The 56,305-nt window shown below is 65.1% G+C and carries 52 protein-coding genes and 1 riboswitch (2 of these 53 cut by a window edge); of the genes, 24 read left to right on the forward strand and 28 right to left on the reverse strand.

Annotated elements, in window-relative coordinates:
• On the reverse strand, nt 1-753 hold the 5' portion of the coding sequence (locus XH92_RS13085; RefSeq protein WP_194459574.1) for a LysR family transcriptional regulator. 96 nt of this gene lie to the left of the window's left edge; only the first 753 of its 849 coding nucleotides appear in the window; it begins with the start codon at nt 751-753; its stop codon lies beyond the left edge, outside the window.
• Nucleotides 754-851: 98 nt separating this feature from the next.
• Here XH92_RS13085 and XH92_RS13090 point away from each other — a divergent pair, with 98 nt between their 5' ends.
• Nucleotides 852-1,439, forward strand: a complete 588-nt coding sequence (locus tag XH92_RS13090) for a nuclear transport factor 2 family protein (RefSeq protein WP_210345552.1) — start codon at nt 852-854, stop codon at nt 1,437-1,439.
• Between the two features lie 126 nt (nt 1,440-1,565).
• On the opposite strand, the gene thiC is transcribed toward XH92_RS13090, so the two are convergent.
• The 6 genes from thiC to XH92_RS13120 form a co-directional block, all read right to left on the reverse strand.
• Entirely contained in the window at nt 1,566-3,464 is a 1,899-nt protein-coding gene (thiC, locus tag XH92_RS13095) for a phosphomethylpyrimidine synthase ThiC (protein WP_194459575.1), read from the reverse strand.
• A gap of 164 nt (nt 3,465-3,628) precedes the next feature.
• Complete coding sequence (locus tag XH92_RS13100) at nt 3,629-4,237, reverse strand: thiamine phosphate synthase (protein WP_194459576.1); 609 nt, start codon at nt 4,235-4,237, stop codon at nt 3,629-3,631.
• Nucleotides 4,224-5,006 carry a thiazole synthase gene (locus XH92_RS13105; protein ID WP_194459577.1) on the reverse strand — a complete coding sequence of 261 codons (783 nt, stop codon included), beginning with the start codon at nt 5,004-5,006 and terminating at the stop codon, nt 4,224-4,226. Before XH92_RS13105 ends, XH92_RS13100 begins: the two co-directional genes overlap by 14 nt.
• A gap of 159 nt (nt 5,007-5,165) precedes the next feature.
• Nucleotides 5,166-5,363, reverse strand: coding sequence for a sulfur carrier protein ThiS (thiS, locus tag XH92_RS13110; protein ID WP_194459578.1), 198 nt, complete (start codon nt 5,361-5,363; stop codon nt 5,166-5,168).
• The gene (locus XH92_RS13115) at nt 5,354-6,367 is read right to left on the reverse strand and encodes an FAD-dependent oxidoreductase (protein WP_194459579.1); all 1,014 of its coding nucleotides are present in this window, start codon (nt 6,365-6,367) and stop codon (nt 5,354-5,356) included. The genes thiS and XH92_RS13115 overlap by 10 nt, the downstream gene beginning before the upstream one ends.
• A riboswitch (TPP riboswitch) is annotated at nt 6,355-6,498 on the reverse strand. It overlaps the preceding gene by 13 nt.
• A gap of 199 nt (nt 6,499-6,697) precedes the next feature.
• The gene (locus tag XH92_RS13120; protein ID WP_194459580.1) at nt 6,698-7,225 is read right to left on the reverse strand and encodes a lytic transglycosylase domain-containing protein; all 528 of its coding nucleotides are present in this window, start codon (nt 7,223-7,225) and stop codon (nt 6,698-6,700) included.
• A 385-nt stretch (nt 7,226-7,610) separates the two neighbouring features.
• Between XH92_RS13120 and XH92_RS13125 the strand changes: the two genes are divergently transcribed.
• Nucleotides 7,611-7,805 carry a hypothetical protein gene (locus XH92_RS13125; RefSeq protein WP_194459581.1) on the forward strand — a complete coding sequence of 65 codons (195 nt, stop codon included), beginning with the start codon at nt 7,611-7,613 and terminating at the stop codon, nt 7,803-7,805.
• Between the two features lie 46 nt (nt 7,806-7,851).
• On the opposite strand, the gene XH92_RS13130 is transcribed toward XH92_RS13125, so the two are convergent.
• Together XH92_RS13130 and XH92_RS13135 are read right to left on the reverse strand one after the other, a co-directional pair.
• On the reverse strand, nt 7,852-9,210 hold the full coding sequence (locus XH92_RS13130; protein ID WP_194459582.1) for an ATP-binding protein: 1,359 nt from the start codon (nt 9,208-9,210) through the stop codon (nt 7,852-7,854).
• A 2-nt stretch (nt 9,211-9,212) separates the two neighbouring features.
• Complete coding sequence (locus XH92_RS13135; protein WP_194459583.1) at nt 9,213-9,950, reverse strand: response regulator; 738 nt, start codon at nt 9,948-9,950, stop codon at nt 9,213-9,215.
• A gap of 286 nt (nt 9,951-10,236) precedes the next feature.
• Here XH92_RS13135 and XH92_RS13140 point away from each other — a divergent pair, with 286 nt between their 5' ends.
• Nucleotides 10,237-10,614 carry a PRC-barrel domain-containing protein gene (locus tag XH92_RS13140; RefSeq protein WP_194459584.1) on the forward strand — a complete coding sequence of 126 codons (378 nt, stop codon included), beginning with the start codon at nt 10,237-10,239 and terminating at the stop codon, nt 10,612-10,614.
• Between the two features lie 381 nt (nt 10,615-10,995).
• Nucleotides 10,996-11,538, forward strand: a complete 543-nt coding sequence (locus XH92_RS13145; protein ID WP_194459585.1) for a PRC-barrel domain-containing protein — start codon at nt 10,996-10,998, stop codon at nt 11,536-11,538.
• 84 nt (nt 11,539-11,622) lie between these two features.
• Here XH92_RS13145 and XH92_RS13150 read toward each other — a convergent pair whose 3' ends face one another.
• The 4 genes from XH92_RS13150 to XH92_RS13165 form a co-directional block, all read right to left on the reverse strand.
• Entirely contained in the window at nt 11,623-13,020 is a 1,398-nt protein-coding gene (locus tag XH92_RS13150; RefSeq protein WP_246788388.1) for a glycerophosphodiester phosphodiesterase family protein, read from the reverse strand.
• 197 nt (nt 13,021-13,217) lie between these two features.
• Nucleotides 13,218-14,189: an HlyD family secretion protein gene (locus XH92_RS13155; RefSeq protein ID WP_194459586.1), complete on the reverse strand. Its 972-nt coding sequence runs from the start codon at nt 14,187-14,189 to the stop codon at nt 13,218-13,220.
• Entirely contained in the window at nt 14,176-16,506 is a 2,331-nt protein-coding gene (locus tag XH92_RS13160) for an ABC transporter permease (RefSeq protein ID WP_194459587.1), read from the reverse strand. Before XH92_RS13160 ends, XH92_RS13155 begins: the two co-directional genes overlap by 14 nt.
• The gene (locus tag XH92_RS13165) at nt 16,503-17,474 is read right to left on the reverse strand and encodes an HlyD family secretion protein (RefSeq protein ID WP_246788389.1); all 972 of its coding nucleotides are present in this window, start codon (nt 17,472-17,474) and stop codon (nt 16,503-16,505) included. Before XH92_RS13165 ends, XH92_RS13160 begins: the two co-directional genes overlap by 4 nt.
• 627 nt (nt 17,475-18,101) lie before the next feature.
• Here XH92_RS13165 and XH92_RS13170 point away from each other — a divergent pair.
• Nucleotides 18,102-18,389 carry a hypothetical protein gene (locus XH92_RS13170; protein WP_194459589.1) on the forward strand — a complete coding sequence of 96 codons (288 nt, stop codon included), beginning with the start codon at nt 18,102-18,104 and terminating at the stop codon, nt 18,387-18,389.
• A gap of 113 nt (nt 18,390-18,502) precedes the next feature.
• Complete coding sequence (locus XH92_RS13175; RefSeq protein WP_194459590.1) at nt 18,503-18,655, forward strand: hypothetical protein; 153 nt, start codon at nt 18,503-18,505, stop codon at nt 18,653-18,655.
• A gap of 152 nt (nt 18,656-18,807) precedes the next feature.
• Here XH92_RS13175 and XH92_RS13180 read toward each other — a convergent pair whose 3' ends face one another.
• The 3 genes from XH92_RS13180 to XH92_RS13190 all read right to left on the reverse strand — a co-directional run bounded on the left by XH92_RS13180 (nt 18,808) and on the right by XH92_RS13190 (nt 22,608).
• Nucleotides 18,808-20,022, reverse strand: a complete 1,215-nt coding sequence (locus tag XH92_RS13180; protein WP_194459591.1) for an ABC transporter substrate-binding protein — start codon at nt 20,020-20,022, stop codon at nt 18,808-18,810.
• A 131-nt stretch (nt 20,023-20,153) separates the two neighbouring features.
• Nucleotides 20,154-21,722 (reverse strand): DUF4403 family protein, encoded by a 1,569-nt coding sequence (locus XH92_RS13185; RefSeq protein ID WP_194459592.1) that lies wholly within the window; start codon nt 21,720-21,722, stop codon nt 20,154-20,156.
• A 196-nt stretch (nt 21,723-21,918) separates the two neighbouring features.
• The gene (locus XH92_RS13190) at nt 21,919-22,608 is read right to left on the reverse strand and encodes a L,D-transpeptidase (protein WP_194459593.1); all 690 of its coding nucleotides are present in this window, start codon (nt 22,606-22,608) and stop codon (nt 21,919-21,921) included.
• A gap of 250 nt (nt 22,609-22,858) precedes the next feature.
• Between XH92_RS13190 and XH92_RS13195 the strand changes: the two genes are divergently transcribed.
• Nucleotides 22,859-24,079, forward strand: a complete 1,221-nt coding sequence (locus tag XH92_RS13195; RefSeq protein WP_246788390.1) for an acyltransferase — start codon at nt 22,859-22,861, stop codon at nt 24,077-24,079.
• Nucleotides 24,080-24,131: 52 nt separating this feature from the next.
• Here the strand turns inward: XH92_RS13195 and XH92_RS13200 are convergent, their stop codons facing one another.
• On the reverse strand, nt 24,132-24,914 hold the full coding sequence (locus XH92_RS13200; RefSeq protein WP_194459594.1) for a sulfite exporter TauE/SafE family protein: 783 nt from the start codon (nt 24,912-24,914) through the stop codon (nt 24,132-24,134).
• A gap of 194 nt (nt 24,915-25,108) precedes the next feature.
• Complete coding sequence (locus XH92_RS13205) at nt 25,109-26,491, reverse strand: TAXI family TRAP transporter solute-binding subunit (protein WP_194459595.1); 1,383 nt, start codon at nt 26,489-26,491, stop codon at nt 25,109-25,111.
• Between the two features lie 138 nt (nt 26,492-26,629).
• Here XH92_RS13205 and XH92_RS13210 point away from each other — a divergent pair, with 138 nt between their 5' ends.
• From XH92_RS13210 to XH92_RS13220, 3 genes are all read left to right on the forward strand, one after another.
• The gene (locus XH92_RS13210) at nt 26,630-27,685 is read left to right on the forward strand and encodes a glycosyltransferase family 1 protein (RefSeq protein ID WP_194459596.1); all 1,056 of its coding nucleotides are present in this window, start codon (nt 26,630-26,632) and stop codon (nt 27,683-27,685) included.
• A 33-nt stretch (nt 27,686-27,718) separates the two neighbouring features.
• Nucleotides 27,719-28,408, forward strand: a complete 690-nt coding sequence (locus XH92_RS13215; RefSeq protein ID WP_194459597.1) for a methyltransferase domain-containing protein — start codon at nt 27,719-27,721, stop codon at nt 28,406-28,408.
• A gap of 246 nt (nt 28,409-28,654) precedes the next feature.
• The gene (locus XH92_RS13220) at nt 28,655-29,272 is read left to right on the forward strand and encodes a hypothetical protein (RefSeq protein ID WP_057014961.1); all 618 of its coding nucleotides are present in this window, start codon (nt 28,655-28,657) and stop codon (nt 29,270-29,272) included.
• A 303-nt stretch (nt 29,273-29,575) separates the two neighbouring features.
• On the opposite strand, the gene XH92_RS13225 is transcribed toward XH92_RS13220, so the two are convergent.
• Entirely contained in the window at nt 29,576-31,240 is a 1,665-nt protein-coding gene (locus XH92_RS13225; protein WP_194459598.1) for an aminotransferase class III-fold pyridoxal phosphate-dependent enzyme, read from the reverse strand.
• A gap of 34 nt (nt 31,241-31,274) precedes the next feature.
• Here XH92_RS13225 and asd point away from each other — a divergent pair, with 34 nt between their 5' ends.
• Nucleotides 31,275-32,144 carry an archaetidylserine decarboxylase gene (asd, locus tag XH92_RS13230; protein ID WP_194459599.1) on the forward strand — a complete coding sequence of 290 codons (870 nt, stop codon included), beginning with the start codon at nt 31,275-31,277 and terminating at the stop codon, nt 32,142-32,144.
• Between the two features lie 136 nt (nt 32,145-32,280).
• The gene (locus XH92_RS13235) at nt 32,281-33,111 is read left to right on the forward strand and encodes an NUDIX hydrolase (RefSeq protein WP_194459600.1); all 831 of its coding nucleotides are present in this window, start codon (nt 32,281-32,283) and stop codon (nt 33,109-33,111) included.
• On the opposite strand, the gene XH92_RS13240 is transcribed toward XH92_RS13235, so the two are convergent.
• Nucleotides 33,112-34,842, reverse strand: coding sequence for a winged helix-turn-helix domain-containing protein (locus XH92_RS13240; RefSeq protein WP_246788391.1), 1,731 nt, complete (start codon nt 34,840-34,842; stop codon nt 33,112-33,114).
• A 241-nt stretch (nt 34,843-35,083) separates the two neighbouring features.
• On the opposite strand from XH92_RS13240, the gene XH92_RS13245 reads away from it, so the two are divergent.
• The 3 genes from XH92_RS13245 to XH92_RS13255 all read left to right on the forward strand — a co-directional run bounded on the left by XH92_RS13245 (nt 35,084) and on the right by XH92_RS13255 (nt 36,805).
• The gene (locus tag XH92_RS13245) at nt 35,084-35,389 is read left to right on the forward strand and encodes a nickel-binding protein (protein WP_194459602.1); all 306 of its coding nucleotides are present in this window, start codon (nt 35,084-35,086) and stop codon (nt 35,387-35,389) included.
• Between the two features lie 79 nt (nt 35,390-35,468).
• Nucleotides 35,469-35,870: a hypothetical protein gene (locus XH92_RS13250; RefSeq protein WP_194459603.1), complete on the forward strand. Its 402-nt coding sequence runs from the start codon at nt 35,469-35,471 to the stop codon at nt 35,868-35,870.
• Nucleotides 35,871-35,977: 107 nt separating this feature from the next.
• A complete protein-coding gene (locus XH92_RS13255; protein ID WP_194459604.1) occupies nt 35,978-36,805 on the forward strand; it encodes a class I SAM-dependent methyltransferase in 828 nt (275 codons plus the stop codon).
• Between the two features lie 59 nt (nt 36,806-36,864).
• On the opposite strand, the gene XH92_RS13260 is transcribed toward XH92_RS13255, so the two are convergent.
• The 5 genes from XH92_RS13260 to XH92_RS13280 all read right to left on the reverse strand — a co-directional run bounded on the left by XH92_RS13260 (nt 36,865) and on the right by XH92_RS13280 (nt 41,894).
• On the reverse strand, nt 36,865-38,406 hold the full coding sequence (locus XH92_RS13260) for a FecR domain-containing protein (protein ID WP_371818004.1): 1,542 nt from the start codon (nt 38,404-38,406) through the stop codon (nt 36,865-36,867).
• Nucleotides 38,407-38,564: 158 nt separating this feature from the next.
• Nucleotides 38,565-38,891 (reverse strand): hypothetical protein, encoded by a 327-nt coding sequence (locus XH92_RS13265; RefSeq protein WP_246788392.1) that lies wholly within the window; start codon nt 38,889-38,891, stop codon nt 38,565-38,567.
• 124 nt (nt 38,892-39,015) lie between these two features.
• Nucleotides 39,016-39,663, reverse strand: coding sequence for an inner membrane-spanning protein YciB (locus tag XH92_RS13270; RefSeq protein WP_194459605.1), 648 nt, complete (start codon nt 39,661-39,663; stop codon nt 39,016-39,018).
• A 144-nt stretch (nt 39,664-39,807) separates the two neighbouring features.
• Complete coding sequence (locus XH92_RS13275; RefSeq protein ID WP_194459606.1) at nt 39,808-40,920, reverse strand: helix-turn-helix domain-containing protein; 1,113 nt, start codon at nt 40,918-40,920, stop codon at nt 39,808-39,810.
• A gap of 194 nt (nt 40,921-41,114) precedes the next feature.
• Entirely contained in the window at nt 41,115-41,894 is a 780-nt protein-coding gene (locus tag XH92_RS13280; protein WP_194459607.1) for a DUF2147 domain-containing protein, read from the reverse strand.
• Nucleotides 41,895-42,073: 179 nt separating this feature from the next.
• Here XH92_RS13280 and XH92_RS13285 point away from each other — a divergent pair, with 179 nt between their 5' ends.
• From XH92_RS13285 to XH92_RS13315, 7 genes are all read left to right on the forward strand, one after another.
• The gene (locus tag XH92_RS13285) at nt 42,074-42,862 is read left to right on the forward strand and encodes a DUF2147 domain-containing protein (RefSeq protein WP_194459608.1); all 789 of its coding nucleotides are present in this window, start codon (nt 42,074-42,076) and stop codon (nt 42,860-42,862) included.
• A 962-nt stretch (nt 42,863-43,824) separates the two neighbouring features.
• A complete protein-coding gene (locus XH92_RS13290; protein ID WP_194459609.1) occupies nt 43,825-45,042 on the forward strand; it encodes an extensin family protein in 1,218 nt (405 codons plus the stop codon).
• Between the two features lie 161 nt (nt 45,043-45,203).
• Nucleotides 45,204-45,536 carry a response regulator gene (locus tag XH92_RS13295; protein ID WP_371818005.1) on the forward strand — a complete coding sequence of 111 codons (333 nt, stop codon included), beginning with the start codon at nt 45,204-45,206 and terminating at the stop codon, nt 45,534-45,536.
• Between the two features lie 140 nt (nt 45,537-45,676).
• Nucleotides 45,677-45,871, forward strand: coding sequence for a hypothetical protein (locus tag XH92_RS13300; protein WP_194459610.1), 195 nt, complete (start codon nt 45,677-45,679; stop codon nt 45,869-45,871).
• 91 nt (nt 45,872-45,962) lie between these two features.
• Nucleotides 45,963-46,667, forward strand: a complete 705-nt coding sequence (locus XH92_RS13305) for an SDR family oxidoreductase (protein ID WP_194459611.1) — start codon at nt 45,963-45,965, stop codon at nt 46,665-46,667.
• A gap of 122 nt (nt 46,668-46,789) precedes the next feature.
• Complete coding sequence (locus tag XH92_RS13310; protein WP_194459612.1) at nt 46,790-47,671, forward strand: L,D-transpeptidase; 882 nt, start codon at nt 46,790-46,792, stop codon at nt 47,669-47,671.
• Between the two features lie 192 nt (nt 47,672-47,863).
• Nucleotides 47,864-50,536 carry an alpha/beta hydrolase fold domain-containing protein gene (locus XH92_RS13315; protein WP_194459613.1) on the forward strand — a complete coding sequence of 891 codons (2,673 nt, stop codon included), beginning with the start codon at nt 47,864-47,866 and terminating at the stop codon, nt 50,534-50,536.
• A 179-nt stretch (nt 50,537-50,715) separates the two neighbouring features.
• On the opposite strand, the gene XH92_RS13320 is transcribed toward XH92_RS13315, so the two are convergent.
• Both XH92_RS13320 and XH92_RS13325 read right to left on the reverse strand, forming a co-directional pair.
• A complete protein-coding gene (locus tag XH92_RS13320; RefSeq protein ID WP_194459614.1) occupies nt 50,716-51,009 on the reverse strand; it encodes a hypothetical protein in 294 nt (97 codons plus the stop codon).
• Nucleotides 51,010-51,171: 162 nt separating this feature from the next.
• Entirely contained in the window at nt 51,172-52,014 is an 843-nt protein-coding gene (locus XH92_RS13325) for a GNAT family N-acetyltransferase (RefSeq protein ID WP_194459615.1), read from the reverse strand.
• A 387-nt stretch (nt 52,015-52,401) separates the two neighbouring features.
• Here XH92_RS13325 and XH92_RS13330 point away from each other — a divergent pair, with 387 nt between their 5' ends.
• Nucleotides 52,402-55,338 carry an Ig-like domain-containing protein gene (locus XH92_RS13330; protein WP_194459616.1) on the forward strand — a complete coding sequence of 979 codons (2,937 nt, stop codon included), beginning with the start codon at nt 52,402-52,404 and terminating at the stop codon, nt 55,336-55,338.
• 82 nt (nt 55,339-55,420) lie between these two features.
• The gene (locus XH92_RS13335; RefSeq protein ID WP_194459617.1) at nt 55,421-55,777 is read left to right on the forward strand and encodes a PKD domain-containing protein; all 357 of its coding nucleotides are present in this window, start codon (nt 55,421-55,423) and stop codon (nt 55,775-55,777) included.
• A gap of 154 nt (nt 55,778-55,931) precedes the next feature.
• Here the strand turns inward: XH92_RS13335 and XH92_RS13340 are convergent, their stop codons facing one another.
• Nucleotides 55,932-56,305: the 3' portion of a TetR/AcrR family transcriptional regulator gene (locus tag XH92_RS13340; RefSeq protein ID WP_194459618.1), read on the reverse strand. The gene runs 271 nt beyond the window's last position; 374 of the gene's 645 nt are visible here — the last part of the coding sequence; the start codon falls outside the window, past its right edge; it ends in the stop codon at nt 55,932-55,934.

Below are 56,305 nucleotides of genomic sequence, written 5' to 3' on the forward strand. Positions count from 1 at the left end.
AACAGGCCTTGCGCCGCTCAAACGATACAGCTCAGGAATCTTATCCGCTATGCGGCAGGGCAGCAGCGACCGGCCCAAACCGGCGCGAACCGCATGGAGGGCCAAGTCCGAGTCATTGACCCTAACAGATGCTTCCGATTCCGGATCCGATGCCATCGCTTTCGCCATCCAACGCGTGTGCGGCAAGTGAGACCACGTGGCGTCATATGTGATCCAAGGCAAAGCATGGTTCACATTCGACATGGCGTAGACCGCGTAATCGAACATGGCGACCCGACGCGCGACCAGGCGACACTCGCTATCCGGTCGCGCCATCCGCAAGGCGACGTCGGCCTCGCGGTTCGTCACACTGAGATTGCGGGGGTCGGCGGCAAGTTCGATCTGCAACCGTCCGTGCGATCGCAGGAAAGCCGGAAGTGCGGGGATCAGAATATGGTTTAGCAGCAGCGGCATTGCCGTCACGCGCACTTTGCCGGCTTCAACCCTGTCGGCATTCGTCACGCTCTCCTTGACCGCGTCGACATCAAGCTCGATGCGCTCGGCTCGGCTGATGACGATTTGGCCGCAGCTGGTCGGCGTCAGAATGCCTGCGTTGTGCTCAAACAAACGCGCTTTCAACAGCTCTTCAACCCGCGCAATGCGCCGAGCGACTGTGGTTGTATTGACGCCAAGCTTCTTCGCCGCGCCCGAGATGCGGCGCGTGCGCGCCAAGGAGAGAACGTATCGCAGATCGTCCCAATCGAGCTCCTGCATTTTTGCAGTTTACTACAGCATGGTTGCCAATCGAGCAGCATTTTTTCTGGTGGTAGATTTAGCGCGGGAATGTGTATCGCAAGCCGAAAGGAGGAGCCATGTCGGCCGCGCTGTCCCATAGGAGGTTGCTCACATCAGTCATGTTCGCTTCGGCAACCCATATCGCGTTGCTCTCAACGCCGGTTTTTGCCGATGAGAATCAAGGCACGAAGCCGATCCAAGATCCGATTACGGGTAAGGAGAATCTTGGAGATTTGAGCGAGCCTCAGCAGGCGTTGGTCCAATTCTACCGCGCCTTCAATACTCGCGATCTGAAGATGATCGACGACAACTTTGCCCATTCCGAAGAGGTCGCCATTGACAATCCTCTCGGAGGAATTCGGCGAGGGATGGATGTGCCGCACAAAATGTACGAGGGGATATTCAAGAGCCCGGCGGACGTTCACGTCGAATTTTGGGACTACACAATCCATCGTGCCGGCGATGTATTCTGGGCTGTAGGACGTGAGCGCGGCACGTACCATGATGGCGATGCCGTCAAGAATCTCAACATTCGCACGACACGCATTTATCAACTGACCAATGGTCGCTGGCGGCAGATGCACCATCACGGCTCAATTGAAGATGCTGGGCTTCTTGGCGACTATCAGAACGCCGTGCGTTCGGCGTCGTCCAGGACGCAGTAGCACAGACGGGGGCCTCGCCAAAAAAAAGCCGGGCCCTCGCCCGGCTTTTTGTCCCGGATGGATGCCCGGGTCATCCAGCACGAAGACGCGCTTCGCACTTTTGCTCGGGCATGACGAGCGGAAGGGTCACAACACCCGATTGCTCTCCTTCACCTTGTCCGCATCGAGATACAGGTTCTCGCCCATCTCCTTGAACTTGGCGCTCATCGTCGCCATGCCGTCCTCGATGGTGCCTGAGATCGACGCCCCGACGCCGGTCGGATCGTTCAGCGTCGCCGCGTAATCCCGCACGTCCTGGGTGATCTTCATCGAGCAGAATTTCGGGCCACACATCGAGCAGAAATGCGCGACCTTGTGGGCTTCCTTCGGCAGCGTCTCGTCGTGGAAGTTCTTCGCGGTCTCGGGATCGAGGCCGAGGTTGAACTGGTCCTGCCAGCGGAAGTCGAAGCGGGCGCGGGAGAGCGCATCGTCGCGGAGCTGCGCGGCGGGGTGGCCCTTGGCCAAGTCAGCCGCGTGGGCCGCGATCTTGTAGGTGATGACGCCGACCTTGACGTCGTTGCGGTCGGGCAGGCCCAGATGCTCCTTCGGCGTGACGTAGCAGAGCATCGCGCAGCCGAACCAGCCGATCATCGCGGCACCAATGCCCGAGGTGATGTGGTCATAGCCCGGCGCGATGTCGGTGGTCAGCGGGCCCAACGTATAGAACGGCGCCTCGCCGCATTCCTTGAGCTGCTTGTCCATGTTGATCTTGATCTTGTGCATCGGCACGTGGCCGGGGCCCTCGATCATGACCTGGCAGCCCTTGTCCCACGCGATCTTCGTCAATTCGCCGAGCGTCTCCAGTTCGGCGAACTGGGCGCGGTCGTTGGCGTCGGCGATCGAGCCGGGGCGCAGGCCGTCGCCGAGCGAGAACGAGACGTCATACTTGCGCATGAGGTCGCAAATCTCGTCGAAATGGGTGTAGAGGAAGCTCTCCTTGTGATGCGCGAGGCACCACTTCGCCATGATCGAGCCGCCGCGCGACACGATGCCGGTGACGCGGTTGGCGGTGAGGTGGATGTAGGACAGCCGCACGCCGGCGTGGATGGTGAAATAGTCGACGCCCTGTTCGCACTGCTCGATCAGGGTGTCCTTGTAGAGTTCCCAGGTCAGCTTGACCGGATCGCCTTCGCACTTCTCCAGCGCCTGATAAATGGGAACGGTGCCAATCGGCACCGGCGAATTGCGCAGAATCCATTCACGGGTGGTGTGGATGTTGCGGCCGGTCGAGAGGTCCATCACGGTGTCGGCGCCCCAGCGGATCGCCCACACCATCTTGTCCACCTCTTCCTCGACCGACGAGGTCACCGCCGAGTTGCCGATATTGGCGTTGATCTTGGTCAGGAAGTTGCGGCCGATGATCATCGGCTCGAGCTCGGCATGGTTGATGTTGGACGGGATGATGGCGCGGCCGCGCGCGATCTCGTCGCGGACGAATTCCGGCGTGATGAAGGCCGGCACCGAGGCGCCAAAACTTTCGCCGTCGGCAAGCGCGGCTTCCGCGCGCTCGAGCTGTTGCTTGCGGCCGAGATTCTCGCGCTCGGCGACGTAGATCATCTCCTTGGTGATGATGCCGGCGCGGGCGAATTCGAGCTGGGTGATCCTGTGGCCGTCGAGGCCGCGCAAGGGCTTGTGATGCGCGGTGAACGCCTTGGCGGCGTGGGATGCGCCGACATTGCCGTTGTCCTCCGGCTTGATGGTGCGGCCTTCATACTCCTCGACGCCGCCGCGCTCCTTGACCCAAGCGAGGCGATTGCGCGGTAGGCCGCTGTTGACGTCGATCGTCACGGCCGGATCGGTGTAGGGGCCGGAGGTGTCGTAGACCGGCAGGTTGGGCTCGCCGGCGCCTTCCGACAGGATGATCTCGCGCAGCGGCACGCGCACGTCCGGCGCGGCGGCGGGCGTCGCGAAGATCTTGCGCGAGGCGGGCAGCGAGCCTGTGGTGACGGCGGGGAGCGTGGTGTCGGGGTTGGAGCGGATGTTCATGAGGGATCCTCCGTTTTAATTCGTGTGCGAAATGTTGACCTCGTCACCCTGAGGTGCGCGCTCTTGCGCGCCTCGAAGGGTCGACGAGCCGGGCCGTCGCCCTTCGAGGGCCGCTGAAGAAGCGGCCACCTCAGGGTGACGGTGAACGGGTGTTGGTGCTCTCATCACGCGGCCTCCGCGCTGAGGCCGAGCCATTGCCGCACCCGCGCGTCGGGGTCGGCGTTCTGGGTGACGTCACTGACGACGGCGATCGAGTCGGCGCCGGCGGCGAAGATCTCGGCCGCGTGCTCGAACTTGATGCCGCCGATCGCGACAAGCGGGATCGCGCCGATCCGCTTCTTCCACTCGGTGATCTTCGGAATGCCCTGCGGCTCGAACCGCATCGACTTCAGCGTGGTGAAGAAGATCGGGCCGAGCGCGACATAGTCCGGCTTTGCGGCAAGCGCGGTCGCAAGCTCGGCGTCGTCATGGGTGGAGACGCCGAGCGTGAGCCGCGCTTTACGGATCTCGGCGAGATCGGCATCGGCGAGGTCTTCTTGGCCGAGATGCAGATGCTCGGCGCCGGCGACGATCGCCGCGCGCCAGTAATCGTTGACCACGAGTTTTGTGCCCGTGCCCTTGGTCACGGCCAGCGCATCGCTGACGATCTGCAACGCCCCGGCATCGTCGAGCTCTTTCGCGCGCAGCTGGATGGTGCCGACGCCGAGCTTGGTCAGTCGCTCGACCCATTTGATGCTGTCGACGACGGGATAGAACGGATCAGGATACGGCATGCCAGAACGGGGTCCCAACGACAGGGGTGGAGGGGGAGGCGAAATCGCGGGCTTCCATCAGCCCGGCTTCGTAGGCGGTGCGGCCGGCCTCGACGCCGAGGCGGAAGGCATTGGCCATCGCGACCGGATCGGCGGCTTTCGCCACTGCGGTGTTGAGCAGCACGGCGTCATAGCCGAGCTCGAGCGCCTGCGCCGCATGCGACGGCGCGCCAAGTCCGGCGTCGACCACCAGCGTGATGTCGGGCAGGCGGTCGCGCAGCAGTTTCAGCGCATCGCGGTTGGTGATGCCCTTTGCACTTCCGATCGGCGCTGCCCACGGCATCACCACCTTGCAGCCGGCCTCGACCAGCCGCGATGCGACCGAGAGATCCTCGGTGCAATAGGGGAACACCTCAAAGCCGTCCTTGACCAGGATGGTGGCGGCCTCGACCAGGCCGACCACGTCGGGCTGCAGCGTGTCGTTGTCCGCGATCACCTCGAGCTTGATCCAGGGCGTGCCGAACAATTCGCGCGCCAGCTTTGCCGTGGTCACCGCCTCGCGCACGCTGCGGCAGCCCGCGGTGTTCGGCAGCACGGTGACGCCGAGCTCGCGGATCAGCGACCAGAATGCATCGCCGGTCTTGCCGCCCGCGGCTTCTCGGCGGAGTGATACGGTGACGATGCTGGCGCCGGAGGCGCGGATTGCGCCCTGCATGATCGCGGGCGAGGCGTACAGCGCGGTGCCGATCAGCAGGCGGGAGGGGAAGGATTTGCCGTAGAAATTCACCATGTCCGGGGTGTCTCCTCAAATGAGGTCGTCATCCCCGCGAAAGCGGGGATCCAGTATTCCAGAGGCCACGCCGTGAACCGAGAAGCCGCGGCGTACTGGATCGCCCGGCCAAGCCGGGCGATGACAGCTGAGTAGATGGCGCGATCGCGCGTCATCCCATCACCCTCCCTGCCGCGGCGTGATGATCTCGATCTCGTCGCCGGCCTTGAGTGCGGTGTCGGCCCAGCGGCCCTTCGGCACGACGTCGTAGTTCACTGCGATCGCGAAATGCGTGCCCTCGTAGTCGAGCTCGGCCAGCAGCGCGTCGACGCTGACGGCGCTGATCTCCCGCTGCTCGCCGTTGACGATCACGCGCATTGCATCACCTCATTGTCGATTTCGCCGCGCGAAAGATAGCCGAGCGTCAGCTCGGCCAGCGCCGGCGCCAGCAGGAAGCCGTGACGGTAGAGTCCGTTCACCGTGATGCGTTCCTGCTCGATCCTGATTTTCGGCAGATTGTCCGGGAAGGCCGGGCGCAGGCCGGCGCCGAATTCGACGATGCGCGCTTCGCCGAACGCCGGATGCACCACGTAGGCGGCGCCCAGCAGTTCCAGCGCAGAGCGCACGCTGACGCCGTTGTCCTCGGCCTCGATCGAGGTCGCGCCCAGCATGAAGCGGCCGTCGCCGCGTGGGATCACGTAGAGCGGCCAGCGCGGATGGATCAGCCGCACCGGGCGCAACAATTCGACCTCCGCAGTCTCGATGACGATCATCTCGCCCTTTACGCCGCGCAGGCTCGGCTCGCGGTCGCGCGCGGCCAGTCCCCGGCAGTCGATCACGAGGCCGTCGAGATCGTCAGCCTCGGCGTCGCTGCCGAACTTGATGGCGCCGCCGGCCTTGGCGATCGCGGCATGCAGCCGCGGCAGCACGCGGCGCGGCTCGACATGACCCTCTTCGGGATAGAACAGGCCCTCACGGAAGCGGCCCTCGAGCGCCGGTTCGAGTCCGCGGACGCCCTCGGCGTCGAGCCGGCGATAACCTGACGTGAGGCGGGCAAAGCGCTCGAAATCGGCACGGTCGCGCGGATGCGTCACCACCAGCGAACCGTTGAAGGGGGTTTCCGGAAGATGCCGCCGCCACAAATCGAGCGAGCGGATGCCGAGGCGGGTGATCACCGGCTCGGCTGCCTCCTCCTCGCACCAGGGCGCCAGCATGCCGCCGGCCCAGTGGCTTGTGGATTCCGTCATCGCAGCGTCACTCCGCTCATGCAGGGTGACGGCACGTCCGGCCTCTGCGAGCAACAACGCATGCCAGGCGCCGGTTATGCCTGCGCCGATGATGGAGACGGGGGAATCCCCCCGCGGTCTTGACGTCTGATACATCCCTGTCCCTTCGCCGGCATGACCCGGATCAGGTTCAAAGGGTCACCGCGGTCCCGAACTGATCGCCATGATGGCGAAGTCCAAGCTTGCGGTATCTCAGCTCCTCCTTCGGAGCACCCCTCGGAACGCCCCTAATGTAGGCGGATGGGCGGATGTGTCAACTTGTATGCCAGGAGTTGCACCGCGGCGCGTGCAGAGCGCGCGTGCCCCGGGCGCAGCGCAGCGCGACAGCGGTGCGCTGCCGAGCCGGGGCCTATTCTCTCGAAACGTAGGGTCCCGGCTCTGCGAAGCAACGCTGCGCGTTGCACCGCGTCCGGGACACGCTAGCACCTATTTGGAAGCTGGTTCCGGCTTCGGCTCGGCGGTATCAGCCGGCAATTGCTCTTGCTTGGCGAGCTCCTTCGGCGGCGCGCCCGCGCCGCCATGTGTCGCCTCCTTGAGGTGACCGCCGCGCTGCCGCTTTGCGACGTAGTAATACCCGCCCGCGAAATAACGCACGGCTCGGTCGTGGTCGCCATTGGCGGCGCGATAGGCGCCGGCGAGGTATTTGACGCCGTATTTGAGGTTGGTGCCGGGGTCGCGCAGCCCCTCGGCGGTACCGGTGTAGCCGAGGCCGCGCGCGGTGCCGAGCTTGATCTGCATCAGTCCGATGGTGCCGCCGCGCCCGATCAGCTGCGGATGGTACTTGCTCTCGCGGACGATGACGCGATGCACCAGCTCTTCCGGCACCAGGTTGGCTTGCGCCTCGGCCGCCACCATCGCCTCATATTGCGCCCGCGATTGTGCATGTGCGCCGGCGCAGGACGCCAGCACCGCGATGGCCGCGGCAAGGTAGCTAAGGCTCTGAAGGGTCTTCATCTCGGGTTGCCCGGGTGATCAAACGCGCGTCGGTTCCGCGGTCTCATTGGTACGGCGAGCGGGCAGGAATGTGGCAAAACCTTCGCATCGGCGAACGATCTGCGTCCGTGATTGTCCGGGTGCCGGTGCGGCGGATGATGCGATCGCGAGGATAGATGCTTCAAATTGTTTGCTTCAATCGCCTCAGCCAAAAATTGTCGCCGATCGTCTTGGCGTCCGATTTTCTTCTCCGATTTTCTCGACCACGTTTTGCCGCACACTATCCACAGCGGATTGTCGTGCAATTGACTCGATGAAGGTCTACACTTCTCATACGACAAGCGTGTTCAGTCAGCACGTCTGTCCGTTCCAAAGCACGCAAGAAACAACATTCGGGAGATGCGCCATGGTCCGTCAGGACACCGGCTACATGCCTCGCGAAAATCCCTGCGCGCAATGCGGCAAGCCGATTGCCCGCCCCGATTGGGTGGAGCACAGCGAGGGGCGCACGACGTTCCTGTGGAATTGCCGCGCCTGCAATTACCGCTTCGAGGCGATCGCGATCTACGACACCGCGCAGCTCACGCCGCTCGCCGCCTGATGCCTTGATTATCGGTTCGGCTCGGTCGCCGATCAGCCCCGGCTGATCAGGCTGCGGATTTCCGCGGCGATTGCAGCTGCTGCTGACGCGCCGGCAGCTCGATCCGGACCACGAGGCCATGCGGCTTGCGATCGTGCAACGACAGCGTGCCGCCATGCGCGAGCACGATGGCGTTGGCGATCGACAGGCCAAGGCCGAAGCCTTCGGCCTCGTCCATGTTGCGCGCCTGGTCGCCGCGCACGAACGGCTCCAGCACGCTCGCCTTGTGCGCGTCGGAAATGCCCGGGCCGTCATCCTCGATGTCGATGACGAGGCGATCCGTCTTGACGTCGAGGCGAACGGCGACTTCGCCGCCGAAGCGCACGGCATTGTCGACCAGGTTGGTGATGCTGCGATGCAGGTCGGCGGGCCGCGCCGTCGCCATCGCGTGCTGCGGACCCTCGTAGCTAACCTTGTGTCCCATGTCGGCGAACTGGTCGGTGACGAGGTGCAGCGTGCTCGCGATGTCGACCAGCGTCATCTCCTCTAGCTTGCGGTCGTTGCGCAGGAACGACAGCACCGATTCCAGCATCGAGCGCATCTGGTCGAGGTCGCGCAGCATGCGGTGGCGATGGGTCTCGTCCTCGATGAATTCGGCGCGCAGCCGCATCCGCGTGATCGGCGTGCGCAGGTCGTGGCTGATGGCGGCCAGCATCTTGGTGCGGTCGTCGATCAATGCCGTGATGCGCTCGCGCATCCGGTTCAGCGCCTTGGCCAGCGAGCGGATCTCCTCGGGGCCGCGTTCGGGCAGCGGCGCTGCGGCGCCGTTCAGGCTGAAGGTCTCGGCGGCCTTGACGAAGGACGACAGCGGCGCCGTCAGCGCCCAGGCCGCCCACAGGCCGAGCAGGGTGACGCTGATGACGGCGAACAGCACCGTCATCATCCATGGTCCGCCCCAGAACGGCCGCATGTGCTGGTCCGGCATCAGGTTCGCGGCGAACATGGCACCGTCGGGCAGGCGGATCGCGACGCGGCGGATCCCGTTGTCATGCGGCGTGCCGCCTGTCTCGCGCGGCAGCTGGAAGACGCGATAGCCGGCGCCGAGCCGGCGGAGCGCGTGCAGGCTCGGCGTGTCGGTCTCGGTGAGGCCGCTGGCATCGGACGCAAAATCACCGATTGCCAGCTGCGGGAAGGCACGCGCAACGTCGGCCTGGAGCCGCGGCCGCTCCGATGCCGGGGCGTGCCCGAGCAGCTGCGCGGTGGCGGCGAGCTGGGTGTGCCAGCGATCGGACGGCTCGGGCCTGTCGGGGCGATGGATCAGGAAGGTGGCCGTGATGATCAGGTGCAGCGCGACGATCGAGACGACGACCAGCGCCGCCATCTGGGCGCCGATCCCCCGCAGACTCAGCACGCGCAGCAGCTTCATGATCAGTTGTTCGTGGCGGAAACCGCCTCCACCCTCGGAGTGAACACATAGCCGCCGGAGCGCACCGTCTTGATCATGGTGGCTTCCTGCGGATCGGGCTCGATCTTGCGCCTGATACGGCTGACCAGCACGTCGATCGAACGTTCGAACGAGCCGGCGCTGCGGCCCTGGGTCAGGTCGAGCAGGCTGTCGCGCGACAGCACGCGGCCGGGCCGTTCGCAGAAGGTGCGCAGCAGGTCGAACTCGGCGCTGGTCATGGCGACGCGCGCGCCTTCCGGGTTGCGCAGCTCGCGCAGGCGGATGTCGATGCGCCAGCCGAGGAAGGTCAGCGTGGTCGCGCCCTCGATCGCGCTGGCGTTGCGCGCGGCGGCCTGCCGGCGCAGCACCGCGTTGATCCGCGCCAGCAGCTCGCGCGGGTTGAACGGCTTTGCCAGGTAATCGTCGGCGCCCATTTCGAGGCCGAGGATGCGGTCGACGTCCTCGCCGCGCGCCGTCAGCATGATGATCGGCGTCTGCGACTCCGCCCGCACCTTGCGGCACAGGCTGAGGCCGTCCTCGCCGGGCAGCATGACATCGAGCACCAGGAGATCCACCCGGTGGTCGGTCATGGCCTTGGCCATCTCGCGGCCGTCGGAGGCGGTCGTGACATGACAGGAATTGGTACGGAGATATTTTGCGATGAGGGACCGCGTCTCGCGATCGTCCTCGACGACAAGGATATTGGGCGCAGCCTGGGTCATACCGATCTTTTGTCCGTGATTCGGGGAAAGCGGCTCAGGAATTTTGTTTCAGTGTATTTCTGAAGTCTCGCCCAGCCGATCGAGTTAAACAGGTCCCCGGCGGGGAGAAAAGTTAGCGTTCTGTCATCAAGCTAATGCGTTGAAATTCGGTCCGAACTCCTCCGGCAGAGGTCTCCTGGGCCGGTGCGAGGAGGGGCGCTGGAAAGGGGAAGGGTGGCTGTCATACCCGGCTCGGAACCGGTTTCCCCGGCGACGCGTTATTTCCCTTTCAGGCCAGGAGGGAGAGATGGTCATCGAGGTCAAGACAAGGCCGCATCAGCTCATTGCAAGCGATCGCGTCGAGGGGACGGCGGTGCGCCGCGCCAATGGCGACATGATCGGCCACATCGAGCGGCTGATGATCGACAAGATCTCCGGCAAGGTGTCGTACGCGGTGCTGAGCTTCGGCGGCTTCCTCGGCATCGGAACCAACCTGCTTCCGCTGCCGTGGGGCCGGTTGCACTACAACCCGAAGTTCGAGGCCTACGAGCTCGATATCGAGGACGACGAGCTGAAGCGTGCACCGTCGTTCCGCGCCGACAAGGATTTCGATTGGGGCGATCGCTCGCAGGAAGTCGAGCTGCATCGCTTCTACGGTGTGCCGCCCTATTGGGGCGGCTTTTGAACGCGCGGCGATGGACGCGCCTGATCGACGTCTGTCGATCGATGATGTGATCGCTGGGGTGAATGCCGGCGCGTGTAGCGCGGTTCGCCGGGACGACTTAGTGAGCCAAACATCGTCACATCAGGGATTGCGCGTCCGGCACAGTCGCGAGGCTCAACCGCAGCTTACTTGGAGTAGTGACGGTCGCTTTCGTCAAGCACTGCAATGTTCCAAGTGTTGCGGAAGTCTATCTGTGCGGCTTTGGCGCACCGCCTCCATGGCGTTCCCAAGCATTGGTGTTCCCACCCGCCGAAGCGGCTTTTGAGCGCAGGTTCGATAGGAACGGTCGCCGATATCCCGGGTTCTCCCAGCATCGATTTTGCGAACTGAGGAGAGCGCATGATGTTGATCAAATCCATCGTTGCCGGCGCGGCCGGCTCCGCACTGCTTGCGACCGTTGCGTTTGCGCAGGCGCCCACCGACAAGAGCGACAAGATGGCTCCTGCGGCGTCAACCACGTCGCAGGCTCCAGCTGCATCAACGTCGGCCACGTCGCCGACCGAATTCAAGGGCAACTGGCGCGCGTCGAAGGTCGTTGGACTGAGCGTGTACAACGACAAGAACGAGAGCGTCGGCTCGATCAATGATCTCTTGATGGAGAAGGGCGGTACCATCAAGGCCGTGGTGATCGGGGTCGGCGGCTTCCTCGGCGTCGGCGAGCATCTGGTCGCCGTGCCGATCGACAAGGTGAAATTCGTCAACGAGCCAATCGCCTATACCGGTGCCTCGAACACCGACAGCACGACCAAGTCGACCACCACAACGGGCGCGGCGCCCGCGGCGGCGGCGTCGAAGCCGAATCCCTGGTACCCGGATCACGCAGTGTTCAGCGCTACCAAGGATGAGCTGAAGGCGATGCCCGAGTTCAAGTACTCGACCGACTGACACGGATCGCGTTGCGTAAAGGCAAATGCGCCCGGCGATGCCGGGCGCATTCTGTCATGAGGTGCAAGAAATCTGCGTCTGTCGTCACCAGCCGAGTTCGCGCAAGTACGCCGCGCGGGCGGCGACGCCGGTGTGGGTGAAATCCGTGAACACGCCGTCGACGCCGAGACGGAAGAACTTCAGATATTCGAGGCTGGGATCGCCGCGGTAGTCGGCCGCCAGATATTTCTTCTCGTTCCGGAACGTGAAGACATGCACGAACAGGCCGAGCTTGTGCGCGTCGGCAATGACGCTGGTTGCATCCTGCGTCGAAGCCTCCGCCGTCGATCCCTTGTAGGGCTTGCCGTCGGTGGTGCTGTCCTTCCACGGTGAGATCTTGTAGGGGACGATATAGGCCTTCCACGGACCGATGCCGTCGGCATAGGTCTTGATCTCCGCGAGGCCCTCGGGCGTCAGCATCGCATCGAAGGTGCGGGCATCGCCCGCAACCGTCCAGTCGTAGGGACGGGAATTGGCGATGTTGTTGAGCAGCACCTTGCCGGTCTTGAAGTCGACGCCGTTGCCGTCAATCAGCTGGACCTGCCGCGTTTCCAGTCCATGGCTGCGCATGTATTTCAGGCTGCCGGGCTCGAAGCTCTGCACGATGATCGGAGCGTCCTTCGCATTGAGGCCGTTTTCCTTGATGATCTTGATCAGGGCATCCTCGAGCGGGTGGCTGCCGGGCGAGCCGCAGCCATTGGCGATCGCCTGCGCATTGTTCCAGGTCGGATTCTTGGTTTCCGGATAGACCGAGATCGTGCGCCCCGTTGCCTTGCTCTTGGCCTTGGCGATGTCGATGATGTCCTGGAAGCTGATGACCGGAAACTTGCCGTTGAACAGCTTTGGCCGTTCGTTGGCCGCATCATAGGTGGTGCCGGCGATCCACTCCTTCAGCTCGGCCATGGTGAAATCGGTGATCGACCAGTCGTTGGTATGGTCGTCGCCGTCGACGATCAGCGCCTTCAGCACCGATTTGGGATCGGCCGGATCGATCAGATCGGTCGGGTATTCGGCCGGCCCGCTGGTCGGCGTTTGCGCCCATTTCACCTTGACGGGAACGCCCGGCGCCCTGCGCTTGCGGGCCGCAACCGCGGCGTTGGTCTTCGCCACCTCGGCGACGTTGGTGTTGTCGCCGAGCCAGGGATTGTGACGGGCCACCAGCACGCAATCCTTGGTCAGATGCAGGTCCTCCTCGAGCGAGTCGGTGCCGAGGTCGGCGGCCAGCTCATACGATGCCTCGGTCTCCTCGGGCACCAGGCCCGGCACGCCGCGATGCCCGATCACCAGCGGCTGCTTGCCGTCGACGGTCAGGAAGGGTTTTGTGCCTGATGGCGCCGAGCCGGTTTGCGCTGATGCCATCGACGGCAGCAGGACGGCCAAGGCCGCCGCACCCAGCAGCATCGCTCCAACATGCACCTTCCGTCGCGAACGAATCTGCTTCACGGCCAAATCTCCATCTTTTGCGTGGCATCGGGGCGATGCCATGAGGGCCGAGCCGAAAGGCCCACGCTTTTGTCTTCTTGTCGCAATCTTCTGACAGTCCGATGACCATTCGGCGGGGCGGCTGATAAAGTCCTACGGGATGTGCGCGGGCGGCGCCACGCTTGTCATTCCCGCTCGCAGCCAGGCACCGCGTGTTGTCAACGTTCGATCCGGACGCTCATGCCAGGCTCGAGACCTTCGGCGGCGCCCGCGGGGTCGAGGCGCAGGCGCAGCGTGTTGCGATCGTGATCACCGATCACGCGCTCGGCCTGCCAGGTGGCGAACACTCCAAGCGGCCGCAACTCGGTGATCAGGGCCTTTGTCGCACCGCCTGCGGCACTCCGGATCACGTTCACGGTGTTGCCGACCGCAAGACCGTCGAGATGGTCCTCGCGCACATTGAACGACAGCCATTGCTTGCCGGCCGCTGCGATCATCAGGACCGGCTGGCCGGCACGAACGTTCTCGCCGACTTCCGCGGCGATCACGCTGACCACGCCGTCGACCGGCGCGCGCAGCACCATCTTGTCGAGACGGCGCTCGAGCACCGCGACGGCGGCTGCGGCCGCCTGCACCTGCGCGTCGGCGATGGCGCGCTCCTCCTTGGTCGGCCCCGCGACGGCGGCATCGTAATTCGCCTGCGCCGCCGCCACGCCGGCGCGCGCGGCGGCAACATCGTTCTCGGCCTGGTCGAGCGCCTGCTGGGTTTCAAAGTTCTGGCTCGCCAGCGTGGTGATCCGCTTGAGCTGGGTCTCCACATAGCCAAGGCGCGAATTGGCCTTGGAGATCGCAGCCTGCAGCGAGTCGATCTGCTCGCGGCGCACGCCGGCATAGACGTTGTTACGGCTCGCCACCGCTGCGGCGAGCGCGGCCCGCGCCTGGTCGGCCTGTGCGCTCAACTCGATCGCGGAGAGCTTGGCGAGGACGTCGCCCGCGTGCACCTGCGCGCCTTTCTCGACCGCGATCGACACCAGCTGGCCGTTGACTTCCGGCTCGATCCTGACCTCGGTCGAGCGCACCACGCCGACGATGGCGGGCGCCGGCGTCGCGCGGCCCTCGGCGTAGATCAGCGCCCCCGCGACGAGCACAAGCGGGATCGCGACAATGGCGATGCGCCTAGCGTTGGGCATCTTGCTGTCCTCTCTTGAACACCAGCGCGGAGACCACGGCGAGCACGAAATAGCCAACGCCCAGGCACCACAGCCTGAGCCAGTCGTGCGAGACCTCCCAGATGCTCGCGCCGAGCTGGTTGATGCGCACGAGGCCGTCGATCGCCGAGTCGGCCGGGAACAGGCGGCCGAGCGCCGTCGCCGCAGGGGGGATGGCCTCGCGCGGCCAGGCGAAGCCGGCGGTGAAGAATTGCGGCAGGCTGGTCGCCAGCAGCAGGATGGTGGCGTTCTCCGGCCGCGTGAACCAGGCGCCGATCGCCTGTCCCATGAAGCTCGTCGCCAGAATGAACACACTCGCGAGCGCGAACAGCTCCGGCAAATGCCCCAGCGCGGAAAAACCGTACACGCGCGGCAGCACGATCAGATAGAGCGCGACCGCCGGCAAATAGATGGTCAGATGGGCAATGCCGCGCCCGAGCACGCCGGCGACTGCGCCGCGGGAGCCTGCCAGCGCCGTGCCGGTCAGCATCGCCGCGCCGATCAGCAGCGTCTGTTGCAAGATCAGGATGAACGCCGCCGGGACGATGTAGCTCGCATAGCCGCCGACCGGGTTGAAGATCGGTTGCAGCAGAACGTTGGCCGGGCTGAGGTTCGCGAGTTTCGCCTTGACCAGACTTCCGTCGGCGCGGGCGCCCCGCGACACCAATTCGGATGTCAGCGTGCCGATCGCAGTGGCGACGGCGCCTGCGGTCGATCGGAAGATGAACAGATAGGTGGCGTCGGCGTAGACCGGGATATGCGCGGTGAGGCCCTTGAGCACGTCGCGCTCCGTGCCGGGCGGAATCTGCACGGCGGCAAATGCGTAACCGCGGTCGATCGCGGTGCTTGCCTCCGCAAGGGTGCGGGCGCGCACCGTCACGCTCAATGTGCCGCTGGCATCGAGCGTCTCGACGATCTGGCGCGAGAGATCGCTAAGATCATTGTCGACCACCGCAATCGGCAGCTTGCGCAGGATCTGGTTCAGATAGGGTTGCGGATAATAGATGCCGTAGACCAACGGTGCCAGGAACAGCAGGCTGAAGGCGCTGCGCGTTCCGAGCACGCGCCGCCACTCCGCCACGAAGGCGCCGCCGACGCCGGGTGGCGTCTGCTCGCTGACCGCCGGTTCGGCCGGTCGCGCCGTCGCAAACCAACCCCGGCGCGTCAGGCTCGCCATGCGCCACCACGTGAGCGCGGCAAACAGCAGCGTGAGCCCTGCGAGCGCCGCGAAGGGAACGGCCGATTCCGATGCCGGCAATCCGCGCGCCGCCTGTCCCATCAGCACCGCCATGTACCAGCGCAGCGGCAGGATCGCGCTCCAGACCTGCGCGAATGTATTCATGCCGATGGTGGGAAAGCCGACACCGGCATAGCCGAACGCAGGGGAGGCGATCAGACCGGCAAGTCCGAGCCCTGTCGCGAGATCGCCGACCAGGAGCTGCAACAGCGCGCCGAGCGACAGATAGGCGATGATCAGGAGCAGGCCTGCGGCGATCATCAGCAGCACGTCGCCCTTGAAGGGAATCTGCAGCACGCCCTCGAGGATCAGCGGCTGGGCCAGCATGATCAGGATGAAGATCACGAACAGCGGCGCCAGCTTGCCGGCGAGCGCGGCGATCGGATCGCCGCCGGCGCTTTCGAGCCACTCGCGGGCGTTGCGGCGGCGGAATTCGGAGCCGACCGAATAGCCCGCGGCGAGCGTGATCACCACGTGGATGATGGTCGGCAGCAGCGCGCGCAGCAGGAATTGCGCGTAGTTCTTCTGCGGATTGACCAGCGCGATGGTCTCCGCGGATAGCGTCCCCATCGACGCCGGTGCGGGAGCGGCGCGATTGGCGGGAGCGGCCGCGCTCGCCGCCGCGGACAGCACATCGTTGAGGCCCGACGAGGCGATGCCGGCCGCGGTCAGGAATTGCTGGTTGTAGAAGCCGACGACCTGCGGGCGACGGTCGGCCTTCAGGTCGCGTTCGAAATTCGGCGGGACGAAGATCGCCGAGATCGCCTTGCCGGACCGGATGTCCTGCACGGCTGATGCCAGCGAGCCGGAATCGTCGACAATTCTCAGGCTCGGCGATGCCGCGACCTGCTGTGTCAGCGCGCGCGAGGTGTCCGACTTGTCGGTGTCGACGATGGTGACGCCAAGGCCCCGGATCACCGGTTGGCTGAACACGGCCGTGAGCACCACGAAAGCGAACAGCGGCACGCCGAAGATCAGCAGCAAGGCCACGCGGTCGCGCAGCAGCCATTGGCACTCGCGCTGCGCGACCCGCCAGAATCCGGGCTTTGAGGCCAGCCTCATTGGCGCGACCGCCAGTCGAGATAGGCGCTCATGCCGGGCCGCAGCTCGGGCACCGGCTGCACTGGATAGGCGCGGATCGAGAATGTCCGCAAATCGAAATCGCCGGTGGCGCGGGTCGCCCGCCAGCTCGCATATTCGCCCTTGGTGGCGATCAGCTTGACCTCAACCGTGACATGACGGTCGTCGAGTGCCGGAATCCGGACGTCGAACTTGTCGCCGACCTTCAGGCCTTTGACGAGATCCTCGCGTAGATCGAAATGGATCCACAGATCGCCGAGATTGATCAGCGTCACCAGCGGCACGCCCGGCGAGACGAACTCGCCCGGCTCGACGTTGCGCTGATAGACCTGTGCTGCGACCGGGGCGTAGACCGCGAGCTGGTCGATCACCGACTGGACGCTCTGAATGTCGGCTTCGGCCTTCTCGACATTGGCTTTCGCGATCGCGCGTTCTTCCTTGGTGTAACCGTTGACCGCCTGCTCATAGGCCGATTTCGCCTGATCGAGCCCGCGCTCGGCCTCGTGCAGCGCATCGGTGGTCTGGTCGAGACGCGCCTGCGGTGCGTTGCCTTGCTCGGTCAATGTCTTGGCGCGATCGAAGGTCTTCTGGGCCAGCACCTGCGCGGCCTCCGCGCGCTCCATCTCCGCCTTACGCGCGGCGATGGTTTCGACCCGCGTTCCGACCATGACGTTGGCGAGTTGCGCGTCAGCAACGGCCTTGGCGGCCCGCATCTGGTCTTGTTTTGCGAGCGTTTCCGGATTGTCGATCTTCACCAGGACGGCGCCCGCCGTAACGTTCTGTCCGCGCTCGACCGGGATCTCCTTGACCCGCCCGTCAACGCGCGCGGCGATATCGAGCCGCGTTGCATCGACCTCGCCCTGCACGAGCAGCGGCTCGGGCCGCAGCAGATAATAGACCGAGAGCGCAACGATGATCGCTGCAATGACGCCGACGATGATGGCCGGCATGCGTGTCGCGGCGTGTGCATTGTCCTGGTGCGCTGCCTGGGGTGGCGCCGACGTGCTTTGGTTCTCGCTACCAGAAGATGACACGTCCATAGCTGACCCCACATTGGCTCACGACCAGGATAGGCATTCACTATGGCGTGGATGTTAAATCCTGCCAACCTCGGCAGCCTGTCCGATCCGGCTCGAATTTGACCGAAGCAACCGCGGCTGCGGCGAGCGAAGCGATTTCGTTTCGATGCGTGCGTCATCGACGAGCCGTTGCATGCACAATTCCAGCGGAGGTGGGATGAGTGCCGTGTGCATCAACCGGAGCGCTTGACACGCGAGGCCTGCCTGCCTGTCGGTGCTCGTGACTGGCCAGGCCTGCCGTGACGTTGAACTCAGGCTCCACTCCGGTCCGCGTCCGCGATCCGCAGCGCGCCCGCGGACTTCGGCGCCGTCCGCGTGGCTCCCGCAGGCCGCCATTGTGGGCCACGCATGGCGCAGCGACCCACACGGATATTTGAAGCCCTGCGTCCGAATAAATCGCATCCGATTAAATCGGGATACTTGAAGTCCGGCCGTGCCATGCCTTAATCAGGCGGGAACGAATTAATCGTATGCGATGTAAATCGCGGGAGCGTTACCATGACTACCAGGATTTCCCACCTCGGAACGACGTTCAACACTATCGCGCTGGCAGCAGTGCTGTCGGCCATCACGGCGACGGCGGCCTCGGCCCAGGCTGCAATCTCGGAGCCGGCCGCCTACCAGGCGCTCTATCCCTATCGCGACGTTCTCAACAACGGCGCGCCAACGCGCGCGGCCGCCCTGGTGCTGCAACCGCCGGCGGTGTTGCAGGCGATCCAGCAGCGGGAGGCCGGCATCGGTGTTGCGGATGTGCCGCGCCACGTTTCGCATCGCGCCAGGCGCTGACGGCGCGAGCCGCTCTCGCGGCTGTGATTGAATGATGTCAATCATCCTATTGACGCCGGGCGTGCCGCGACTACGTCGAAATACAGGACCTTCCCTCACGACGGAGACGTTCCATGACCAAGCAGACCAACGACCTCTCAAACTACTATCGCTACGAACTGGTGCACGGCGACCATGCCGATTTCATCGCATATCAGCGCAATCTCGGCGCAGGCGTCTGGCAGAGGTTCTCGACCTGGATGATCCCGCGCGGCAATGCCGATTGAAGCGCGATGAAATAGCGGTGAGTCTGCTTCAGCGCTGACTGACCAGGCGGTCGATAGGAATTGATCGCTCAAAGAAAAGCGCCCGGTTGGTAGCCGGGCGCTTTCTTGTTTGTTGTGGCCGGGCGGCCCGGCCGCCCGCAGCGGCGTGCCGGTCAATTCGACTTCACCAGCGGGCAGCCGCCCTTGTCGAGCGGGCGGAAGGCTTCGTCGCCGGGCACGGTGGCTATCAGCTTGTAGAGATCCCATTCGCCCTTGGATTCCTCAGGCTTCTTGGTCTCGAACAGATACATGTCGTGCACCATGCGGCCGTCGATCCGGATATGGCCGTTCTTGGCGAAGAAGTCGTTGATCGGCGTCTTGCGCATCTGCTCCATCACCTTCGGCGCCTCGTCGGTGCCGATGGCCTCGATCGCCTTCAGGTAATGCATGGTCGCCGAGTAGAGGCCGGCCTGGATCATGGTCGGCATGTGGCCGACCTTCTCGTTGAAGCGCTTCGAGAAGGCGCGGGTCTCGTCGTTCATGTCCCAGTAGAAGGCGTCGGTGACGATCAGGCCCTGCGTCGCCTTCAGGCCCAGCGCGTGGGTGTCGGTGATCTCCATCAGCAGCGCGATCAGCTTCTGGCCGCCCTGGGTCAGGCCGAACTCGGCGGCCTGCTTCAGCGCGGTGGTGGTGTCGCCGCCGGCATTGGCCAGCGCCACGACCTTGGCCTTGGAGGCTTGCGCCTGCAGCAGGAAGGACGAGAAGTCCGACGAGTTGAGCGGATGGCGCACGTCGCCCAGCACCTTGCCGCCAGTCTCCTTGACGACGTTGGCGGCGTCGCGCTCCAGCGCCATGCCGAAGGCGTAGTCGGCGGTGACGAAGAACCAGGTGTCGTCGCCGCGCTTGACCATCGCCTTGCCGGCGACGTTCGACAGCGCGTAGGTGTCGTAGGTCCAGTGCACGGTGTTGGGCGAGCAGGCGGTGCCGGTGATGTCGGAGGAGCCGCCGCCGGAATTGATGTGGATCTTGTTCTTCTCGCGCGTCAGCGCCGAGATCGGCAGCGCGACCGACGAGGTCGGCACGTCGAGGATCGCATCGACCTTGTCGTTGTCGTACCAGTTGCGCGCGATGCTGACGCCGACGTCTGGCTTGTTCTGATGGTCGGCCACGACGACCTGGATCGGCTTGCCCTTCACCTTGCCGCCGTAATCTGCGACCGCCATCTCGACCGCGGCGACCGAGCCCTTGCCGGTGGCGTCCGCATAGAGGCTCGACATGTCGGTGAGCACGCCGAGCTTCACGACGTCGTCGGAGATCTGGGCGTTCGCCGCGGTGCCGGAGACCGCAAGCGCGAGGCCGGCCGCTGCCGCGGCCAAGAGCGATTTCATCGTATTTCTCTCCCTGACTTTTTCGTTCGAGGTTGCTTTCACGAAGCACCTTCTATCCGGTGCGGCAACCTGTCGCAAAGACGACTTTTTGGGCATGCGGGGCGCGGCGGACGGAACGCCGGATCCGCGCCCTACAGCGCCGGTAGCGCGGTGACGGCGGCCTTGATGGTGCCGTCGGTCTCCACGATCACCCGGAGCGTCTTCGAATCGAACGCGATGCCGGCAAGGCGGATGCTGTTGACGTCGGCGTCGACGCGGATGCCTTCCTCGTTCTTCTGCAGGTCGGCGATCGCGGCGGTGATCTTGCGCTGCGCGTTGGTCGCGAATGGCTTGAGGTCGACGACCATCCGGTCGGCCAGCGCCTGCTGCAGATGCGGGATCGCCGCGCGCGCGGCGGCGCCGAGCAGGCCGAACGCGGCCTCGGACTCGACCGCCAGCTCGACGTCGGTCAGCCGCAGCGTCTGCGCCGCCTGGTCGAGCCGCGGCCGGCCCCAGATGTGCACGGTCGCCTCGGCGCCGAGGCCGAAGAAGCTCTTCTTCTCCTTGGCGTGCACCAGGAGCGAGATCAGAAGGCGGTCACCGGAGGCGGCGATGCTCGCGCTCTTGACGGTCACGTCGACCGGGCCGGAGCCGTCCTCGGGGAAGGTCTTGCCCTTCAGCTGGGCCTCCGCGAGCTGGGTCAGCGTGGTGAACGACATGTCGACCGGCAGGCCGACCGAGACCTGGCTCGGCATCGGCGGCACGATCGCAAGCTTGTCGGGGAACGGGCAATTCGGCGTGGTCTGCGTCTCCGTGATCCGCGTCTCGGCCTCGATCCCCATGGTCAGGATCAGCGAGGACGCATCGACCTTCGGCTGTGCGGCGATCGCGCGGGTCGGACGCAGCTCGAGCCACATCGGCGGCATCGACGCGGTGCCGCCGGTGCCCTGCAGCGGGATCGAGCGGCAGGCCTTGACCCATTGCGTGCGGGCAGCGTTCTGGAACACCGGGTCGTTGTGCAATCGGGCCTCGACCACGGAAATCTGGTCGGCGACCGCCTTGTCGATCACGGGCTTGACCTGGGCCGGCACGCTGATGCGGACGCCGGCGGCCGACAGGCTGGTGTCGCCGAGATTGACCTGGGCCTGCAGGTTCGGCTCGATCCGCCAGGACGCGCCGAGCTTCGGCCGCGCGGTCAGGGTGACGCTGCCCTTGATGTCGGCATTGGCGTTGACGTTCTTGATGTTCACCGCGCCGATCTGCTTGGCGACGTTGCCGCCGAGCAGGCTGCCGAGTGCGTTGCTGACCGCGCCGGTCGCCTGTGCCGATAACGAGCCGGTGACCTTCAGCGTGCCGCTGATCGGGGTCGTCAGCGTCAGCACGTCCTGCGCGCCGGTGGCCGCGATCGGTCCGCGCGAGGCGGTCCAGCCGATGTCGGCATTCTGCAGGATTTGCTGCACCGGGTTGTCGGCCTTGCCGCCAAAAGTCTTCGGCGCGCCGCGTTCGGCGGCATCGCGGATCGCCGACAGCGCCACCGAGACCTGCGCCACGACCGTCGAGGAGCGCGGCGCCTGCGGCAGCGGCGGCAACTGGACCAGCGGCGGCGTCTGTACCGTGACGCTCGGTGCCAGCCAATCCATGGCCTTCAGGCTGATCGCGAACGAGACCAGCACCACCGTGAGCCCGAGCGCGATCGTTCTTGGATGCATCGGTAGACGCATCATTCCCCCGGATGAAATCAACTTGACGGGTTGTACAGGCCCGCCGACGAGGGCGCCAGTGTGGCGGGATCAAGCTGCTTCGGGGGCGGAAGCGGCGATCACCTGTAAGTTAACGATCTGGACGTTAACGATTATGAACGCGACAACGGCCCCGGCATGATGCCGGAGCCGTCGTCGATGTCTGAATATGTCGGGCTTAGCGGACGGCCGAGCCGAGATCGGCGCGGCGGTCGGTCATCGGCAGCACGATCACCTTGGTGCCGACGCTGACCCGCGCATAGAGGTCGGTGACGTCCTCATTGGTCAGGCGCAGGCAGCCCGAGGACACGTGGGTGCCGATCGTCTCCGGCGCGTTGGTGCCGTGGATGCGGTACACGGTGCCGCCGAGATACATGGCGCGGGCGCCGAGCGGGTTGCCGGGGCCGCCGGCCATGTGGCGCGGCAAATAGGGCTGGCGGGCGATCATTTCCGGCGGCGGGGTCCAATCCGGCCACTCCGCCTTCTTGGTGATGGTCTGGGTGCCCGACCAGGTGAAGCCGTCGCGGCCGACGCCGATGCCGTAGCGCATCGCCTGGCCGTTGCCGAGCACGAGATAGAGATAGGTGTGCGGGGTATCGATGATAACGGTGCCGGCCGCCTCGCGGGTCGGATAGGCGACGACCTGGCGGCGCAGGCGGGCGGGCAATTCGACCGAACGGTCTTCCTCCTGCGCCTGCGGCATCGACTGCACCGGCGGCTGCGCGGCCTCGGTCGGCGGCGTCAGGATGAAGGGGAATATCGGCAGCGGAGCGGCCGCGGCGGAGTTAGAGAAAGCGACGGTGCTGATCGCCAGCGCACCGAAGGCGGCGGCAGCGAGACGTGCGTTCAGCTTGACGGAATTGAACATTGTCGACCCCTGTTGTTTGCGCCCTGCGCGCCAGTTCCGGCGCGTCGTTGGTTCAAACCAGTACAGGTGAGGCGTTTCAGGACGTTTGCACGAAACCGCCAAAATGGTTTCGTGCCGTTAGGGATTTGTTTCGTCGGTGTTTCGTCGACCGGTTAAGGGCGCCTTGCCGGGTAGGTTGTGCCGCATCAGGACATCTATCCTGGCACGAGGCTTGCTGTCCGAAGGCGTGGTTTGGAATGGAGTGGAAATCATGCCAGCGCCTTCGATCGGGAGCATGCTGGATCGGCAGAAAGGCTTTGGTCCCGGGTTCGATTTTCTCCGCGTTGCGCTCGCGATCGCCGTCGTCGCGGGCCATACACCCTATGTTGCCACCGGTCGCGGCGACTCCGATCCGACGTCGATCCTCTGGTTTCCGCAATTCGCCATCCTCGTGATGTTCTTCGCATTGAGCGGATTTTTGATCGCCGCAAGCGGGCTGCGGCTCAGCGTTAAGGAATTCCTGATCAACCGCGGATTGCGGATCATTCCGGCGCTCGCGGTCGAGATCGTGCTATCGGCGCTGATCCTCGGACCGATCTTCACGACGCTGCCGCTCTGGGATTATTTCGCCAGCGCCGGCACCTGGAAATATTTCACGAACGTCGTCGGCCTCGTGAATTACACGTTGCCGGGCGTGTTCAGCGGCAATCCCGCGCCGGAGGTCAACAGTTCGCTGTGGACGGTGCCGTTCGAATACGGCTGCTACGCGGTGATGGCGGCCATCATGGCCTTGGGGCTGCTGCGCAAGCCGGCACTGATCGTGACCGGTGTCGTCGTGCTGGTCGGTATCGGCCTTGCCGTGCAGTTCACGGGGCATACGGCAACGCCGCCCCAGCTGCCTGCCGGCGTCGCGGGAACGCTGCATGACAAGATTTTTAGCACGGCGCTGTTTCTCGGACGCGGTGCGAAATTGCCGGTCGCCTGTCTGCTTGCAATCGCGGTCTACCTTTACCGCGACCGCATCCCCTATGACGGGCGCATTCTCGCCGCCTGCTGTGCGCTGTGCCTCGGCGCCGTGCTGCTTGGCCCGGCGCCCTGGATGACCCAGCCCGTCCTCAATGCCGTCATCGCGCCGGCGCTGGTCTACATCACCGTGTTCCTCGGCGTCTCCAATCTGCCGCGGCTGCCGCTGTTTTCGAAGGGCGATTATTCCTACGGCATCTATCTGTACGGCTTTCCGATGCAGCAGGTGGTGAAGGTGTGGCTGCCGAACGTGTCGATGATCGTCCAGTTCGCCGCCGCGCTGGTGCTGATCACGGCGTTCGCGGCGTTCTCCTGGCACTGGATCGAGAAGCCGGTCCTGAAGCTGCGCCGCCATTTCTCGTTCGTGGCGCGCAAGCGCCTCGAGCCGGAGGCTATCGCCGAGCCGCTCGAGGGCATCGGGCCGCTTGCCGTCAGCGTCAGCGGCAGCCGGAGCGCGCGATCTTCCTGACGAGACGCAACAACACCGCCAGCGCTCAGAGGTGCAGGAGCGCCGCCGACGCTCAGAGGTGAATGTATCCGGCCAGTCCGTCCCACAACAGCTTGGCCGCGGTGACGACGAGAATGGCGTAGCAGGCGCGGTACAACGCGCGCTGGTCGAGGCGCTCGTGCAGCCGCCAGCCGGCCCAGACGCCGACCGGCACGGCGGGCACGCAGAGCGCCATCAGCATCCACAAGCTTCGCGACGGCGTCGCGAGCACCAGCCACGGACCGGCCTTCAGCAGGTTGCCGACCGTGAAGAACAGGCTGGTGGTGCCGGCGTAAAGCGCCTTCGACATGCCGAGCGGCAGCAGATAGATCGCAAGCGGTGGCCCGCCCGAATGCGCGACCATCGTGGTGACGCCGGAGGAGAGCCCGGCGAAGGTAGCCTTGATCGTCGAGCGCGGGCGCGGCTCGATCTCGCCGCCGCCGATGAACCACAGCGCGGCGAACGCCAACGTCACCAGGCCCATCACGATCTCGACCGCATGCCGGTCGAGATCGCGCAGCACGAAATAGCCGAGGCCGATGCCGACGACGAGCGCCGGCAGCAGCATCGCGAGGTCGACGCGCGACCACGTGTTGGGGCGCCAGAACCGCAGCGCCGTGATGTCCATGACGACGAACAGCGGCGCGAGCAGCGCGCCGGCCGCGACCGGATCCATCGCCAGCGAGAGCAGCGGGATGCCGACGATGGCGAAGCCGCCGCCGAACGCGCCCTTCATGAACGCGATCAGGAAGACGCCGGCGAGGGCAACCGCGAGCACGAATGGCGCGGGCAGGTCAGCGAAGACGGACGTGATCATAATGTCGTGCGGAGCGTTGTGGTCGTACTTAACATGGCCACGCGCGCATGCACGCGCAATCCAAACATTGCTCTCGGTGCACATTGCTCTCGGTGCAATCGGCGTGCGCGCTTAAGGCGATGAGCATGATCTCCGCGCAAACGCTTCGCGTTTGTCGCGAGGGAAAACCGCTTTGCACTTTTCCGGGTTGTGCTTTAGCCGGCGCGCATCCTCGGCACGCCCGGCCTGTCGCCGTTGATTACCGCGCGGCGGTCGGAGACGGCGTGATGGAATTGCTCGAGCGTCAGCCCGATCACCGAGAGGTCGCCTTCCTCGATCGCGCCGTCGTCGTAGCAGTCGAGCGCCTCGCGCAGCAGCGCGTCCGCATCGCCCTGCATTGCGGCGAGTTCCTCCGCCGTCTCGGCGCCGCGCACCCGCGCGATCAGCGTCAGCAGATTGTCGCGATGGGTGATGTAGCGCTCGCGCTCGTCGCGCTTCACGTAGTGGCGCAGCCAGGCGCCCGCCGTGCCGAGGCCGGAGACCAGCAGGATGCCGCCCCAGATGTAGTCGGAGTATTTTTCGAGGAAGGTGCGCTCGGTGCCGTCGATATAGGCGGCCGCGCCCTGATGCGCCGGCAATGCCGCATCCTTGTCGGTGTCCGGCTTCTCGATCTTGGCCGCGCCCGGCAGATCGCGCGCGACCTGCAGGCGCTGCGTGAACAATTGCCGGTCGAGCGCGCCGACGGTCGATTCCTCCAGCGCATGTTGCGCGATGATGAGGTGATTGACGCTGACGGTCTCGACCTTGTCCTCGGGACGCGCCGGCGACGAGGAGAATATACTGCCGGCGATTTCCTCGGACTCATAAAGCGGATGCTTCTGCGCGATCGCTTCCGAGACGTCGACGGGAAGGAATTTCGGTTCGCCGCGCGCTGCCGCGGTCGCCGCGATCGCCTCCGCGGTCACCTTGCTGTCGAGCGGCCCGACGGTCATGTAGGCGTCGAGCGACGGATCGCGCGCAAGATCGGCGACCTTGTTGACGGCGAACTGGCTGATCGTGACCTTGTCGGGGTTGACGCCGGACTCGGTCAGGATCACGCGCAACAGCGTGACGTTGGCCGGGGTGCTGCCGACGACGCCGACCTTGTGGCCGGCGAGATCGTCGATGCCCTTGATCTTCGCGGAGCGCGGCTTGCCCTTGCCGCCCGACGGCGCCCACAGCACAACGACATTCTTGCGCAGGATCGCAACCGACTCGGCGCTCGCCGGCAGACTGAGATCGCCGCGCACCACCGCGAGGTCGACCTTGTTCGCAGTGAACAGCGCGATGCTTTCGGCGGCTCCCTGGGTCGTGACCGGCTTCAGCCGCACCGAGCTGCCGTCACGCGCAAAGGCCTGCGCGAAACCCTGGATGAGCTTGACGTCTTCGCTGCCGGTCGGGCCGACCGCGATCTTCAGCGTCACCGGACGCAGCGCGTAGAACAGCACGCCCGCGGCGACGGCAAACACGAAGATGCCGGCCGCCAGGATCAGCAGCGACGAGTTTCGCCGTTTGAGCCTGCGGCGCGTGGCGCCGGGATGTTCGTTCTGCTCTGACATCTGGCTGTCATGTTACACGAAAAACCGGCACTTTGCCGTGAAAAACAACCTAACATTTCGATGACGTCATACGTTTGAAACATCCATGTCAGAACGTCGTGCGAGCAGAATCAAGATTAACGATTTGGGTCTCCTGCGATGCGCATACTCGTTGCGACCGATGCCTGGCATCCGCAAGTCAACGGCGTGGTCCGGACGCTGACGTCGCTCGCGCGCAGCGCGGCGACGCTCGGCGCCGAGATCGAATTCCTTACCCCTGACGGCTTCCGTTCGGTCGGCGTGCCGACCTATCCGGGCCTGCGCATGGCGCTGCCGAACCGCCGCGAGATCGCGCGCCGGATCGAGGAGGCCGCGCCCGAGGCGATCCATATCGCGACCGAAGGACCGATCGGCTGGGCGGTGCGCGGCTATTGCCAGCGCAACAAGCTCGCCTTCACCACATCCTATACAACGCGCTTCCCGGAATATGTTTCGGTGCGCACCGGAATTCCCGACAGCGTCGGCTATGCCGTGCTGCGCCACTTCCACGCCGCCGGATCGATGACGATGGTCGCGACCGACTCGCTGCGGTCAGAGCTTGCCGACCGCGGCTTCCGCAGGCTCGGCTTCTGGACCCGCGGCGTCGACACCAGGATCTTCAATCCGGACCAGCCGGCGCTGCTCGATCTGCCGCGGCCGATCTTTATGACCATGGGCCGCGTCGCCGTGGAGAAGAACCTCGACGCCTTCCTGTCGCTGGAGCTGCCGGGCTCCAAGGTCGTGGTCGGCGACGGCCCGCAACGGGCGGCGCTGGAACAGAAATATCCCGACGCGATTTTCCTCGGCGAGAAGAAGGGCCAGGATTTGACCTCGCACCTCGCCGCCGCCGACGTCTTCGTGTTCCCGAGCCTGACGGACACCTTCGGCGTCGTGCAGCTCGAGGCGCTGGCCTGCGGCACGCCGGTCGCGGCGTTCCCGGTCACCGGCCCGAAGGACGTCATCGCGGATCACCCGATCGGCGCGATCGACAACGATCTGCGCAGCGCCTGCCTGCGCGCGCTGAACATGTCGCGCGCCGACTGCCGCAATTTCGCGTTGGAGCGTTCCTGGGAGAACAGTGCGCGTCAGTTCATCGGCAACCTGGCCACGTTGCAGCCGAGCCGCGCGCCGCGGCCCGCCCGCCGCGTCGCCGGCCGCAGTGCGGTTCCGAATTAACAGCTCAATCGAACGAAAGACGAGAGACTATCTATGGCTGAAATCATCAAGCTGGGCGCCGACCGTTCCCTGGACTTCGACCGCGAGACGGTCGAGCAGGCCTATGACCGCTGGGCCCCGATCTACGACCTCGTGTTCGGCGGCGTGTTCAGCAAGGGCCGGCAGGCTGCAATCCAGGCCACCAACAAGATCGGTGGCCGCGTGCTCGAGGTCGGCGTCGGCACCGGCATCTCGCTGCCGCTCTATAGCCCGAATGTGCGCATCTTCGGGACCGACATCTCGGAGGCGATGCTGGAGAAGGCCAAGAAGCGGGTCACCGAGCAGGGCCTGAAGAATGTCGAAGGCCTCGCGGTGATGGACGCCGAGAAGCTCGAATTCCCCGACAATTCGTTCGACGTCGTGATGGCGCAGTACGTGCTGTCCGCGGTGCCGAACCCGGAAGCAGCCATGGACGAATTCGCCCGCGTGCTGAAGCCGGGCGGCGAGATGATCGTCCTGACCCGCGTCAGCGCCGATGCCGGCGTCCGCCGCTTCATCGAGCAGAAGCTGCAGCCGGTGGTGCGCCCGCTCGGGTTCCGGACCGCCGAATTCGCCTGGTCGCGCTACACCAAATGGCTGGCCGGCGCGCGCGGCATGGAGCTCGCGGAGCGCCGCCTGATCCCGCCGCTCGGCCATTTCTCGCTGGTCCGCTTCCGCAAGGTGGATGTCGCCAAGGCGGCCTGAAAAGGCGGCCTTGCCAGGCGGCCCAGCCCGCCAGTCCTCCCGGGTGAGGTAGCGCACAGCGCGCCGCAGTACCGGAAGGCTACGATCTCCTCGGCCTTACCCCCGCAAATCTCGCCGGGATGAGGCAAAACCCTGCTCCGGTTGCGTCAAGGCGTCGCTCCGCATTGTCATATGTCATTATGATGATGTCACACGCGATACATCGAATCCCTGTAAATCCTGTCCCGAAAGATGTTGGGGGAACCAATGATCAAGAATTTTCTGCAAGAGCTGCGTACCCAGCGCTGGGATGACCATCGCTTCTACCATCACAGCCGGATTAACCAGAGCCTGCACTTCGTCAGCGCGCTGAGCTTCCTGTTCGCCTATGTGATGCTGTTCTTCGATCCGGTCGTGTCGGCACTGGTCGGCTGGCTGGTCTCGATGACCTCGCGCCAGGCGGGTCACTTCTTCTTCGAGCCGAAGGGCTATGACCACGTCAACCAGGCGACCCACGAGCACAAGGAAGACATCAAGGTCGGCTACAATTTGCAGCGCAAGGTCGTGCTGATGGCGATCTGGGCGCTGTCGCCGATGGTGCTGTACTTCGATCCGACGCTGTTCGGCCTGTTCAAGCCCTGGGTCACGATGGGCGACTTCACCCGTCAGGTGGCCAAGATCTGGCTGGTGGTCGGCATCGGCGGCCTATTGTTCCGCACCATCCACCTGTTCTTCATCCGCGACGTCGAGACCGGCCTCGTCTGGATGACCAAGATCGTCACCGATCCGTTCAACGACCTGAAGCTCTATCACAAGGCGCCGTTGTTCCTGATGAAGGGCGAGCTGATCGACCCGGGTCTCGAGAAGCACGTCAAGCACGCCTGATCGTTGCTCCCAGCGTCTGCAAGCTGCGTGATGCCCGGGCTGGTCCCGGGCATCTACGTTCTTAGGGCTTTCTCTCTCGTGAAGATCTTACGCCGCGCTGCTGGCCACAACGGGACTGCGCTCCCTCTCCCGCTTGCGGGGGAGGGTTGGGGTGGGGGTGTGGCCGCTTGCGACACTCATTGTGAGGAGAGAGCCCCCACCCGGATCATCGCATCTAACGATGCGATCCGGCCTCCCCCGCAAGCGGGGGAGGCGAAGGAAGGGCAAGAGCGGGGCGAGGGGGCGGGGGGACGGCGCCCTGCCTCAGCGGCCGAACCTCACGGCGACCATCTCCTTCAGGATCTGCCGCTTGATGTTCTTGTTGGTGAGGCCCTCCTTGTGCCACCACCAGCCGTCGCGCTTCATCTTCTCGGCGGCCGCGACGAAGCGGTCGGTGACCTCGGCGAAGTCGGCGTCGGTATAGTTCAGGGTGAAGATCAGCCGGCCGGTGCCGACCCAGCTCAGCGCCAGTCCCTCGGCCCGCAGGTAGTATTGCAGCATCCAGTTGTAGCGGGACGGCTCGGTGTAATAGACGGTCCAGATCGACGAGATGTTGCCGATGCGGACCGGCAGGTCCTGCGCCTTGAGCCGGTCGTTGAGCGACGTGGCGCGGCCGTTCCAGGTCTCGTCCAGCCCGTTGTAGATCGAGCGGAAGTTCGGGCTGGCGAGCCGGCTCAGGAACTCGTCCATCGCCGTCATCACATAGGGATGCGAGTTGAAGGTGCCGCGGGCGAAGCAGATGTCGGCCGGCCGGTCGTCGCGGAAACGGCGCATCAGATCCTTGCGGCCGCACACCACGCCGACCGGAAGGCCGCCGGCCAGGCTCTTGCCGTAGGTCGCCATGTCGGCCTTGACGCCGAAATATTCCTGCGCGCCGCCGGCGGCGAGGCGGAAGCCGACGAACACCTCGTCGAAGATCAAGACGATGCCGCGCTCGGTGCAGACCTCGCGCAGCTTCTTCAGCCATTCGGTGTAGGCGGCGCGGTCGTATTTGGAAGAGCGCGAGGAATCGACGAGCGCGGAATCGCCGGGCGCGTTGGAATTCGGATGCAGCGCTTGCAGTGGGTTGACCAGCACGCAGGCGATGTCCTTGCGGGTTCGCAGCACGTGCAGCGTCTTCTCCGACATGTCGGCGAGCGTGTAGGTCTCGTGCGGCGACACCGGATTGCCGACGCCGGGCTGCACTTCGCCCCACCAGCCGTGATAGCTGCCGGCGAAGCGAACCAGATGGGTGCGCTTGGTGTGGTAGCGCGCGAGCCGCACCGCCTGCATCACGGCCTCGGTGCCGGACATGTGGAAGGAGACCTCGTCGAGGCCGGAGAGCTCGCAGAGGCGCTTGACGTTGTCGGCGATGATCGGGTGGTAGGGGCCGAGCACCGGGCCGAGCGCATGCGCGCGCTTCTCGCCCTCGGCGATACACTCCTTGTAGAAGTCGTTGCCGAAGATGTTGACGCCGTAGCTGCCGGTCAGATCATAGGACACATTGCCGTCGAGATCGGTGACGGTGACGCCGCGCGAGGCCTCGACGAAGGCCGAGGTGCCGAGATGCTCGCGCACCAGGCGGCTGTACTGGAACGGCACGCGGTAGGATTCGGTGAATTGCAGGTCGGAGATCCGCTCCGTCACCTCGGCGGTCAGCGCGCGGCCCTTGGGGTAGCGATCCTGGTAGAGGCCGGCGAGGCGGAAGAAGCCGTCCTGGCGCTGCATCGCGATGTCCTTCGGCGCTCCGTCGGAGCAGAAGAACTCGTCGATATCGAATTCGTAATGCGGGACCATGCGCGCGACCATCTTGGACATCTTGGAATGTCCGGTCAGCGAGCGGTGCTTGGCACGCGACAGCGCGATGCGGGCCTGAATTTTGGGGAAAGCTGCGGCGGCGCCGGCGAGCGCGGCGGCGGACAGCGAGAGAATCGGAAGGGATGTTTCCATGACAGAAGCGCTAGCCTCAGCACCTAACAGATTCATGACAGTCAAGGGCCTGATCTCGGCATTCACCCAGCAGGAGGACCTCAATTTCCTGCTAACCAACCGGATTCCGCGGGCGGCGCTGACCCGCTTCATGGGCTGGTTCTCCAAGGTCGAGAACCCCCTGGTGCGCGATGCCTCGATCGCCTGCTGGAAGCTGTTCTCCGACCTCGATCTGTCCGAGGCGAAGAAGACCGAGTTCAAGAGTTTGCACGATTGCTTTACCCGCGAGCTCAAGCCCGGCCTGCGTCCGGCCGCGGCCGATCCCGCCATCATCGCGAGTCCGTCGGATGCGATCATCGGCGCGCATGGGCGGATCGAGGATGGGCAGTTGTTCCAGGTCAAGGGCGCGCCCTATTCGCTGCTCGATCTGCTCGGCGACCCCGCGCTGGTCGAGCAGCACAAAAACGGCCGCTTCGTCACGCTGCGGCTGACCTCGAGCATGTATCACCGCTTCCACGCGCCCTATGATCTTTCGATCGACAAGGTGACGTTCATCCATGGCGACGTCTGGAACGTCAATCCGATCGCGCTGAAGCGGATCGAGCGGCTGTTCTGCAAGAACGAGCGCGCGGTGCTGCGCGCGAAGCTTCCGACCGGCGAGGCGCTGACTCTGGTTCCGGTCGCCGCCATCCTGGTGGCGAGCCTGCGCCTGCATTTCCTCGACATCACGCTGAATGCGCAGTCGCGCGGCCCGGTGGATTTCCCCTGTGACGCGCATGTCAAGAAGGGCGATGAGCTCGGCTGGTTCGAGCACGGCTCGACGATTATCGTGCTCGCGCCCGACAATTTCGAATTCTGCGACAATGTCGCGGAGGGAACACGGATCAAATGCGGCGAACCCTTGCTGCGAAAACCTGTGATGTGACGTCGCTTTGTCCTTCGCGTGTCATTGTTTGAGCATGATGTGCTCGGAAAACCGGTTTCCACTTTCCCGGATCATGCTTTAGAATGCCTGCGATCGTCGTGCGACGATCCTAAATCGCAAACCTGATGGACACGAGATGGCGCGGACGCCTGTTCTGGCGGCGGGAGGCATTGTGCTGCGGCGGGAGTCACCGCCGCGCTTTGCCGTCGTGCGCCTGCGCAAGCGCAATGAGTGGGTATTGCCGAAGGGCAAGCTCGACGACGGCGAGACGCCGCGCGACGCTGCAGAGCGCGAGGTGCTGGAGGAAACCGGCCACGACGTCGAGGTGCATGAGTTCTTGGGCACGCTGGTCTATGATTCAGGCGGCCGCTCGAAGGTGGTGCATTACTGGCGCATGGATGCCGGCGGCAAGCCGGTCCGCGCCTTGATGAGCGACATCAGGGAAGTCGACTGGCTGCCGCTCGATGCGGCGCTCGACCGTCTGTCGCGCGGCTATGAGCGTGCGTTCCTGGAAAATGTCGGCCCGATCGCGTTGCAGGCCGCGGCGAATGCCGAGCGCGAGCGGCGCGCGCGGTTGCGGGTTGCAGCCGCGGAGCGGCGGCGGGCGCGGCTCGCTGAAGTGCCCGTGGTCGATATGCCTGCGCCGGTGGTCGCTGAAGCACTCGTGGTCACTGAAGCGCCGATGATCATTGACGCGCCGGCGGCCGTCGAGCTGCCGGTCCTCGCTGAGCAACCTGACATCGCCGAGACGCCGGCGGCAGATGCCGAACCGGCTCAGCCGGCCGTGATGCCAGAACGCAGCGCTGCGGACGCCGGAGAGCGGGTCGAGACGGAGCTTGCCGCCGAGGCATCCGAAGTGCCGACGTCATCTACGCGCGAGATCGCGCCGGTTGCTGCGACCGTTCCGCCCACGCCGAGGAAGAACCTGATCGACCGCGTGCGCGATTGGCTGCGCCGCGCGGCCTGATCACCGGCCGATGCCTTGACGTCGGACGGCTGGCTGCCAGCCGTCGATGTCATGCTGCAACGCCAGGCAGTCGGCGCGGAGCTTGGGCGAGCCCAGTTCACGTGCCACGAGCTGGGCCGCATGCACCTCGGCCATGGCGCCGCGCGTGTCGCCATGCTCCAGCTGGAGGCGGGCGATCTGCAGCCTCAGCCGCACGATCTGGACCCGCCCGTCGATACTCGACCAGAGCTGGCGGGCGAGGTGGAGATGCCGCATCGCGGCCTCGTGATCCTGTCGGGACAAAGCGAGCATCGCCTGCGCTTCGTTGGTGAGCGCGCGGATTGAGGGCATCGGCCAACGATCCGGACTACCGGAAAGTTCGCAGATCAAAGCCTTGGCCCGGCCAGCCCGATGCGTGCGGGCCGCAACCAACGCCAGATGCGCGAGCAGGATTCCCCGGCGCTGCAATGTCCACCAGGACTTGCCGATCAAGCTCCGCTCGAGGCTCGCGTAGGCGGCTTCCGCTTCGCCTCTCGCGAGCAGCAACATGGCGCGGCCCGGCTCCGGGCACCAACCCATGGTGTAAGCCCTGTCGTAGGCTTCGAGCGCGGCGTCGTCATTGCCGATCGCCGATAGAATGTCACCCAGCACCCGGTTGGCATCGCCCATCGACCATGGCGCATCGCTGGTCAGGCGCGCGAGCGCGTCCTGGATGCGAGCCAGCGCTTCGTCGAGCGAGCCCCTGATGCCGAGCACCTCGGAGCGATGCAGCTGGCATGAACCCGTCAGCTCCATGCCGCTGCCCGAACAGAAATTCTGATAGCTCCGGGTCCACTGGTCGGCCCGTGCCCAATCTCCGAACATCCGGGCCGCCCAGAGAATATTGCAGTAGAGGCTGCCGCCCATGATCGGGTCGAGGTTGTTGCTGGACAGCGCGACCGCGGCGGCATGGTCCTGATCGGCCAGTCCTCCATGCGTATCGCCGAGGCACAGCCGATAGAAGCCGCGATAGGCCAGGCTCAGCGCCTCGACGTTGACCGCATCCTTGAACTTGACGGCAGAGTAGGCCGCGTCGGCCAGCGCGAGTGCCTGTTCCGGCTCGCCATCGAAGGCGGCCAGTTTCGACTTCATCCATAACAGCAGGGCCGTCGTCGGAGCATCGTCGAGCCTCGAGGCCCAATCTTCCGCACGCGCGAGCCAGCCCTTTCCGATCGCGGCCTGACCGCTCTCGAAATGCAGGCCCGAGAGGGCGATTGCGTCGACCGCTGCCCCGACAGCGTCGCCCGCTTTGCTCCTTGCGGCGACCGCGCGAACCAGAATCGGGATGGCTGCAGCGGCCCTGCCGAGGCATTGCAGCGCAAGCGCCCAATCGTGCAGGTCTTCGGCGCTGAGCCGGCCGTCTCGGTCGGCGCTTTCAAACAGGGTTGCCGCCTGCAGCCACAATTGTCCGGCGGATGCGCGCCGGGCAAGACCGATTGCTCCGATTGCACCGACGGAGGCATCGGCTTGCTTCTGGTCAGCGCGTTCCGGCTGCCTGATCTCGGAATCGAGGAAGAATCGATATCCCTTGCCGGGCAGATTCCGGATCGCTCCGTCCATGCCACCCTTGCGCAGCGCGGCGCGCAGCGAACTCACGGCACGCTGCAGCGAGTTGTCGGTGACCGTGACATCCGGCCAGACGGCTTCAAGCAGCTCTTCCTTGGAGATGACCCGATCGCGGTGGTGGACAAGGTAGACCAGCAGATCGAACACACGCGGCTGCAAAGCGATTTCTTGCCGCGCGCACAGCAGTACGCGTCCAGCTTCATCAAGCTCGAACAGTCCAAATGAGAATGCCATGTGTATGTGTTCGGCGCCGGCGGAAAAGGTTCAGGCAAAGATCAGACAATGATCAGCCCGCGGTAAGGACAGTTGGCGTTGACGGTGTTTATAGCTGACCATGGCCGCGATCCCCGCAGCCTGCCGTTCAACCGTCGCAACCGAGGAGATTTCGATGGAACTCTATGTCATTCGCCGTCCGAGCGCCTGGGCAAACATGGGCGAGCTGGAACTCGCGGGCGCAACCTCCGCCAGGATCGGCGACGAGCAGATGCCGGACCGCGTCCGTTGGATCCGCAGCTATGTCGTGCATGAGGCAGATGGTCGCATTGGCACTTTCTGCATCTACGAGGCGCGCGACGGCGACTCGATCCGGGAGCATGCGCGCTGTGTCGGCATGCCGGGCGAGGAATTCTACAAAGTCGCGACCACCGTGGTGGTGCGTGGTGATCCCGTCCAGCCGCCCATTGCAGCCGAGTGACGCCGACGGGGCGTCGCATGGCGCATTCGGGCCAATCGATGATCCCGGGCGCCATCTCTATTCGATCAAGGAAACGATGATGTCGATTTCATTCATGGAGTATTTGTCCAATCCGGCGCGAAGGCATTTTTCCGTTCTGCTCTTGCGCATCCGCCGGATCGTCAATCAGTCGGTCGCAGGAATGCTCGCGCGGCGTGAACGGCAAGCCAGTCGCTTGATGCCCCGCGAGAGCCGGCAGTCGAAGGGGGCCGGCATCCGCTGCTCCCGGCCGATCATTCGAAGCGCACTGCTCGGGTTTGTGATCGCAGGCTTGTCTTCACCTGTGTTCACCAGGGCGGAAGGGCCCATCGCTCAGGGGTATCGTGCAGCTCAAGCGCAGCAGGCCGTTTGGCCTCAGCGCAAGCACGGCTGCAGGCAGCGTTCGGATTGGAACATCGTTGCCGCATCTCGCATCCCGGTCCTTCTCGACCGTCGCAGCTAGCTCGCAGCACATTGAAGTTATTGCACGCCGATTTAGCGCAACCGCGGACTTGCGGCGAAGCCAGCGGCCTCGCCGTCAGCCGCACGACATATTCAAAGGAGATTCACATGAACGTGCAGACCGAAATGCCCACCGTCGATCTCGCCGCCGTCAAGGCGCGCCAGCAAGCTACCTGGAGCTCGGGCGACTACGCGATCGTCGGAACCACGCTTCAGATTGTCGGCGAAACGCTCTGCGAGGCCGTCGACCTGCGCAGCAATCAAATGGTGCTCGACGTCGCCGCCGGCAATGGCAACGCGACGCTGGCCGCGGCGCGGCGCTTTGCCGACGTGGTCTCGACCGATTACGTCGGAGCCCTGCTCGAACGCGGCCGCGAGCGGGCGGCTGCCGAACGGCTGCCTATCACGTTCCAGGAGGCGGACGCGGAGAAGCTGCCGTTCGCCGACGCGAGCTTCGACGTCGTGCTGTCGACATTCGGCGTGATGTTCACCGCCGACCAGCAGCAGGCGGCGAACGAACTGCGCCGCGTCTGTCGCACCGGCGGCAAGATCGGCCTTGCGAGCTGGACGCCGGAGGGGTTCATCGGCAAGGTCTTCAAGACCATCGGCAAATATGTGCCGCCGGCGCCGGGCGTGAAATCTCCCGCGCTCTGGGGCACCGAGGCGCATCTCGCGGCGCTGTTCGGCCCGCAGGTCGCGGTTGCTGCCACGCGCAGGCACTTCAATTTCCGCTACAGGTCGCGCGAGCATTTCCTCGAGATATTCCGCACCTATTACGGTCCGGTGCTGAAAGCCTTCGGGGCGATCGATGCCGTCCAGCAGCAATTGCTCGTCGCCGACCTGTTCCGCCTGATGGACCAGTTCAATGTCGCCAGGGATGGCACGCTGGTCGTCCCCAGCGAATATCTGGAAGCCGTGATCACCAGGCAGCGCTGATCTGCCGTTCGCAGTTCGGAAAGTGGCGCCGGCGCTTGTCGCCGGTGCCACTTCGCGCGTTACTGGCGCTTGTTCTTGGGCGGCGGCTTCGCGGCGCGCGGCGGCGGTGCGCGTCGTTGCTGGAAGCCGGGACGTGCCTGCGCGGCGGGCCGTTGCATGCCCGGATGCGTGCCCGGTGCGGCTTGCTGAATGCCGGGCCGCGCCTGGCCGGGTGCCGGCGGCACCGGCTGCGCCGTGCCCTGTCGCGGCACGCCCGGTTGACCGGGCTGTCCGGGCTGGCGCGCGCCGCCCGGCACCTGTGAGCGACCGGGCTGCAGCCCGCCTTGACGTGCAGGCGGTTGTTGTCCGCCGGGCTGCGTCGCGCCGCCTTGACGCGCGGGCTGTCCCGCAGGCTGCTGTCCGGCCGGCGTCTGGACGCCCGGCGCGTGCGGCAGTGTCGTGCCGCCGGGTTGGCCGGGCAGTGCGTGCTGTGCGCCGCCTTGCTGCTGCGTGCCCGGCTGCTGCTGCGAGCCCTGCCGGCCGGGTGTGCCTGGTTGCGTGCCAGGCTGCTGCGGCTGGCCCGGACGGTTTTGCTGACCGGGTTGCTGCTGGCCCGGACGGTTCTGCTGACCCGGTTGTTGCGGGGCGTTGCGGTTCTGGCCCGGCAGGCCGTTCTGGCGCTGCGGGTTCGGCTGCACCGGCTGGCCGCGATTCGGATAAGGCGCGGCCGGATTGGCCCTGCGGAAGTCGGGATTGGCGCGGCGGAAGTCACGCTGCTCGGTCACGACCTGGCGGCCCAGCGTTTGCGCGGAATGCACCGCGCGCACGAAACCCTGGTCGCGCGTCATCTGCTGTGGCGAGATCGTCAGCGGCACCGCGGCGAAGCGGGCGCCGCCGGTGCCGGGACGAATCGCAAAGCCGCTCGCCCCGCGCGTCAGCACGCCGAGCGAGGTGCCGCTGCGATCGTTGACCTCGATGCGGCCGACATGTCCGTCGGCGTCGGGATAGAGCTTGATGCCGACATTGTTGCTGGTCGCGGTCGCGCCTTCGGGCACCTCGACAAGGCCGGTGGTGCCGCGGATGCCGAGCGTCGCGGTCGGCGTCGATATCTTCATGTCGCCGGTTTTTGCCACCGCGGCGGCGACGAAGGCCGCCGTTCCCTTGGCGACGTTGAACAGCGCGCTGTTTTGCTGGCCGCCATCCTCATAGACGTAATTGTCGATCGTGATCTTCGCATTGGCGCGCAGGTTGAAGGTGGTGCCGTCGTTGAAGGTGATGCCGAGCGAGGAGGTCGCGGACGTGGCGACCTCGTCATTGGCAAAGATGTCGTCGCGGATCTGCAGCGGCGTCGTGGTGTTGTTGCGCGTGACGGTCGCGGTTCCCGTCAGCGTCGCGACGTTGCCGATCGGCTCGGGCGCTGCGGCCTGCGATGCGACAGTCGGAGCAGTCGGGGTAGGCGCCGGTGTTGACGGCGTCGCACTGGGCGCCGGGGCGGCCGAAGGCGCCGGTGCAGGTTGCGCCTGCGCGAGCTGGGTCAGCTCCGGCGCCGCATTGGCCGTTGCATGCCAACCGATCGTGACGCCGGCACCAAGCAGAAGCGCATAAAGGAAGGCGCGGCGCATCACCATCGATTCCCGGGAGGCATTGGGGACCGGCAATTGAGCCGCGTCTGGCTGAACGCCGAATGAACGGTCCTGCCTTGTTGTCATGGCGGACCAGAACGATCAAGCACCGCGCTCCGTTGCCCGAAGCGCGGTGCCTGGTCGCTGTTGGGTTTTGGTTAGCCGCGCTTGTGAGGAGTGATGTTGAGTGGCTTCGCCGGCCTGGCCGCAGGAGCATAGTTCGCGGGCTGCGCGGTCGTCGCCGGGGGCACATAGTGGAACACTGCCTTGCAGCCGTCGCTGAGCAGCGCGCGCTGCCGGACCATGCAGGCGGTGACGCGATCGACGTCGGGGATTTCCGAGCTGCACAACCGCATCGCGTCGCCGGTGCACATTTGCTGCTGCTCGTCGGTGTAGGCATAGGACGCCGAGGTCAACAGACCGAGCGCGAACGCGGTTGCCGCCAGCAGTTTGCAGTGACGAAGCGTGGAAGCGGTGAAAGCCATCTTGTCCCCCTTGTGGTGAGCGCGCCGTTGCAGCGCGTCGTCGGGGTCATCACTACGGAGGCTCGGTTTCGGCAGTTCTTCGTTCGCAGGGTAAAATGGTTTCGTCGCGCACCGGTTTGTTTCGTTAACCACTCGCGGACGGGGTGAGATCCGCCGTCACGGCACCGCGGGCCGCCGGCGCGCCCTCGAGCGCGAGCACGGCTTCGCGCTGGGCTTCGGGCATGGCGCGGATGCGGCGCCGGGCGATGAGCCGAAGCGCGACAAAGCCGCCGAGGAACACTACGATCTTGCTGACGATGCCGAAAATCGGCATCACAACAGCCCATGTCGTGATCTCGCAGGTCAGCGCGACGAAGGCGTTCACCGCGGCGGAGACGAACATCAGCCCCGACCAGACGTAGCCGACTTTGACGGCGACGTCGGGCACAACTTTCTGTGCGATCGCGGGCAGGTAGCGGTTCAGCCAGCCGGGCTTCAGCATCACGACGCCGACGATTGCGTAGATCACGCTCGGCTTGAACAGTACGAAGCGCGGGTCATGCGTCAGCAGCGTCGCGGTGCCGGCGGTGACGACCAGGAACAGGCTCAGCCATTCCATGGTGTCGATCCGCTTCCCGCGCACCATCTGGATGCCGATCTGCACGACGCCGAATGCGATGCCGAAGCCGACCGAGAGCGCGGTGTCGTGCGTCAGCAGGAACAGAACAAGAAAGACGAGGGTCGACGCCAGGTCGAGGGCCAGCAGCCTTGCCGCGGTGAAAAAATGCCTCATCGGTCGTTGCGCTCCGCTTGCCGGGTCAGGTTGCCGTTTCACGTCGTCGTGTCACGCTCTGGCGCGACGAGCGCCCGAGTCGACACAGCTAGGCAGATTGTGCGGTTGCAGGCCTATCGAATTCTGAAATCGAGGAGCGAATTGTCAGTTTGAACCGGCGATTTCCGCCTTATCCGCCGCGTTCTTGCCGACAATCGCCTGCCGGCGAAACTCGGTCGGCGTCAGCCCGGTGTCCGCCTTGAAGGCACGGTTGAACGGCGCCAGCGACTGGAACCCGGCATCGAGCGCAATCGTCAGCACCGGCACCTCGGCCTGGCCGGCATCGGCGAGCGCCGCCTTGGCTTCGTCGAGCCGATAGCGGTTGAGGAAGGCGTTGAAGTTGCGGTGACCGAGCCCGTCATTGATCAGCGCCCGCAGCCGGTATTCCGGCATGCCGAGCTTGACCGCGAGCACGCCGATAGTCAGCCCCTCCTGCCGATAGGTCCGCTCGGTCGCCATCAGATGCTTGAGGTGATTGAGCGCGGCCTGGCTCGAGGCAGGCGGACCGGCATTGGCGATCGAACGCGCGACCCGCGCGGCTTGGCCACTGGCCGCGCCCGCACCGGCAACCGCCGGCTGGTTTTCGGGCGGATCGAACAGCATCATCCAGATCGAGGTCAGCGCGAATGCGCCAAGGGCGAGCGCGGCGCTGAGGCTGATCGACCGGGTCGGAATCGCGGCGAGCCCGGCCGCCGCGGCGAACATCATCTGAAGGCCGATGCCGATCAGCAGCGCGACCAGGATCCGGCCGCGCGCCGTCGTCACGGCGGTGCGCCATCCCTTCCGAATTTGTGCGATCCCGAGCACGGCGAAGGCGATCGTCGCCAGGGCCAGGGCGCGGCCGCACGGCCGCGCGAGATCGGGCCAGATGGTCCAGCAATTGTGGCTTACGACGCCAAGACCGGCGAGCAGCGTCCACACCGCCGCGTGCCACGGCCGCAGCGTAAACCGCTCGTCGAACATCGCGCGCGCCCACAGCCAGAAAATCACCGGCGAGCCCATGGCGAAGGCGATGAATGGAGAGCTCCAGCCGAATGACGATGCGGGAAAGAAGGGCGCGGTCGAAACCGCATAGGCCGCGCCGGCCACGCCCATTGCGGCACCGAGATGCGCGGCGCGATGCACCGCCGAGTAGCGCAGCAGCAGCACCGCGCAAACCACCAGGAACAACGCCACCACCGCGCCCCGAAGGCCGAGTTCAAGAGCCGTCATCGCCATCGCAAGCCGCCTGCAGGTTCAACCGAGCTCGACATTGCGATTCTTATAGCGCGTCCGGCGATCGACATGAAGCGACCGGCGGACCGGCAATCAACTGGACACCGCCCCATGCACAAACTCGGTGTCGTCCCCGAAAGCAGGGACGACAGTTGTGATGAGGTACGCCAACCGGTTCGTTCTCGGAGGTCGATGTCCTAGCTGATCCGCTTCCAGGTCTGGCCGCCGCAGAACATGCCGCCGAAGGCGCAGCCCTGCACGCGCATCGCGTTCGGACCCTTCATCGCGATCGTCGAGTCGTAGTTGCGGCCGGAGTCGGGATCGTGGATGCGGCCGCTCCACTTGCTGCCGTCGGGCTTCATGTTGATCAGGATGCGTTCGTTGGTCTTCTCGGAATAGCCGCACAGATTGGCGCCGCAGGCCTCGACCCGGACGTTGCCCTTGTTCTCCTCGGTGGCCCAGACGCCGATCGGTCCGGTCGCCGGAGCCGGTGCTGAGGCAACAGGAGCGGCTTGCGGCTGCGGCGCAGGCTGTGCGGCGACCGGGGCTGGTGCAGGTGCAGCGGGCGCGGCGTCAACCGGCGCGGGGGCAGCCGTTGCAACCGGTGCCGGCGGCGCAGGGGGCGGAGGCGGCGGCGGAACAGTGGCAGCGGTCGGCGCGGCCGGCTGCGGCGCGGCGGCTTGAACCGGCGCAAGTGAAGGTGCAGGTGCGGGCGCCGGGGGGCGTGCGGATGGCGGCGAGCTCGACGACGTGACATCGTCATCATCGTCGGACTTCGAGCCGAGATTCTTGCTGATGCCGCCGATCGTGCCGTTGTAGCCCGGCGCCGAGATGCGGATGCAGGACAGCGCGCTGCAATTGCGCGGCGCCTCGACATGGATGCGCTGGCCGTCGATCTGGAAGGTGATGCCGGTGCCGCCGGCATGCGCCGATGTGGTGGCCATCAGCAGCGCGGCGATCGCAACGAGCTTCTTCATCTTGGGTCTCCATGGCGTTGAGCGGGGGTGCATTGGTGCGGACGCTACGCGCCGCCGACTTCTGTTTCCGTGATGCACATCACGTTGCCGGGGCGGACCGAATGGCTCGCCACGGTGACGGAGATCACTGCGCCGTGAGCGTCGTGCTCGTAGCGTCATCGGATGTCTTGGAGGCTTCCATGAAGCGCATCTGCCTATTCATCGCGCTGATGCTGTTCACGCCGCTCGTCCATGCCGGCGAGGGCATCTCGTTCTCGATTGGCGGCCACCGCGTCCATCTCGAATCGACTCGCTGCCGCGCGCTGTCCTGCGTCTCGGTGTCGGGCGCGTCGAGCCGCGAAAACGGCGGTGACGATGGTCGGGCGATCAAGCCGGTGCCTGCGCCTGTGCCGGCACCGCCTCCCGCGCCGCCGCCGGTCATTGTCTACAAGCCCGCCCCGGTCGTGCCCGCTGCCGCCGCTCCGCCGCCGTCAGTGCCGCCACCGTCGCGCGTGATAACGCCCCAGCCACCGCCGGTCGTGGCAGCGCCGCCTTCGCCGCCGGCCGCGGTGCCCGCAGTGCCCGCGCGTCCGGCGCCGCCGGTGGTGCGCGTCTTGCGCGACGCCGACGAGCCGGACGACGGTCCGGTCGGCGACTGGCAGACCGAAGCCGACAATCTGGTGCGCATCCGGCTCTGCGGCACGGCGCTGTGCGGCTATGTGCTCGACCGGACCACGCGCGATATCGGCGAGGCGGTGCTGATCAACATGAAGCCGAAGCAGGAGGCGCGCTGGAATGGCGGCGTCACCAGCCAGGACAGCGGCACCATCCGTTACGGTACGATGGAGTTGAAGGGGGCCGACAAGTTGCGGGTCTCTTCCTGTGCGCTCGGCCGCCTCTACTGCACCGCTGCCGACTGGGTCCGGGTCTCACACGCCCGACAGCGCGTGATCACGCAGGGGCAGCTTCGCGGCGAGCCGCGCTCCTGACCGCGGACGTGTCCAATTTGTAACCGGATGCCGTCGAACCGTTTGCCGCTTCTCGTGCGACCGATAGAGCGCAACGCTGTCTTCGCAAGCGCTGGAGGCATACATGAAGCGCCTGAGCCTGGTCGCGCTGCTTCTCGCCGGCAGCGTCGCCGCCGCCCACGCCGACACGACATCTACACCAACATGTCAAAACAGAAGCGCGCGACGATGCGCTGCATGCCGACGCTGCGGCAATACAAGAACTGGAGGTGATGGTGAGGCGCTCTCTGGCCCGTCATCCCCGCACAAAGAGAAAACAAAACGCCCGGCGGGGGCGGCCGCCGGGCGCTGAACTCAAGGCCTGTCGAATGCTTCAGAACACGCCGAGAATGATGGCGCCGACAAAGGCTAACGCGATGTACGCGGCCACAATGCTCAGCTTGCTCAGCAGAGGACTCGCGAAATCCATTGGGAAGCTCCCTTGGTTCACAACGGTGCCCACATTAACGCAAAAGCTAGCAAGTGGTTCCCGCCCGAAAAAGTCAGCCTTGCTGCCAAGCTCGCTGTTTCCATTCGATGCCGCATTGCGATGCGAGGCTCAAACAGGCGCCGAATCAAGGCGTTGAAGCGCCCACAAATATATTCCGCGGCGTTACCGGTTCCGGACGCGCGGCCGGTGCCGGATATCGTCCGTCAGGTCTCAGTTAGATTGTGGTGCTCGTAGAAGCAATCTAAAGATGAGTGACGATCTCGGGCACGGGATGTCGAACCTCAATATACTCGCGATCACAACAGCGCGGCCGCGATCACCTCGCGCCGTTGTGTCGTGATGCCAAGCATTAGCGATCGTCGGTGACACAACGAGATCGATGCGACAGCGCGCGCTGCCACGCCGGGTTCCATCGCATGGTTAAAGACGCCTGAAATCAAACAGTCGAAATGCGTTGAAGAGTCTTTAATCAAATTCGCAGAACCTCCGCGCCATGACGCGTGGAGTTCGTTTGTATCTCGTCGGCTCCCTTGTCCTTGTGTCGCTTGCTGGTTGCGGCCGCGGTCTGTTTCAGACTGCCGAGCGCGAACCGTGGCGGGCCGAGGCCGAGGCCGCTTGCCTGAAATCCGGCGCGGTCAAGGAAGGACCGGACCTCGTCCGCATCGATCCGATCTCGGGCCCCGGCGTTTGCGGCGCCGAGTTTCCGCTCAAGGTCGCCGCGCTCGGCGAAGCCAGTTCGGCTTACGGATTTGCCGACGACAGCCTGCGTCCACCGGCTTCGGTCGGCAACCAGCCGCGGTGGCCGATCAATCGGCAGCCGAGCCCGCCGCCGGCGCAGGCGCCATACTCCGAACAGGCCGTCGGCCAGCCGACCTATGGCAGCCAGCCGAACGGACCGGTGTCGCTGTCGGCGCCCGGCGTCCCGGCGCAGCAGGGCGAGATCGACCTGCCGCCGGACGGCGCGCCCGACGCAAGCGGCGAGCGACCCTATTATCCGGGCCTGCCCGGCAATCCGCAGCGCGAAGGCGCGGCCGCGCCACACTCACCTGCGCCGTATTCCCAGCAGCCGCCCGGCGCTGCACCGCCGCCGCGGCTCGGCCCGTCGGGCGGCAATCCGGTGCTGACGGTCGGTCCGGTTGCAGTGAAGCCCGCCGCAACGCTGGCGTGTCCAATCGTCTCGGTGCTGGAGCACTGGCTCGCCGATTCCGTGCAGCCGGCGGCGCAGCGCTGGTTCGGCGCGCGCGTCGTCGAGATCAAGCAGATCTCGGCCTATTCCTGCCGCGGCATGAACGGCAATTCGCACGCACATATTTCCGAGCACGCCTTCGGCAATGCGCTCGATATCGCAGCCTTCACGCTCGCCGACGGTCGCCGCATCTCGGTGAAGGATGGCTGGAAGGGACTGCCGGAAGAGCAGGGCTTCCTGCGCGATGTCCAGGCCGCTGCCTGCCAGCAATTCACCACGGTGCTGGCGCCGGGTTCCAACGTCTATCACTACGACCACATCCATGTGGATCTGATGCGCCGGGCCAGCCGGCGGCTGATCTGCCAGCCCGCTGCCGTCTCCGGCGAAGAGGTTGCCGCGCGTGCCGGCGGCCGTAGCCCCTATGCAGCGCGCGAACCTTATGTCACAGGATCGCTTGGCGGCAGAAAGCCGGCCCCGCGGGGTAAGGCGGGGGTCAACGAAGAAGACGAATTCGCCGACGAATAGGACGCGTCTGGTACCCGTATTTTTACTGGGGATGCCGTGCAAACGGTAGCCACTATTTGCTGCATATGCTCGCGGAGCCGGCGCACCCGGCTGATTTCTGGGGGATAGCTTTGCAAGACGTGCCGATCATTCTCGTCATCGAAGACGATCGTGATCTTCAGATGATGGTAGAGGACGCCCTGAGGGACGGCGGCTATGAGCCGGCGATCGCAGGCTCGGGCGAGGAAGCCCTGACGCTGCTGAAGGCGTTCCGCACCAAATACAGTGCACTGGTCACCGACATCCGCCTGCTCGGCCGGCTCGACGGCTGGCGTGTGGCGCGCGGCGCCCGCGAGATCGATCCGTCTTTCCCGGTGCTCTACATCACCGGCGGCGGCGGCGACGAATGGCCGACCCGGGGCGTGCCGGACAGCGTGCTGCTCAACAAGCCGTTCTCGCCCGACGAGCTGGTCGCGGCCGTGACCAAGCTGCTCAAGAACGGCGCGCCGGCTTGACGGCGGTTTCGAGCAGCCCGCCGCGTGTGGTGGGCCGTTGGCGGCAGGCGATTATTCCGTCTTTATAAAATCTCGAAGCAGACCTGCTCGAATTCCTACGCCCTCACACGCATCTTCGCCGCAACAGCCGGAGGACGAAGATGACGACATATCGCGCCTATATCGTCGGACCGCACAGCCGATCCATCGGCGTGGTCAACATGGATTGCGTCGATGACGATCAGGCCGTCATATCGGCGGGCCGTCTTGTCGACCGCCATGACATCGAACTGTGGCAGATGGACCGCCCGGTCGCGAGGTTCGACGCCGGTTCGAAGCAGGTGTTCCGGAAGTAGTGCGACATTGCGCGGTAGACCTGCTGTCGCGCCGCGCGATCCCTGATAAAAGAGCTTTCACCAGGTTCGTCATCAACAGGGATGCCAGGTCATGGCTTTGGAGAAGGTCGCACTCGTCACCGCAGGCGGCAGCGGCATGGGAGCGGCCGCGGCGCGGCGGCTTGCCGCAGACGGATTTCGCGTTGCGATCCTGTCGTCGTCAGGCAAGGGCGAAGCTCTCGCGGCCGAGCTCGGCGGCGTCGGCTTCACCGGCTCGAACCGTTCGAACGATGATCTGAAGCGCGCCGTCGACGGCGTGATGGCGCGCTGGGGCCGCATCGATGCGCTGGTCAACAGCGCCGGCCACGGCCCGCGCGCGCCGGTGCTCGAATTGACCGATGAGCAGTGGCACACCGGTCTCGACGTCTACCTGATGAATGTGATCCGCCCGGTGCGTCTGGTTGCGCCTCACATGCAGGCGCAGAAGTCGGGGGCGATCGTCAACATCTCCACCGCCTGGGCCTTCGAGCCGAGCGCGATGTTTCCGACCTCTGCGGTGTTCCGCGCCGGGCTCGCCGCGTTTACCAAACTGTTCACCGACAGCTACGCGGCCGACAATGTCCGCATGAACAACGTGCTGCCGGGCTGGATCGACAGCCTGCCGGGAACCGATGAGCGCCGCGATAGCGTGCCGATGAAGCGCTACGGCAAGGCGGAGGAGATCGCGGCGACCATCGCCTTCCTCGTCTCCGACGGCGCCGGCTACATCACCGGCCAGAACATCCGCGTCGATGGCGGCCTGATGCGGTCGATCTGAGGCTTTCACACTCGCCCCAGTTGGCGTTAACGACGCTGGGTGATTTCCCGCCTGAGCGAAATCGCTTCGAAGTTTGTTAAAATCTGCTGGGTACCTCCGGGCATAGCAATCCGGAGAAAGATATGGGTAAGCGGGCCAAACGTGGAAAGACAGAAGCGCTCGCATTACCGGTGACCGGAAGAGTGGCTGTTGGCGTCGTGGCCGCTGCCGCTTTGGGGTACGGCTTGCTGTCTCGCCCGGCGAACGTTCAACCGATACGCAAGCCGTCCGCGCAGCAAGCCCTGGCACCGTCAACGCCAGCTCACATATCAACTCCAGTTCGTGTATCAGCGTCGGCGCCGGCTCCAATCTCGGCCCCAGCTCCGGCTCCAGTCTCGGCGCCTGCGCCTCTGGTCGAACCGCCCAAAGCCGCTGATGGTCCCGGAAAATTTGTTCGGCAGGCGGTTGACTACGCCAGTCACCAGCCGCCGGGCACCGTCATCATCGATACCGGAAACACATTCCTTTATCTCGTCCTGAACGACAGCCAGGCGATGCGCTACGGCATCGGTGTTGGCCGCGAAGGTTTCACATGGTCCGGTGAACAGACCGTGGCCCGCAAGACAGAATGGCCGGATTGGCGCCCGCCTGCGGATATGCTTTTGCGTCAGCCTTATCTGCCGCGGTTCATGGCAGGCGGCCCCACCAATCCGCTCGGCGCTCGGGCGATGTATCTGGGCGATACCGAATATAGAATTCACGGCACCAACAAGCCCGATACGATCGGCAAGCGGGTTTCGTCCGGCTGCATCCGGCTGACCAACGACGACATCGTGGATCTTTATGCGCGGGTGAAAGTCGGAGCGAAGGTGATCGTGCTTCCGTCAACCTCCGCGCATCGACCATCCCAGGCGGCGCCCGACGCCGCCCTCCGATCGCCGGACCCGGCATCGCCGTCGAACCGGCCCTCGGCAACGAATGCCCAAATGCCGTCATCCGGACCGAAGATCGCCGAGGTCCAGTAATTCAGTTTCTCTTTCCTTAGTCTGCAACCGAGGACAAGCAGAGCGACAAGCCACTTGCGTCTACGCGCTGCGCGTCGCGCTCCAGACTGCACGCGTCACAATTGCGGCGACCTCAGATTGCGTTTGTCGTGATGACAAACTGAAAGCCCAGGGCTAGCCTTCCGTCAAATCAAAACATACGGGAGGAATGGCATGCCAGACGCAGCAGTTGCAGCACGCGCTTCGGACTCCACCCACGGCGGAACCACCCAGCAAGTCGACGTCGTAGTCGTCGGCGCCGGTTTCGCCGGTCTCTATCTGCTGCATCGATTGCGCAAGGCGGGCTTCTCGGCGGTTGCGCTCGAAGAGGGCGCTGATGTCGGCGGCACCTGGTACTGGAACCGGTATCCGGGCGCGCGTTGCGACATCCAGACCATCGACTACAGCTACACCTTCGATCCCGAGCTCGATCAGGCCTGGACCTGGTCGGAGAAATACGCGACCCAGCCGGAGATCCTGCGCTATCTCGGCTTCGTCGCCGATCGCTACGACCTTCGTCGCGACATCAGGTTCGGCACCAAAGTCACGCAGGCGACCTGGGATGATGCGACTTCGCGCTGGCTGATCTCGACCAACAACGGCGCCAAGGTCTCGTGCCGCTACTACATCATGGCGACCGGCTGCCTGTCGTCGCCGAAGCCGCCGGAGATCGACGGCGTCAAGGACTTCAAGGGCGAGATCTATTTCACCGGCCGTTGGCCGCACCAGGGCGTCGATCTCAAGGGCAAGCGCGTCGCCGTGATCGGCACTGGATCGTCGGGCATCCAGTCGATCCCGCTGATCGCCGAGCAGGCCGCGCAACTCACCGTGTTCCAGCGCACGCCGAACTTCGCATTGCCCGCCGGCAACGGTCCGGCGCCGGAAGATCGCAAGACGTTTTTCGAGAGCGACCGCGCGGCCTATCGCGACCAGGCGCGCTGGTCGATGGCCGGTGTGCCGTATCCGCAGCAGACCGTGGTGAGCTGGCAGTTGAGCGACGCCGAGCGCCGCGAGCGATTCGAGAAGGCATGGGCGGCGGGCGATCTCGTCCACATCCTGACCCAGCTCTGGGCCGATCAGGCCGTCGATGTCGACGGCAACAGGCTGGTCGCCGATTTGATCCGCGAGAAGATCGGCGCCGTGGTCAAGGATCCGGAGACGGCGGCGGCGCTCGCCCCGCACGATCATCCGTTCGGCGCCAAGCGGCCCTGCCTCGATACCAATTACTACGCGACCTACAACCGGCCGAACGTCACGCTGGTCAATCTGCGGCAGGAGTCGATCAAGGCGATCACCGCCAGCGGCATCTCGACCAGCGGGCGCAGCTTCGACGTCGACGTCATCGTGTTTGCCACCGGCTTCGACGCGATGACCGGCGCGATCATGGCGGTACATCCGATCTCCGGCCGCGGCGGCAAGTCGCTGTCGGACGTCTGGGCGCACGGACCGCAGACCTATCTCGGCGTCACCGTCGCGGGCTTCCCCAATCTGTTCATGATCACCGGTCCCGGCAGCCCGTCGGTGCTGTCGAACATGGCGGTCTCGATCGAGCAGCATGTCGACTGGGTGGTCGACCGCATCGCCGCGCTGCGCGACGCCGGCTTCACCACGATGGAAGCAACCGAGACCGCACAGGCCGGCTGGGAACGCCACATGGCCGACTGCGCGACGCTGACGCTGCACCGGCTCGCCAACACCTGGTACACGGGCGCCAACGTGCCCGGCAAGCCGCAGGGCGTGATGCCCTATACCGGCGGCGTCGGTCCCTATCGCAGCATCTGCAATGAGGTGGTCGGCCGCGGCATGCTCGGCTTCAAGCTCACTGGTCCCGGCGTTGCCGAGCAGTGCAATGACGGCGAGGTGGTGCGTTTGCAGCCGGATGTGCGGCTGGTGCTCGGCATGCTGGCAGAGATGAACCTGCCGCCGATCGAGACGATGGGCGCGCAGGGCGCACGCGACTTCCTGACCGAGTTCAACAAGGGCCGTCCTTTCGGCCGGCCGGTCGGCGAGGTCGGCAGCGGCGTGCTGCAGGGCGCGGATGGTCCGCTGCCATACAAGCTGTATCGCCCGGCGACGCCGGGGCCGCACCCGATCGTGGTGTATTTCCACGGTGGCGGCTGGGTGCTCGGCGACGAGCTGTCGGACGATCCGTTCTGCCGCGATCTGTGCCGCCGCACCGGCATGATCATCGTCAGCGTCGGCTATCGCCACGCGCCGGAGCATCGCTTCCCGGCGGCGGCCGAGGACGGCTATGCGGCGACGCGCTGGATCGCAGCCCACACTGCCGAGCTCGGCGGCAGGGGAGGGCCGGTGCTGGTCGCGGGATGGAGCGCCGGCGGCAACATCGCGGCGGTGACCTGCCAGCTCGCGCGCGATCGCGGCGGGCCCGAGATCGCAGGCCAGCTCCTGATCTGCCCGGTCACCGATTCCTCGTTCGATCGGCAGTCCTATGTCGACAATGCGGCCGGCTACTTCCTGACCCGCGGGTTGATGTTCTGGTTCTGGGACCTGTACTGCTCGCCGGCCGACCGCACCGATCCGCGCGTCGCGCCGCTGCGCGGCAAGCTCGAAGGCCTGCCGCCGGCGTTCATCGCGACCGCAGAGTTCGATCCGCTGCGCGACGAGGGCAATGCCTATGGCGACGCCCTCGCGAAAGCCGGCGTCAAGGTCGAGCAGCTCAAGGGCAATGGCCACTTCCACTCGTCGTTCGTGATGGTCGACGTCATCATCACGGCCGTCGCCGGCCGCGCGAAGATGGCGAAGGCACTAAGGCGTTTCGCCGGATTGCCAGAGGAGCTGGAGCAGGACAACGTCGCCGCGCCGCAGGTCAACGCCGCGGCGAATTAGGGCACGATCCGGAAAAGTGCGAAGCGGTTTTCCGAAGGGATCATGCTTAAACAGCGAGCTAAAGCGCGATGACGTTTCAACCTGATCTCATCGCGCTTTAGCCGCGCAAATCCCCGCGGCTTGCCCGCGGGATTTCGCACGACGCCGAGCCCGGAGCTCCGATTCAATCAGAACCGGCTCTAGAGAAAGGCGAGGTGCTCCACCTTGTTCACGACGTCGTCGAGCGTCTGCTTGGTGGCCGCAGTATCGCCGCCGGCCATGAACACCTGCCAGAACTGCCGATCGACATTGTGCAGATGCAGGATGGACACGCGGACGCCGTTCTTGTTGCCGGCGACCTCCGACTGCGTATTGACGACGTCGGTGAAGCCGTTCTGCTTCAGCGTGTTGGCGACGACGCCCTTGAGCTCGCCGATATTGGCGAGCGCCTCGCTGAGGCCCATGCTGCGAAAGTTGAAAAACAGGAACGCCATGTGACACCTCCATCTGTTGCGGACGAGCGCAGCGCGCGGAAGTGCGCTGGACTGGCTCTCCCGATCAACCAGAGGTATACTTCTCTGTTGAATAATCGCGTTATGAGCCGTTTCACAGGAACCGCGTCCGCGATTATGCGGCATTTGAACGCAGAGGTTTATCTAGCCGAGCTCGAACGTGGTGACGCCGAATACGCGATCGACCCGCAATCGCGGGATCGCGCCGGTGTACATCCGCGCGGTCTCGAACACCGGCGCAAGCCCGAGGCCTTGCGCCAGCGCGACGGCATCGCGGTTGACCGCGGGGACATCGAGGAAGATGTCGCCGCCGCCTGCGCTCGCGAGCAATGCGGACAGGATAGCCTCGGCGCCGGCGCGGTCGTCGGCAACCAGCGGACCGATCTTGCGGCCGCTGCGGCATGGTCGGATCACGCCCCAGGCGGCCAGTCTGCCGTCGCGGATCAGCGCGCGTCCGATATGTCCCGGCGTATTGATCCAGGCACGCAGGAAGGCCGGGCGCGGCGCGGGAAACACCGTGGCGTCATCGGCTTCGATCACAGCCATCGGCAGATCGGCCAGCGCGACGACCCCGGTATTCGGCGCGGCCGGTGCGGCGACGGTGCCGCCGTAGCGTACATTGGCGTAAGCGAGCGCGAAGCCGGACTTTTGGTAGTTCGCCTGCTGCGCCACCACGCCATCGAGCCCGATCACGCGCGGATGCGCATGCGCGATGGCCGCATTCCAGATCTTCAGGCCGTAGCCGCGGCCGCGCAGATCCGGGCGTACGATGTAGAAGCCGAGGAAAGAAAATTGCGCGCCGTAGTTGACGCAAGAGATCACCGCTGCCGGTTCTCCATCAAGCTCGCCAATGAAGAACCCCTGCGGGTCCTCGACGGCAAAGCAAGGCGCATCGGTGAGGCCGGGATTCCATCCCTCCGCCGCTGCCCAGTCCACCGCAAGCGCGATCTCGTCCGGCCGCATATGTCGGATGTTGAGATCGCTCATCGACGATGATCCCGTGTGAGATGATCCCGTGTGATTGGAGTCACGGATCGCGCCTCCCTGTCCGTGACGATCACACTACTCTCACAGAATGAAACTGCCCACAGAACCCGGCCTGACACGCACAAAATTTTCGACGAATTCATATAACAATTTATGGTTTTGTCATATTCAGAAACACGTTTGACTTGTAGTTGCCACAAGCTTAACAATCTCGCGCGCCGCCGCAGATTTCAGGTGCGGCGCTCGTGAATCCCGGATCCAGCGGCCTTCGCGTCGCAAATCTCGAAATCGGAATCACCCTCAGCAGAAAGGATTGCAGCGCACGTCAGCAAGACAACTGAACGGAATTGGGGACGTTTTTCATTTCACCCAAGACGGAGTTTTTCCATGACTCAAGTTGTTAATCTGTCCGGCAATCAAGACATCGATGGCATTCTCTGGGGATGGGAGTGGGGATCCGGCGGCGCGCAGGATCTGACGTTTTCGTTTCCCACCAGCAGCGCTGAATACGGCTACCAGGAGATCGACAATTTCAGCGCCTTCACCGCGGCACAGCAGACGGCGGTGCGTACGGCGCTTGCCAACGTCGCAAGCTTCACCAACCTCACCTTCACCGAGACGACGAGCGCCGGCGCGACGCTGCGCTACGCCAATGCCGACAAGATCGACTACACCGACGACAGCAGCATTGCCCAGCACACCGGGCTACACGTTCCCGGCAATGCGCCCGGCACCGCGGAGGCCAATCCGCCCGAACTCGGATACAACGGCAACGCGCCGTTCTCCGCGATGGGCGCGCAAGGCGACGCCTGGTTCGTCACCGGCGGCTACACCAATCCGGTGCTCGGCAGCTTCCAGGATGCCGCCGGCATCATGCACGAGACCGGCCATAATCTCGGATTGAAGCATGGCCACGTCACCCAGGACGGGCACGGCGTGACGTTCCCCGCGCTGCCCGCCGATCACAATTCCTACGAATACTCGGTGATGACCTACAGCCAGTTTCCTGGCGACAATGCGACCAATGGCGACAACGCGCCCGATCATCCGACCACCTACATGCAGGATGACATCGCCGCGCTCCAGTACATGTACGGCGCGAACTATGGTGCCACGGCGCACAACGGCAACACCACCTACACCTGGAGCCCGACCACCGGCGAGGAGTTCATCGACGGCGTCGGGCAGGGCGCGCCGCAAAGCAATTTCGTGCTGATGACGCTGTGGGATGGCGGCGGCACCGACACCTACGACTTCTCCAATTACACGACCAACCTCTCGATCGATCTCAATCCCGGCGCCTGGACCATTCTGGACACCAGCGCGGCGCACGCGCAGCGCGCCGATCTCGGCAATGACGGGGCGGGTGGCGCCGAGTATTTCGCGCGCGGCAACATCGCCAATGCGCTGATCGATCCGAACAACCCGAGCGAGACCGCGTCGCTGATCGAGGATGCCAATGGCGGCTCGGGCAATGACACGATCGTCGGCAACGCCGCCGACAACGTGCTTCGCGGCAATGGCGGCAACGACACGATCGACGGTGGGGGCGGGACCAACACGGTCGTCTACAGTGGCAGCCGGCTGCAATACATCGCGACACTGCTCGGCAGCGGTGCGATCCAGATTGCCGACCAGCGCGGCGGGTCACCCGATGGGACCGACACCGTCACCAACATCCAGAAATTCCAGTTCGCCGACGGCACCTTCAACGAGACCGAGGTGCTGAACCGGCCGCCGGTGCTGGCGCCCGATCCGGGATCGCCGCATCCGCTGACCGAATTGGCCAACACCACGAACTCGTCTTCATTGCAGGAACTTCTCGGCACACTGACGTTTACCGACGCGAATGTCGGCGACACCCACACCGCGAGTGCCGCGTTCGATACCGCGACTTGGTCCGGCGGCGTCACGGTTCCGCTCGCGACGCAGGCGGCGCTGGCAACGGCGCTGACCGACTCGATTGGCGTCGACGGCACCAGCGGGACGCTCAACTGGCAGTTCGACCTGGCCGACAAGAACCTGGACTTCCTGGCGGCGGGCGAGACGCTGACCGTGGTCTACGACGTCACCGTGGCCGACCACCACACCGGTTCGAGCGTCAGCGACACCTCGACCCAGCAGATCACGGTCGTCTTCACCGGCACCAACGATCCCGTGTCGGTGGTGCCGGCACTGTCCAACCTGACCGGGACGATCGGCGAATTGCCTGGCGTCACCGGGAGCTCGACGCCGGATGCGACCTCCGGCGCGATCGCATTCACCGATCCCGATCTCAACGACCGGCCGACCGCGACGATCGACACCGCGGCCGAGACGGTGACCTGGCAGGACGCGACGCACGACTACACGTCGGAGCTCACGCCGACGCAGATCGCTTCGCTCGAGGCAGCCTTTACGATCATGCCCGAGGCCGGCAATACCAACGCAGGCAAGATCGACTGGAGCTACAGCATCGTCGACAAGGATCTCGATTTCCTGTCGGTCGGCGAGAGCCTCACCGTCACGGTGCCCGTCGTCATCGACGATGCGCAGGGCGGAGCCGTCACGCAGGATGTCGTCGTCACCATCAACGGCGCCAACGACGCGCCGATCGCCGTCGCGGACAGCAACGGCACGGCCAAGAAGTCGACGCTGTCGGTCGACGCGTCACACGGCGTGCTGTCCAACGACACCGATCCTGACATCCACGATCAGGGTCACTCGGTGGTCAGCGCGGTCGACGGGGTGGCCGGCAATGTCGGGCACACCATCGCGGGCATCTACGGCTCGCTGACGCTGAATGCCGACGGCAGCTATGTCTATGTCGCCAACAAGGGCGGCTTGCCATCGCAGATCGTTGCCCAAGACACCTTCGACTACACGATCGCCGACCCGCATGGCGCAACCGCGTCGTCGACGCTGAGCATCGTCGTGTTCAATCCCGGCGTCGACTACCAGGCGGGAAGCCATACCACGCTGAACGGCGGCAACGGCCAGGACGTGCTCGACGGCTCCGCGGGGCACGACATCCTGATCGGCGGCAACGGGCCGGACGTCCTGATCGGCGGCGATGGTGACACGCTGACCGGCAACAACGGGCCGGACACGTTCCTGTTCCGCCCGCATTTCGGCGCCAACGTGATCACGGATTTCGATTCGCACAATGACGCCGTACAGCTCGACAAGTCGATCTTCTCCGGCGTGAACGACATGCTACTCAATCATACGGTCGATACCGCCGCCGGCGCCGTCATAACGGACGCGTTCGGCGACACGATCACCTTTGCCGGGATCAAGGCGGCGGAGCTGCAAGCGCACGCAGGCGATTTCCATCTGGTCTGAGCCGGATGAGGTTGCGTCGCTTGATTCAAGAAACCATCCGCCGCAATCTGGTTGCGGCGGATGGATGATCGGGACATTCGAAATGACGTGGCGTTTGCCGGCATTTGCTATCTCCGCAATCATCCTTGGTGTGATCGACATGACCGCGACGACGCAGATGAACGCGACGAGTGCACTTGCCGCTACCCCGATCTCGGGCGCGGCGCCGCTCGAGGTGACCTTCACCGGTACGGGCCCGGGGATGCCCGAGGGCGTGGTCGTGCTCGATTTCGGCGATGGCCGAACCGATGACACGATCTCACCGGTCCGCGGCTTCAGACGGACGCACGTCTATCGCGCGGCTGGATCCTATACGGCCGTGCTCAAGGGCGGCGCGTATGGCGGTCAGCGCCCGGCGGTGCTGAACGAAATCGGGCGTGTGACGATCACGGTGGATTGAGCGTCTCTCTCAATCCCGTCATCCTGAGGTGCGAGCGCTTGCGAGCCTCGAAGGATGCACGGCCCGGTCGGTGGCCGTGCATGCTTCGAGGCTCGCTGCGCGAGCACCTCAGCATGACGGGATTGGGATTTGCGCGATCGCTAACTCGACGCCATCAATCAGCCTTCGGCCGGTACGCCGCGAAGAACACGCGCGTCGCGCTGTCGACAACGGTCGCGATCCGCTCCGGCGAGGGCGACGGATTGGCCTGGAAGATGAACGCCTGGAATAGCGTCGCCTGGCACATCTGCATGAACTGCCAGGCCGCGAGCTGATAGTCGTCGACCACGAGCTCGCCGAGCGCGGCGCGCGCCTCGAGATAGGCGGCGAAACGGTCGACGGTGTGGGCGATCACATGGGTATAGAACCGGCTGCCGAGCTCGGGCATCCGCTCGGCGATCGCCATCACGGTGCGGATCGCCGAGCCGCCGCCGGGTCGGCACAGCACCGCGACATAGGCGCGGCCGAATTCGGGGAGGGTGGTGTCGA

Source organism: Bradyrhizobium sp. CCBAU 53421 (assembly GCF_015291625.1).
GTDB lineage: Bacteria > Pseudomonadota > Alphaproteobacteria > Rhizobiales > Xanthobacteraceae > Bradyrhizobium.

Excerpts from the sequence above, each read along its gene's own strand:
- XH92_RS13090 (WP_210345552.1), top strand. The coding sequence starts at position 852 with ATGTCGGCCGCGCTGTCCCATAGGAGGTTGCTCACATCAGTCATGTTC.
- thiC (WP_194459575.1), bottom strand. The coding sequence starts at position 3,464 with ATGAACATCCGCTCCAACCCCGACACCACGCTCCCCGCCGTCACCACA.
- XH92_RS13100 (WP_194459576.1), bottom strand. The coding sequence starts at position 4,237 with ATGCCGTATCCTGATCCGTTCTATCCCGTCGTCGACAGCATCAAATGG.
- XH92_RS13105 (WP_194459577.1), bottom strand. The coding sequence starts at position 5,006 with ATGGTGAATTTCTACGGCAAATCCTTCCCCTCCCGCCTGCTGATCGGC.
- thiS (WP_194459578.1), bottom strand. The coding sequence starts at position 5,363 with ATGCGCGTGATCGTCAACGGCGAGCAGCGGGAGATCAGCGCCGTCAGC.
- XH92_RS13115 (WP_194459579.1), bottom strand. The coding sequence starts at position 6,367 with ATGTATCAGACGTCAAGACCGCGGGGGGATTCCCCCGTCTCCATCATC.
- XH92_RS13120 (WP_194459580.1), bottom strand. The coding sequence starts at position 7,225 with ATGAAGACCCTTCAGAGCCTTAGCTACCTTGCCGCGGCCATCGCGGTG.
- XH92_RS13125 (WP_194459581.1), top strand. The coding sequence starts at position 7,611 with ATGGTCCGTCAGGACACCGGCTACATGCCTCGCGAAAATCCCTGCGCG.
- XH92_RS13130 (WP_194459582.1), bottom strand. The coding sequence starts at position 9,210 with ATGAAGCTGCTGCGCGTGCTGAGTCTGCGGGGGATCGGCGCCCAGATG.
- XH92_RS13135 (WP_194459583.1), bottom strand. The coding sequence starts at position 9,950 with ATGACCCAGGCTGCGCCCAATATCCTTGTCGTCGAGGACGATCGCGAG.
- XH92_RS13140 (WP_194459584.1), top strand. The coding sequence starts at position 10,237 with ATGGTCATCGAGGTCAAGACAAGGCCGCATCAGCTCATTGCAAGCGAT.
- XH92_RS13145 (WP_194459585.1), top strand. The coding sequence starts at position 10,996 with ATGTTGATCAAATCCATCGTTGCCGGCGCGGCCGGCTCCGCACTGCTT.
- XH92_RS13155 (WP_194459586.1), bottom strand. The coding sequence starts at position 14,189 with ATGCCCAACGCTAGGCGCATCGCCATTGTCGCGATCCCGCTTGTGCTC.
- XH92_RS13160 (WP_194459587.1), bottom strand. The coding sequence starts at position 16,506 with ATGAGGCTGGCCTCAAAGCCCGGATTCTGGCGGGTCGCGCAGCGCGAG.
- XH92_RS13165 (WP_246788389.1), bottom strand. The coding sequence starts at position 17,474 with ATGCCGGCCATCATCGTCGGCGTCATTGCAGCGATCATCGTTGCGCTC.
- XH92_RS13170 (WP_194459589.1), top strand. The coding sequence starts at position 18,102 with ATGACTACCAGGATTTCCCACCTCGGAACGACGTTCAACACTATCGCG.
- XH92_RS13175 (WP_194459590.1), top strand. The coding sequence starts at position 18,503 with ATGACCAAGCAGACCAACGACCTCTCAAACTACTATCGCTACGAACTG.
- XH92_RS13180 (WP_194459591.1), bottom strand. The coding sequence starts at position 20,022 with ATGAAATCGCTCTTGGCCGCGGCAGCGGCCGGCCTCGCGCTTGCGGTC.
- XH92_RS13185 (WP_194459592.1), bottom strand. The coding sequence starts at position 21,722 with ATGCGTCTACCGATGCATCCAAGAACGATCGCGCTCGGGCTCACGGTG.
- XH92_RS13190 (WP_194459593.1), bottom strand. The coding sequence starts at position 22,608 with ATGTTCAATTCCGTCAAGCTGAACGCACGTCTCGCTGCCGCCGCCTTC.
- XH92_RS13195 (WP_246788390.1), top strand. The coding sequence starts at position 22,859 with ATGCCAGCGCCTTCGATCGGGAGCATGCTGGATCGGCAGAAAGGCTTT.
- XH92_RS13200 (WP_194459594.1), bottom strand. The coding sequence starts at position 24,914 with ATGATCACGTCCGTCTTCGCTGACCTGCCCGCGCCATTCGTGCTCGCG.
- XH92_RS13205 (WP_194459595.1), bottom strand. The coding sequence starts at position 26,491 with ATGTCAGAGCAGAACGAACATCCCGGCGCCACGCGCCGCAGGCTCAAA.
- XH92_RS13210 (WP_194459596.1), top strand. The coding sequence starts at position 26,630 with ATGCGCATACTCGTTGCGACCGATGCCTGGCATCCGCAAGTCAACGGC.
- XH92_RS13215 (WP_194459597.1), top strand. The coding sequence starts at position 27,719 with ATGGCTGAAATCATCAAGCTGGGCGCCGACCGTTCCCTGGACTTCGAC.
- XH92_RS13220 (WP_057014961.1), top strand. The coding sequence starts at position 28,655 with ATGATCAAGAATTTTCTGCAAGAGCTGCGTACCCAGCGCTGGGATGAC.
- XH92_RS13225 (WP_194459598.1), bottom strand. The coding sequence starts at position 31,240 with ATGGAAACATCCCTTCCGATTCTCTCGCTGTCCGCCGCCGCGCTCGCC.
- asd (WP_194459599.1), top strand. The coding sequence starts at position 31,275 with ATGACAGTCAAGGGCCTGATCTCGGCATTCACCCAGCAGGAGGACCTC.
- XH92_RS13235 (WP_194459600.1), top strand. The coding sequence starts at position 32,281 with ATGGCGCGGACGCCTGTTCTGGCGGCGGGAGGCATTGTGCTGCGGCGG.
- XH92_RS13245 (WP_194459602.1), top strand. The coding sequence starts at position 35,084 with ATGGAACTCTATGTCATTCGCCGTCCGAGCGCCTGGGCAAACATGGGC.
- XH92_RS13250 (WP_194459603.1), top strand. The coding sequence starts at position 35,469 with ATGTCGATTTCATTCATGGAGTATTTGTCCAATCCGGCGCGAAGGCAT.
- XH92_RS13255 (WP_194459604.1), top strand. The coding sequence starts at position 35,978 with ATGAACGTGCAGACCGAAATGCCCACCGTCGATCTCGCCGCCGTCAAG.
- XH92_RS13260 (WP_371818004.1), bottom strand. The coding sequence starts at position 38,406 with ATGCGCCGCGCCTTCCTTTATGCGCTTCTGCTTGGTGCCGGCGTCACG.
- XH92_RS13265 (WP_246788392.1), bottom strand. The coding sequence starts at position 38,891 with ATGGCTTTCACCGCTTCCACGCTTCGTCACTGCAAACTGCTGGCGGCA.
- XH92_RS13270 (WP_194459605.1), bottom strand. The coding sequence starts at position 39,663 with ATGAGGCATTTTTTCACCGCGGCAAGGCTGCTGGCCCTCGACCTGGCG.
- XH92_RS13275 (WP_194459606.1), bottom strand. The coding sequence starts at position 40,920 with ATGGCGATGACGGCTCTTGAACTCGGCCTTCGGGGCGCGGTGGTGGCG.
- XH92_RS13280 (WP_194459607.1), bottom strand. The coding sequence starts at position 41,894 with ATGAAGAAGCTCGTTGCGATCGCCGCGCTGCTGATGGCCACCACATCG.
- XH92_RS13285 (WP_194459608.1), top strand. The coding sequence starts at position 42,074 with ATGAAGCGCATCTGCCTATTCATCGCGCTGATGCTGTTCACGCCGCTC.
- XH92_RS13290 (WP_194459609.1), top strand. The coding sequence starts at position 43,825 with ATGACGCGTGGAGTTCGTTTGTATCTCGTCGGCTCCCTTGTCCTTGTG.
- XH92_RS13295 (WP_371818005.1), top strand. The coding sequence starts at position 45,204 with ATGATGGTAGAGGACGCCCTGAGGGACGGCGGCTATGAGCCGGCGATC.
- XH92_RS13300 (WP_194459610.1), top strand. The coding sequence starts at position 45,677 with ATGACGACATATCGCGCCTATATCGTCGGACCGCACAGCCGATCCATC.
- XH92_RS13305 (WP_194459611.1), top strand. The coding sequence starts at position 45,963 with ATGGCTTTGGAGAAGGTCGCACTCGTCACCGCAGGCGGCAGCGGCATG.
- XH92_RS13310 (WP_194459612.1), top strand. The coding sequence starts at position 46,790 with ATGGGTAAGCGGGCCAAACGTGGAAAGACAGAAGCGCTCGCATTACCG.
- XH92_RS13315 (WP_194459613.1), top strand. The coding sequence starts at position 47,864 with ATGCCAGACGCAGCAGTTGCAGCACGCGCTTCGGACTCCACCCACGGC.
- XH92_RS13320 (WP_194459614.1), bottom strand. The coding sequence starts at position 51,009 with ATGGCGTTCCTGTTTTTCAACTTTCGCAGCATGGGCCTCAGCGAGGCG.
- XH92_RS13325 (WP_194459615.1), bottom strand. The coding sequence starts at position 52,014 with ATGAGCGATCTCAACATCCGACATATGCGGCCGGACGAGATCGCGCTT.
- XH92_RS13330 (WP_194459616.1), top strand. The coding sequence starts at position 52,402 with ATGACTCAAGTTGTTAATCTGTCCGGCAATCAAGACATCGATGGCATT.
- XH92_RS13335 (WP_194459617.1), top strand. The coding sequence starts at position 55,421 with ATGACGTGGCGTTTGCCGGCATTTGCTATCTCCGCAATCATCCTTGGT.